General features: G+C 59.8%; 51 protein-coding genes (1 of these 51 running past the window's edge). 24 read left to right on the plus strand and 27 right to left on the minus strand.

The genetic code is table 11. The features are described 5' to 3' along the window. A partial coding sequence (locus HDE72_RS20310) for an integrase core domain-containing protein (protein WP_183744637.1) occupies nt 1-300 on the plus strand: 300 nt, incomplete at its 5' end. 141 nt (nt 301-441) lie between these two features. After that, nucleotides 442-2,004, plus strand: coding sequence for a methyl-accepting chemotaxis protein (locus HDE72_RS20315; protein ID WP_183744639.1), 1,563 nt, complete (start codon nt 442-444; stop codon nt 2,002-2,004). 4 nt (nt 2,005-2,008) lie between these two features. Here HDE72_RS20315 and HDE72_RS20320 read toward each other — a convergent pair whose 3' ends face one another. Further along, nucleotides 2,009-2,989, minus strand: a complete 981-nt coding sequence (locus HDE72_RS20320) for a LysR family transcriptional regulator (protein WP_183744642.1) — start codon at nt 2,987-2,989, stop codon at nt 2,009-2,011. Nucleotides 2,990-3,199: 210 nt separating this feature from the next. On the opposite strand from HDE72_RS20320, the gene HDE72_RS20325 reads away from it, so the two are divergent. Beyond that, nucleotides 3,200-3,430, plus strand: a complete 231-nt coding sequence (locus HDE72_RS20325; RefSeq protein ID WP_183679417.1) for a hypothetical protein — start codon at nt 3,200-3,202, stop codon at nt 3,428-3,430. A gap of 4 nt (nt 3,431-3,434) precedes the next feature. On the opposite strand, the gene HDE72_RS20330 is transcribed toward HDE72_RS20325, so the two are convergent. The 5 genes from HDE72_RS20330 to HDE72_RS20350 all read right to left on the minus strand — a co-directional run bounded on the left by HDE72_RS20330 (nt 3,435) and on the right by HDE72_RS20350 (nt 6,669). Continuing rightward, nucleotides 3,435-4,034, minus strand: a complete 600-nt coding sequence (locus tag HDE72_RS20330; RefSeq protein WP_183744645.1) for a chalcone isomerase family protein — start codon at nt 4,032-4,034, stop codon at nt 3,435-3,437. Nucleotides 4,035-4,144: 110 nt separating this feature from the next. Further along, nucleotides 4,145-4,411 carry a YfhL family 4Fe-4S dicluster ferredoxin gene (locus HDE72_RS20335; RefSeq protein WP_183744663.1) on the minus strand — a complete coding sequence of 89 codons (267 nt, stop codon included), beginning with the start codon at nt 4,409-4,411 and terminating at the stop codon, nt 4,145-4,147. Nucleotides 4,412-4,425: 14 nt separating this feature from the next. Continuing rightward, a complete protein-coding gene (gene coaD, locus HDE72_RS20340; protein WP_183744666.1) occupies nt 4,426-4,923 on the minus strand; it encodes a pantetheine-phosphate adenylyltransferase in 498 nt (165 codons plus the stop codon). Between the two features lie 100 nt (nt 4,924-5,023). Continuing rightward, nucleotides 5,024-5,683 (minus strand): 16S rRNA (guanine(966)-N(2))-methyltransferase RsmD, encoded by a 660-nt coding sequence (rsmD, locus tag HDE72_RS20345; protein ID WP_183744669.1) that lies wholly within the window; start codon nt 5,681-5,683, stop codon nt 5,024-5,026. A gap of 89 nt (nt 5,684-5,772) precedes the next feature. Then, the gene (locus HDE72_RS20350; RefSeq protein WP_183744672.1) at nt 5,773-6,669 is read right to left on the minus strand and encodes a DUF6279 family lipoprotein; all 897 of its coding nucleotides are present in this window, start codon (nt 6,667-6,669) and stop codon (nt 5,773-5,775) included. Nucleotides 6,670-6,693: 24 nt separating this feature from the next. On the opposite strand from HDE72_RS20350, the gene glmU reads away from it, so the two are divergent. Continuing rightward, nucleotides 6,694-8,070 (plus strand): bifunctional UDP-N-acetylglucosamine diphosphorylase/glucosamine-1-phosphate N-acetyltransferase GlmU, encoded by a 1,377-nt coding sequence (gene glmU / locus HDE72_RS20355; protein ID WP_183744676.1) that lies wholly within the window; start codon nt 6,694-6,696, stop codon nt 8,068-8,070. A gap of 660 nt (nt 8,071-8,730) precedes the next feature. On the opposite strand, the gene HDE72_RS20360 is transcribed toward glmU, so the two are convergent. Beyond that, nucleotides 8,731-9,213 carry an Lrp/AsnC family transcriptional regulator gene (locus HDE72_RS20360; RefSeq protein ID WP_183744679.1) on the minus strand — a complete coding sequence of 161 codons (483 nt, stop codon included), beginning with the start codon at nt 9,211-9,213 and terminating at the stop codon, nt 8,731-8,733. A gap of 161 nt (nt 9,214-9,374) precedes the next feature. Between HDE72_RS20360 and glmS the strand changes: the two genes are divergently transcribed. From glmS to HDE72_RS20375, 3 genes are all read left to right on the plus strand, one after another. Beyond that, nucleotides 9,375-11,204: a glutamine--fructose-6-phosphate transaminase (isomerizing) gene (gene glmS / locus HDE72_RS20365; protein ID WP_183744682.1), complete on the plus strand. Its 1,830-nt coding sequence runs from the start codon at nt 9,375-9,377 to the stop codon at nt 11,202-11,204. Between the two features lie 398 nt (nt 11,205-11,602). Next, nucleotides 11,603-12,688: an Abi family protein gene (locus tag HDE72_RS20370; protein WP_183744685.1), complete on the plus strand. Its 1,086-nt coding sequence runs from the start codon at nt 11,603-11,605 to the stop codon at nt 12,686-12,688. A gap of 602 nt (nt 12,689-13,290) precedes the next feature. Then, nucleotides 13,291-15,912 (plus strand): AAA family ATPase, encoded by a 2,622-nt coding sequence (locus HDE72_RS20375; protein ID WP_183744688.1) that lies wholly within the window; start codon nt 13,291-13,293, stop codon nt 15,910-15,912. An 859-nt stretch (nt 15,913-16,771) separates the two neighbouring features. On the opposite strand, the gene HDE72_RS20380 is transcribed toward HDE72_RS20375, so the two are convergent. Both HDE72_RS20380 and HDE72_RS20385 read right to left on the minus strand, forming a co-directional pair. Next, nucleotides 16,772-17,641 carry a methylenetetrahydrofolate reductase gene (locus HDE72_RS20380; protein WP_183744690.1) on the minus strand — a complete coding sequence of 290 codons (870 nt, stop codon included), beginning with the start codon at nt 17,639-17,641 and terminating at the stop codon, nt 16,772-16,774. Beyond that, nucleotides 17,638-18,540, minus strand: coding sequence for a LysR family transcriptional regulator (locus tag HDE72_RS20385; protein ID WP_183744693.1), 903 nt, complete (start codon nt 18,538-18,540; stop codon nt 17,638-17,640). Before HDE72_RS20385 ends, HDE72_RS20380 begins: the two co-directional genes overlap by 4 nt. Before the next feature lie 127 nt (nt 18,541-18,667). Between HDE72_RS20385 and msuE the strand changes: the two genes are divergently transcribed. The 3 genes from msuE to HDE72_RS20400 all read left to right on the plus strand — a co-directional run bounded on the left by msuE (nt 18,668) and on the right by HDE72_RS20400 (nt 21,369). After that, nucleotides 18,668-19,249, plus strand: coding sequence for an FMN reductase (gene msuE, locus HDE72_RS20390; protein ID WP_183744695.1), 582 nt, complete (start codon nt 18,668-18,670; stop codon nt 19,247-19,249). Nucleotides 19,250-19,329: 80 nt separating this feature from the next. Then, on the plus strand, nt 19,330-20,313 hold the full coding sequence (locus tag HDE72_RS20395) for a DUF1852 domain-containing protein (protein WP_183744698.1): 984 nt from the start codon (nt 19,330-19,332) through the stop codon (nt 20,311-20,313). A gap of 27 nt (nt 20,314-20,340) precedes the next feature. After that, nucleotides 20,341-21,369 (plus strand): methionine synthase, encoded by a 1,029-nt coding sequence (locus HDE72_RS20400; RefSeq protein WP_183744701.1) that lies wholly within the window; start codon nt 20,341-20,343, stop codon nt 21,367-21,369. 93 nt (nt 21,370-21,462) lie between these two features. Here HDE72_RS20400 and HDE72_RS20405 read toward each other — a convergent pair whose 3' ends face one another. Next, the gene (locus tag HDE72_RS20405) at nt 21,463-23,667 is read right to left on the minus strand and encodes an OsmC domain/YcaO domain-containing protein (protein WP_183744704.1); all 2,205 of its coding nucleotides are present in this window, start codon (nt 23,665-23,667) and stop codon (nt 21,463-21,465) included. A gap of 295 nt (nt 23,668-23,962) precedes the next feature. Here HDE72_RS20405 and HDE72_RS20410 point away from each other — a divergent pair, with 295 nt between their 5' ends. Together HDE72_RS20410 and HDE72_RS20415 are read left to right on the plus strand one after the other, a co-directional pair. Next, nucleotides 23,963-25,249, plus strand: coding sequence for a type II toxin-antitoxin system HipA family toxin (locus HDE72_RS20410; RefSeq protein ID WP_183744707.1), 1,287 nt, complete (start codon nt 23,963-23,965; stop codon nt 25,247-25,249). After that, nucleotides 25,249-25,548 (plus strand): helix-turn-helix domain-containing protein, encoded by a 300-nt coding sequence (locus HDE72_RS20415; RefSeq protein ID WP_183744710.1) that lies wholly within the window; start codon nt 25,249-25,251, stop codon nt 25,546-25,548. The genes HDE72_RS20410 and HDE72_RS20415 overlap by 1 nt, the downstream gene beginning before the upstream one ends. 14 nt (nt 25,549-25,562) lie before the next feature. Here HDE72_RS20415 and HDE72_RS20420 read toward each other — a convergent pair whose 3' ends face one another. From HDE72_RS20420 to HDE72_RS20430, 3 genes are all read right to left on the minus strand, one after another. Continuing rightward, nucleotides 25,563-25,913 (minus strand): immunity protein Imm33 domain-containing protein, encoded by a 351-nt coding sequence (locus tag HDE72_RS20420; RefSeq protein ID WP_183744713.1) that lies wholly within the window; start codon nt 25,911-25,913, stop codon nt 25,563-25,565. Between the two features lie 29 nt (nt 25,914-25,942). Beyond that, nucleotides 25,943-26,524 carry a phospholipase D family nuclease gene (locus HDE72_RS20425; RefSeq protein ID WP_260176833.1) on the minus strand — a complete coding sequence of 194 codons (582 nt, stop codon included), beginning with the start codon at nt 26,522-26,524 and terminating at the stop codon, nt 25,943-25,945. Between the two features lie 68 nt (nt 26,525-26,592). Beyond that, a complete protein-coding gene (locus HDE72_RS20430; protein ID WP_183744716.1) occupies nt 26,593-27,510 on the minus strand; it encodes an alpha/beta fold hydrolase in 918 nt (305 codons plus the stop codon). Nucleotides 27,511-27,698: 188 nt separating this feature from the next. On the opposite strand from HDE72_RS20430, the gene HDE72_RS20435 reads away from it, so the two are divergent. Beyond that, the gene (locus tag HDE72_RS20435; protein ID WP_183744719.1) at nt 27,699-28,343 is read left to right on the plus strand and encodes an NAD-dependent epimerase/dehydratase family protein; all 645 of its coding nucleotides are present in this window, start codon (nt 27,699-27,701) and stop codon (nt 28,341-28,343) included. A 3-nt stretch (nt 28,344-28,346) separates the two neighbouring features. Here the strand turns inward: HDE72_RS20435 and HDE72_RS20440 are convergent, their stop codons facing one another. Continuing rightward, nucleotides 28,347-28,796, minus strand: coding sequence for a LysR substrate-binding domain-containing protein (locus HDE72_RS20440; RefSeq protein WP_183744721.1), 450 nt, complete (start codon nt 28,794-28,796; stop codon nt 28,347-28,349). On the opposite strand from HDE72_RS20440, the gene HDE72_RS20445 reads away from it, so the two are divergent. Then, nucleotides 28,783-29,052 carry an NADPH-dependent FMN reductase family protein gene (locus HDE72_RS20445; RefSeq protein ID WP_183744724.1) on the plus strand — a complete coding sequence of 90 codons (270 nt, stop codon included), beginning with the start codon at nt 28,783-28,785 and terminating at the stop codon, nt 29,050-29,052. The two genes, HDE72_RS20440 and HDE72_RS20445, sit on opposite strands and share 14 nt — an antisense overlap. Before the next feature lie 232 nt (nt 29,053-29,284). Then, complete coding sequence (locus HDE72_RS20450; protein ID WP_409254977.1) at nt 29,285-31,672, plus strand: DUF3772 domain-containing protein; 2,388 nt, start codon at nt 29,285-29,287, stop codon at nt 31,670-31,672. Here the strand turns inward: HDE72_RS20450 and HDE72_RS20455 are convergent. After that, nucleotides 31,669-32,166 carry a DUF2938 domain-containing protein gene (locus HDE72_RS20455; RefSeq protein WP_183744730.1) on the minus strand — a complete coding sequence of 166 codons (498 nt, stop codon included), beginning with the start codon at nt 32,164-32,166 and terminating at the stop codon, nt 31,669-31,671. The genes HDE72_RS20450 and HDE72_RS20455 overlap by 4 nt on opposite strands. 65 nt (nt 32,167-32,231) lie before the next feature. On the opposite strand from HDE72_RS20455, the gene HDE72_RS20460 reads away from it, so the two are divergent. The 3 genes from HDE72_RS20460 to HDE72_RS20470 all read left to right on the plus strand — a co-directional run bounded on the left by HDE72_RS20460 (nt 32,232) and on the right by HDE72_RS20470 (nt 35,745). Continuing rightward, entirely contained in the window at nt 32,232-32,879 is a 648-nt protein-coding gene (locus HDE72_RS20460) for an ArsR/SmtB family transcription factor (protein WP_183744733.1), read from the plus strand. A gap of 116 nt (nt 32,880-32,995) precedes the next feature. After that, on the plus strand, nt 32,996-34,711 hold the full coding sequence (locus HDE72_RS20465; RefSeq protein WP_183744736.1) for an NAD+ synthase: 1,716 nt from the start codon (nt 32,996-32,998) through the stop codon (nt 34,709-34,711). Then, nucleotides 34,708-35,745: a bifunctional nicotinamide-nucleotide adenylyltransferase/Nudix hydroxylase gene (locus HDE72_RS20470; RefSeq protein ID WP_183744739.1), complete on the plus strand. Its 1,038-nt coding sequence runs from the start codon at nt 34,708-34,710 to the stop codon at nt 35,743-35,745. Before HDE72_RS20465 ends, HDE72_RS20470 begins: the two co-directional genes overlap by 4 nt. Before the next feature lie 2 nt (nt 35,746-35,747). Here the strand turns inward: HDE72_RS20470 and HDE72_RS20475 are convergent, their stop codons facing one another. From HDE72_RS20475 to HDE72_RS20490, 4 genes are all read right to left on the minus strand, one after another. Beyond that, a complete protein-coding gene (locus HDE72_RS20475; RefSeq protein ID WP_183744742.1) occupies nt 35,748-36,608 on the minus strand; it encodes a hypothetical protein in 861 nt (286 codons plus the stop codon). Between the two features lie 161 nt (nt 36,609-36,769). Further along, a complete protein-coding gene (locus tag HDE72_RS20480) occupies nt 36,770-37,660 on the minus strand; it encodes an alpha/beta fold hydrolase (protein ID WP_183744745.1) in 891 nt (296 codons plus the stop codon). Between the two features lie 120 nt (nt 37,661-37,780). Then, a complete protein-coding gene (gene gcvA / locus HDE72_RS20485; RefSeq protein ID WP_183744748.1) occupies nt 37,781-38,698 on the minus strand; it encodes a transcriptional regulator GcvA in 918 nt (305 codons plus the stop codon). 60 nt (nt 38,699-38,758) lie between these two features. Next, nucleotides 38,759-39,673 carry a LysR family transcriptional regulator gene (locus tag HDE72_RS20490; protein ID WP_183744751.1) on the minus strand — a complete coding sequence of 305 codons (915 nt, stop codon included), beginning with the start codon at nt 39,671-39,673 and terminating at the stop codon, nt 38,759-38,761. A 116-nt stretch (nt 39,674-39,789) separates the two neighbouring features. Between HDE72_RS20490 and HDE72_RS20495 the strand changes: the two genes are divergently transcribed. Then, on the plus strand, nt 39,790-41,199 hold the full coding sequence (locus tag HDE72_RS20495; protein WP_183744754.1) for an MFS transporter: 1,410 nt from the start codon (nt 39,790-39,792) through the stop codon (nt 41,197-41,199). Then, nucleotides 41,196-41,594, plus strand: a complete 399-nt coding sequence (locus HDE72_RS20500) for a DUF4440 domain-containing protein (protein ID WP_183744757.1) — start codon at nt 41,196-41,198, stop codon at nt 41,592-41,594. The genes HDE72_RS20495 and HDE72_RS20500 overlap by 4 nt, the downstream gene beginning before the upstream one ends. 13 nt (nt 41,595-41,607) lie before the next feature. Here HDE72_RS20500 and HDE72_RS20505 read toward each other — a convergent pair whose 3' ends face one another. From HDE72_RS20505 to HDE72_RS20525, 5 genes are read right to left on the minus strand one after another with little or no spacing between them, the layout of a single operon-like run. Further along, on the minus strand, nt 41,608-42,183 hold the full coding sequence (locus HDE72_RS20505; protein WP_183744760.1) for a DUF1349 domain-containing protein: 576 nt from the start codon (nt 42,181-42,183) through the stop codon (nt 41,608-41,610). A 27-nt stretch (nt 42,184-42,210) separates the two neighbouring features. Next, nucleotides 42,211-43,605 (minus strand): efflux transporter outer membrane subunit, encoded by a 1,395-nt coding sequence (locus HDE72_RS20510; protein WP_183744763.1) that lies wholly within the window; start codon nt 43,603-43,605, stop codon nt 42,211-42,213. Between the two features lie 9 nt (nt 43,606-43,614). Then, nucleotides 43,615-46,716: a MexW/MexI family multidrug efflux RND transporter permease subunit gene (locus tag HDE72_RS20515; RefSeq protein WP_183744766.1), complete on the minus strand. Its 3,102-nt coding sequence runs from the start codon at nt 46,714-46,716 to the stop codon at nt 43,615-43,617. A 12-nt stretch (nt 46,717-46,728) separates the two neighbouring features. Beyond that, nucleotides 46,729-47,847, minus strand: a complete 1,119-nt coding sequence (locus HDE72_RS20520; RefSeq protein WP_183744769.1) for an efflux RND transporter periplasmic adaptor subunit — start codon at nt 47,845-47,847, stop codon at nt 46,729-46,731. Nucleotides 47,848-47,859: 12 nt separating this feature from the next. Then, a complete protein-coding gene (locus HDE72_RS20525) occupies nt 47,860-48,339 on the minus strand; it encodes a DUF2165 family protein (protein WP_183744772.1) in 480 nt (159 codons plus the stop codon). A gap of 124 nt (nt 48,340-48,463) precedes the next feature. On the opposite strand from HDE72_RS20525, the gene HDE72_RS20530 reads away from it, so the two are divergent. After that, a complete protein-coding gene (locus tag HDE72_RS20530; RefSeq protein ID WP_183744775.1) occupies nt 48,464-49,123 on the plus strand; it encodes a helix-turn-helix transcriptional regulator in 660 nt (219 codons plus the stop codon). Here HDE72_RS20530 and HDE72_RS20535 read toward each other — a convergent pair. Further along, nucleotides 49,120-50,379, minus strand: coding sequence for an MFS transporter (locus HDE72_RS20535; protein ID WP_183744778.1), 1,260 nt, complete (start codon nt 50,377-50,379; stop codon nt 49,120-49,122). The genes HDE72_RS20530 and HDE72_RS20535 overlap by 4 nt on opposite strands. Nucleotides 50,380-50,495: 116 nt before the next feature. Between HDE72_RS20535 and HDE72_RS20540 the strand changes: the two genes are divergently transcribed. Further along, entirely contained in the window at nt 50,496-51,389 is an 894-nt protein-coding gene (locus tag HDE72_RS20540) for a LysR substrate-binding domain-containing protein (RefSeq protein WP_183744781.1), read from the plus strand. On the opposite strand, the gene HDE72_RS20545 is transcribed toward HDE72_RS20540, so the two are convergent. After that, nucleotides 51,386-52,129, minus strand: a complete 744-nt coding sequence (locus tag HDE72_RS20545) for an SDR family oxidoreductase (protein WP_183744784.1) — start codon at nt 52,127-52,129, stop codon at nt 51,386-51,388. The genes HDE72_RS20540 and HDE72_RS20545 overlap by 4 nt on opposite strands. A 125-nt stretch (nt 52,130-52,254) precedes the next feature. Here HDE72_RS20545 and HDE72_RS20550 point away from each other — a divergent pair, with 125 nt between their 5' ends. After that, on the plus strand, nt 52,255-53,151 hold the full coding sequence (locus HDE72_RS20550) for a LysR family transcriptional regulator (protein WP_183744788.1): 897 nt from the start codon (nt 52,255-52,257) through the stop codon (nt 53,149-53,151). On the opposite strand, the gene HDE72_RS20555 is transcribed toward HDE72_RS20550, so the two are convergent. After that, a complete protein-coding gene (locus tag HDE72_RS20555; RefSeq protein WP_183744791.1) occupies nt 53,148-56,018 on the minus strand; it encodes an insulinase family protein in 2,871 nt (956 codons plus the stop codon). The genes HDE72_RS20550 and HDE72_RS20555 overlap by 4 nt on opposite strands. A gap of 288 nt (nt 56,019-56,306) precedes the next feature. Here HDE72_RS20555 and HDE72_RS20560 point away from each other — a divergent pair, with 288 nt between their 5' ends. After that, nucleotides 56,307-56,873, plus strand: the 5' portion of a protein-coding gene (locus HDE72_RS20560) for a HAMP domain-containing sensor histidine kinase (RefSeq protein ID WP_183744794.1). It continues 846 nt past the right edge of the window; only the first 567 of its 1,413 coding nucleotides appear in the window; the start codon lies at nt 56,307-56,309; its stop codon lies off the right edge, out of view.

The following is a 56,873-nucleotide window of genomic DNA, read 5'->3' on the forward strand; positions in this document are numbered from 1 at the left end:
GACGTGCTGTGCAAGCAGCTGGCGATCGAGCACCGCCTGATTCCGCCACGCCATCCGCAGACCAACGGCATGGTCGAACGCTTCAATGGCCGCATCAGCGAGATCGTCAACCAGACCCGTTTCGCTTCCAGGGCCGAGCTTGAATCGACGCTGCGCAATTACCTCAAAATCTATAACCACAACATTCCACAACGCGCTTTGAATAATGAAACGCCGGTGCAGGCGATGAAGAAATGGCAGGCGGAAAAGCCGGAATTATTCGTTAAACGCGTTTATAACCAAGCGGGTCTTGACAGGTAGGAACTATTATTCTGCTACCCGGTAGCCGCTGATACGCCACGCAGAGGGCGATTCAAGGTGTGAGGTGATGCATCGTGCCCACCCACACTGGCTGCAGCGCATTCCCCCGGGGTGCGCGCGGGATTCCGCAGCGGGGGACACATGAAGCAGTTGCAGCATCCATGGGTGCGCTTTCTGGTATGCACACTCGCAGCCATTGTCCTGGCCTGTTGCCTGATTTATTTATTGCAGCTGGCGACATCCAACCCACTTTCCCCCTATCTGATCGCCGTGCTGGCCGCGCTGCTTGGCGCCGCAGTGCTGGCGCTGGCCGGCCGGCCCCGTGGCGGCGATGATTTACGCCACTTTGCCGATACGGTGGGGCATGCCATCGACGACATCATGATCGGTGCGGCCGAAACCTCGTACTTTGTCGATTCCGTCAAAAAGAAGGTGGAGCTGGACGTACAGACGGCCAGCGATATCGCCGACAGTTCTGAACAGAATGCCCGCACCACGGAAAAGATTGCCGCCAATGCCGAACGGGCCGCTACCGTGGCCGCTGGCGTGCGGGTGGAAAGCGTGGCGGCGCGGGCCGAGGTCGATCAGGGATTGAAGCGCATCAATAGTGCGCGCCAGCATGCGCAAGACGCGTCCAGCGCGATGTTGAGCCTGCAGGAAAAATCCAGACGCATCAGCGGTTTCACGCAAGCCATTTCCGATATTTCCGCGCGCACCAATCTGCTGGCGCTGAACGCCGCCATCGAGGCGGCGCGGGCCGGTGAACATGGCCGTGGTTTTGCCGTGGTGGCCGGGGAAGTGCGGCAATTGGCGCAACGCACCAAGGAAGCCAGCGATGAAATCAGCCTGATGGTGCGCGAAATCACGGAACAATCCGAAAAAGCCGCGCGCGGCATGCAATCGCTGGCGGCCGGCGTGACGGAAGCGGCGCGCAATGTGGAAAGCGTGCATGGTTCACTGAGCCATATCGAGCAGTCGTCGGGCGTGTCGGAAGACGAGATCGGCCAGATCGCCCGCGCCTCGCGTGAACACGTGGACACCACGCAAGTGATTGCCGACGCCATCGTGCAGATACGCGACAGCATGTTGTCGACCAATGGCGAATTGCCACGTGCCACGCAATCGGCAATGGCGCTGGCGGAACGGGCCGAAGTGATCGCCAGCGCCATGGGCGATTCGTCGATCGCCACCCCGCACGACGCCATCCGCATCGCCGCCCAGCGCGCCGCGCACGAGGTGGGCCGCTTGTTCGAGCAGGCTATCGCTGGCGGCAAGATTACGCGGGAAGCTTTGTTCGACCGCCATTACCGCGCCATCCCGAACACCGATCCGCCCAAGCACAACACCCAATTTGACGCTTTTACAGACCGGGTGCTGCCCGATTTGCAGGAAAGCTTGCTTGCTGCACTGCCGCAACTGGCGTATGCGGGCGCCGTCGACAACAATGGCTACTTCCCCACACACAACAAGAAATTTTCACAGCCGCTGACGGGCGACTACGAGCACGACATCGTGCATAACCGTACCAAGCGCATCTTCAGCGACCGCACGGGCAGCCGCTGCGGCAGCAATACCAAGGCGTTTTTATTGCAGACGTATAAGCGCGACACCGGCGAGGTCATGCATGACCTGTCGGCGCCGATTTATGTCGATGGCAAGCACTGGGGCGGTTTCCGGATGGGTTACCGCTCCAGTGTGGGCTGAGGAGTTAATCGACGTGCGGCTTGGCGGCCACGCCGCCGCCTGCAGCCGTGGCCGAGCGCAAGGTGGCCGTATTCATGCCTTCCAGGTGGTTGCGCAGCCATTTGTGGGCTGGGCTGCGGGCGTCGCGTTCATGCCATAGCATGTCCAGGTGGACGGCCGGCAAGGCCAGCGGCAAGTCCTTGTACAGCAGCGAGTCGGTCATGCCCGTCGAAGCGATCAAGTGACGCGGCAAGACGGTGATCAGGTCGGAGTTGGCGACGACTTTGCCGGCCGTAAAGAATTGATTCACCGTCAGCAAGATGCGTCGTTCGCGGTGGATTTGCGCCAGCGCTTCATCGACCAGGCCATGGGCGCGGCCGGAAAAGCTGACCAGCAAGTGATTCGCTGCGCAGTAATTGTCCAGGGTCAGGTCCACCTTGGCCAAAGGATGGCCGCGCCGCATCACGCACACGTATTTACCGGAATACAAACGCTCATGGCGGATAGGCGAGCTGGTCTCGTACGACAGTTGCGCCGCCACCCCAGGGAAAAAGCCCACCGCCAGGTCGATATCGCCGCGCAGCAGCATCGGACGCGGTTCGCGCGTGGTCAGCGGCATCATGCGCACATTCACGCCCGGCGCTTCACTTTCGATCGAACGCATCAAGGACGGCAGCCAGAACGCTGCCGTGGCGTCGGCCATGGCCATGCGGAAGGTCGCATGGGTTTTCGATACATCGAAGGTTTCCGGCGTGACGGCCGCTTCCAGGCTGGCCAGGGCCGAGCGCACGGAAGGCCACAGCGCTTCGGCGCGCGGCGTGGGTTTCACGCCGTAGGCCGTGCGGATCAGCAATTCATCACCGAGGCTTTCGCGCAGGCGCTTGATGGCGTTCGAGACCGCCGGCTGCGTCATCGCCAGGTGGCCGGCTGCGCGCGTCAGGTTTTGTTCCGTCATGACGGCATCGAAAACACGCAGCAAGTTCAGGTCCAGCGTCAAAAAACTCATGGAAAGCCCAGGTAAGAAAGTTGAAATCAGAGAAATAATTTAGGAGTGTAAAACGGAGTGTAAACCGCGCCGGGGGCGAATGATTTCACTCGTGAAAAAATATTACAATTCTCCATTCACGAACCATATAATTGGTATCAGAAAATGGAATTAGATTTATATGTTGCACTGCACTATAGTACGTCAAATTCTATAATGCACTGGATCAGTATGTCTACCTTCGCCACCGCCTTTTACGCAGTATCCGCACCCGTGCTGGATATTTCGCTGCTGAACGTCTTGCAGATCGCGCTCGCGATGGTGGCTATCGGCGCCTTCGCGCTGCTGTTCAAGCCCTTGCTGGTGGGTATTGCACGCGCCATGGTGCTGGTGGTACGCCCTAAACTGAGCCGTGATGAGCGTCTGGCCCAGCAAGAATTGAAATTCCGCCAGCGCGCCTGATCAATCAGGCCGCTTCACCGAGCAGATGCGCACGCAAGGTGGTGTCTGCGGGATGGGCGCCTATCCAGATTTTCAGTAGCGCATTGTAGAAAGCCAGGTCGGGCACCGCATCGCCCAGTTGCTTGCCATTCAGCCTGCACACCGTCCCGCCCTCTTCCGGCAACCAGTCCACCGTCAGCACATCGCCTTTTTTCAAGCCTGGCACCATGCCAAATAGCGCACCGAATTGCATGGTTTGATTGAGCAGCCGCGTACGGTCGGCCTGGTCGGAACTGTGATCGAGTCCTTGCGTGAACGCATGGCCCAGATCTTCCGAGCTGATATCGCGCAGCATGACGATTTCCAGCCGGCGCGGGCCGGGCAGCGCCAGCACATCGGCCAGCTGGTTTTTCTTTTCCGGTAAGTACAGCGCGATGGTGTACACCTGGAACACGATCTTGTAGCGTACGCCAGCGCCATTGAGTTTCAGTGCATGGCTACCCAATTGCACAGTGTCATCGAGCTTGACGCCGCCCACCTCGACCGCCAGCGCGGATTGCAGCATGGCGCCGCCCAGGCACAATACCGCCAGGCGACGAACGAACAGGGACTTGTTGCCGTGCATCTACTGCCTCCAGAGAAATCACTGCGCTGAGTACATCAGTCTACAGTGTAAAACAGTTGGCAGAAGCTGGCGCGATGTTGCGGTAAGGAACGCTGGCGCTGGAAAGCGGATCAGGCTTTCGCGTCAGGAAGCGCCGCTGTCAGCCGCTCGTATTTGGCCATCAGCTCGTCGCGGCTTTCGCGCCAGGCGGGATTGAAGGGAATGCAGCTGACTGGGCATACTTGCTGGCATTGCGGTTCATCGAAATGGCCCACGCACTCGGTGCATTTGTTGGGATCGATCTCGTAGATTTCCGCGCCCATATAGATCGCGTCATTCGGGCACTCGGGCTCGCAGATGTCGCAATTGATGCATTCGTCGGTGATTAATAATGCCATGATTACACTCTTACTTAGTCGGGCAGCGCGGCATTTGCGGCAATTTTGCTTTGCAGCCAGCGGTTGACCGAAGGGAAGACAAACTTGGAAACGTCGCCACCCAGCGCCGCGATTTCACGCACGATGGTGCCTGAAATAAACTGGTACTGGTCGGACGGAGTCAAAAACATGGTTTCGACATCGGGCAGCAGGTAGCGGTTCATGCCCGCCATCTGAAATTCGTATTCGAAGTCGGACACGGCGCGCAAGCCGCGCACGATGACACGCGCTTCATGCTTGCGCACGAAATCTTTGAGCAGGCCTGAAAAGCTTTCCACTTGCACATTCGGATAATGGCCCAGCACTTCGTTGGCGATTTCCAGGCGTTCGTCGAGCGAGAAAAACGGTTTTTTGTTTTTACTGTCGGCGACACCGACGATCAGCTTGTCAAACAGACCCGATGCGCGGCGCACCAAATCTTCATGACCACGCGTGAGCGGATCGAATGTTCCTGGATAAACTGCTACAACCATTGCGGCTCCCTGACGATGCACCAATATAGACGCGCATTATGCCTCAAATTGGTGTGTCGCCTTGGGCCAGGGCCTGATTTTGCCTAAATTATAGGCAGATTCAGGCTGTTGTCGCTACTTTGTTGCAAGTTAGCAAATGATAGTAGACCGTGCCTGCTTTATCGGCGCGGATGACTTCCCACGGCGCCATCCAGTCCGGTTGTTCGAATTCATTGTTCTCATCGAACACCAGCGACAAGCCCGATTCCGCATACACCATGCCGCCTTCTTTCAGCAGCGCGCGGCACAGGGGCAAGACCTTGGCCAGGAAATCTTGCTGGTAGGGCGGGTCGAGGAAGATCAGGTCGAAACGCTGGCCGCGTGCCGCCAGGCCTTGTGCCGTCAGCAAGGCGTCGCCGCGCAGCAATTGCACATTTTCAGCGCGCAACTTGGTCTTGTTTTCTTCCAGCTGGCGTATCACGGGCGTATGCGTGTCGACCATGATGACGGATGCGGCGCCACGGCTGGCTGCCTCGAAGCCGAGTGCGCCGCTGCCGGCGAACAAGTCCAGCACCTGGGCGTTGGCCCAGTCGCCATCGCGCAAGTGGTTGATCCAGTTAAACAAGGTTTCGCGCACCCGGTCTGGCGTGGGACGCAAGCCCAGTGCCTGTAAAACAGGCAGTACCGAGCGTTTCCATTGTCCGCCGATGATGCGCACCTGGTTCGGTGGCGGCGCGTGGTGGACGGGGACTTTGGCGGGTTTTTTGATCTTCTTTTGCATGGGATTTCTTCAATTCAATGGCGGCCACTATAGCATATGGCCCCTCGCCCACCGGCAGCGCCCCCTGCTGGCGCTGCTTGTCAGCTCCCCTATCTGGCTTGCGTCGCCAGAGTATTGAAATCGTCGATCCAGCCCTGCATGCGCTTGATGGCGTGGGCTTTTTGCGCGGGCGTGGCCAGCTGGATGGCGGTCAGCACAAACTGTGCCGTGCTGTTTTCATAGGCGTCAAAGAAAGGTTTGCGCTCGGAATGATCGAGGCGCTCGAAACTGTCCTTGATCAAGCTATTGATCAGGATCACGGTGGCTTCCTTGCTGAGCTTTTCCTGCTGCACTTTCTTGACCAGGTTCAAGACATTTTGCTGGCGCCGCATGCGTTCATCGAGCCAGATATCGTTGTCGAGCGGGCGCGCATCCGAGGCCTTGCGCAGAGTTGCTTCCTGCTCGCTGCTGAAGCTGCCAAACCACAGCTCGAATTGCTCCATGGCTTTTTTATAGCGCAGCTTCTGGCGCTTTTCCTGGTCGCCGCTCAGGTATTTCTTGCGGTAATCCTCATTGTTGGACTTGAATTTCTTTTCCATCTGCGCGATCTGCTCGGGTTTCAGCGAGCGGGCCAGGTCGGCCAGTTCCGGCGCCGCCTTCAGCAGCAGGGTTTGCGTGCGTTGCTTGACTTCCGTGTAGTCGCTGAGCAAGTCTGCCTGCGTGACATTGCCCTGCAATTGCTTCTGGCCGGTACGCAAGATTTCCACATAATCCTTCAACTGCGTCTTGCGGTGCCAGTCGAACAGCTTGCCGATATCGTCGCGCACCCAGTCCTTCTGGTCGCGGTCCAGATCGACATAAGCGTTCAGCCACCAGTACAGCACGGTGTCGCCATTGTTATAGGCCAGGCGCAAACCGCTGCACGCCGTCATGACGACCAGCAGCAGCGCCAGCACCGCATAAGTAAAGCGGTTGGAACAGGGAGTCTGCGTGTTAAAATTTTTCATATTCTCAACTGGTAAATACGGACTATGAACGTTGTCATTCTCGCCGCCGGCATGGGCAAGCGCATGCAATCTGCCCTGCCCAAAGTATTGCATCCGCTGGCGGGCAAGCCGCTGCTGTCGCACGTGATCGATACGGCGCGCAGTCTGGCGCCGTCCAAATTATGCGTCATTTATGGACATGGGGGCGCAGCGGTGCTGAAGTTGCTGGAGCAATACAATGCCACGCACGAGCTGCCGATTGCCGCTGCCGAACAGGCGCAGCAGCTGGGCACCGGCCATGCCGTCCAGCAAGCGCTGCCTTTGCTCGATGACCACGTGCCGACGCTGATACTGTATGGCGACGTGCCGCTGACCAGCGCCGTTTCCCTACAGCACCTGGTTCAAGCGGCTGGCCGCGACAAGCTGGCGATTTTGACGGTGGAACAGGATGATCCCTTCGGCCTGGGCCGCATCGTGCGCGAAGACGGCGCCATCGTGCGCATCGTCGAAGAAAAAGACGCGACCAATGCCGAGCGTGCCATCCGTGAAATCAATAGCGGCATCATGGTCGCGCCGACCGTGCAACTGAAGAAGTGGCTGTCGGCCTTGTCGAACAACAATGCGCAAGGCGAATATTATCTGACCGACATCGTGGCCCAGGCCGTGGCAGACGGCGTGACCGTCACCTCGGCCCAGCCTGGCGCCGTGTGGGAAGTTGCCGGCGTCAACAGCAAGGTGCAACTGGCCCAGCTGGAACGCATCCACCAGAACAATATCGCGCAAGCCCTGCTCGAACGTGGCGTGACCCTGCTCGACCCGGCCCGCATCGACGTGCGTGGCGAACTCATTTGCGGGCGCGATGTCACCATCGACGTCGGTTGCGTATTCGAAGGCCTGGTGGAACTGGGCGACGGCGTGCGCGTGGGCGCCAATAACGTGCTGGTCAATGCCAAGGTGGCGGCTGGCGCGCACATCAAGCCGTTCTGCCATATCGAAGACGCGGTGGTTGGCGCCGGTTCCCTGATCGGCCCTTACGCGCGCTTGCGTCCCGGTACCGTGCTGGCCGAAGAAGTGCACATCGGTAACTTCGTCGAAGTCAAGAATAGCCAGATCGCTGCCCGCAGCAAGGCCAACCATCTCGCCTACATCGGCGACGCCACCATCGGTTCGCGCGTCAACGTGGGCGCCGGCACCATCACCTGCAATTACGATGGCGTCAACAAGTTCCGCACGGTCATCGAAGACGATGCCTTCATCGGCAGCGACAGCCAGCTGATCGCGCCGGTCACGGTGGGCAAAGGCGCGACCCTGGGCGCCGGCACCACCCTGTCGAAAGACGCGCCAGCGGGCAAGCTGACTGTCTCGCGCGCCAGGCAAGTGACGATCGAAGGCTGGACCCGTCCGGTCAAGATCGCCAAGTAAGATCGCCAGGTAAATTGGTACAGCGCCGCCAGCCTACACGGGCTGGCGGCTTTTTTTTGCCTTCAGACTGCCTGTGGGTAAGCTTGTGGAAATGATGCTGACAAGTCGGGATAACTTGAGGGGTTTATCTATTCTTTCTTCTGGGTATTATTTCCCATTGTGGATAAACATGTGAACAAGCGCCCGTATAAGTGATGGATAAGGCTTGTATAAGCACTGTAGAAGTGGTGTAAAAGCAGTGGAAAAAATGGGATAAGTTTGCTGCGCTTAGCCTGCCATTCGCCTTGCTGTCCTTGCTATGATCAGCACAAAATCACTGCCTGAATTTGCGCATCTGCAATGTGGATAAGCTTGTGCGTAATTACTGGATAATCGATGAATAACTTGTAAGCTATTGAATTGGCTGTATATTTTAGCTTGTATGGCGTATCGCCCTTGTGGGTAAATCTGTGTACAAGCCTGTGATTAGCATGTGGGCAAGCAGCGGATAAGATGGGATAACTTACTACTGCCAGCTTACCCATGATTTTTCCACAGGGCACTTTTTAGCATGGCTGAGGCTGCAGTGTCGTGAGGCGCTGTGTATGCCTGTGGATAAGATTGTGCATAAGGTGGCTAACAAGCCGGGATAACTTGCCAGCGCTCTTGCCTGGGATGCGATTACACGGCGATGCGCGTCTCGAACTTGCTGCGGAAGGTAGAAAAATACGCTTTCACATTGCGCACATTGGCGTGCGTGGCAAACAGCCGGTGCGCCAGCGCATGGTAGGCGGGCATGTCGGCCACCTGCACGATCAGCACGAAGTCCGGCCCCGGCGAGACGCGGTAGCATTGCAGTACGGCAGCTTCCTGGGCCACCAGCTGTTCGAATTGCTCCATGCGCTCAAACGCCTGCACATCGAGCGTGATTTCCACGATGGCGCTCAAGCGTGCGCCCACCATGTGCGGCGCGACGATGGCCACTTGCCGCTCGATCACGCCGCTTTCCGTCAAATGTTTGACGCGCCGCAGACAAGTTGGCGCCGACACATGAACTTCTTGCGCCAGCTCACTATTGGTTTGCGTTGCATCAACTTGCAAGGCATTCAGGATGCGACGATCAATATCGTCCAGGGTGATGGTACTAGTGGCTGGGCTGTTCATGAGTTTGATGAATTTAAAAAGAAAATCACGTTAAATGAAATAATATTTCATCGTTAAATATACATGAAATATTTGGTCAAAAGTGACTGGATTTAGAAAGCTTATTTCATACGCTCTGCTTTAGCATGCCTGCATTCACCATTTTCTAACGCGAGGTTTCCATGTGCGGCATCGTCGGCGCAGTAGCGCAACGTAATATCACTCCCATCCTGCTCGAAGGCTTGAAGCGCCTGGAATACCGCGGCTACGATTCATGCGGCATCGCCCTGCACGCCGATGGCCGTTTGCAGCGTTCGCGCTCCACCTCGCGCGTGGCCGAGCTGGAAAAGCAGATCGCCGAAGAAGGCTTGAGCGGTTTTACGGGCATCGCCCACACGCGCTGGGCCACGCATGGCGCGCCTGTCAACTTCAATGCCCACCCGCACTTTTCTCCAAGCGAAGAAAACGCCCGCGTAGCGCTGGTGCACAACGGCATCATCGAAAACCACGACGAATTGCGTGCCGAACTGACGGCCTTGGGTTATGTGTTCCAGAGCCAGACCGATACCGAAGTCATCGCCCACCTGGTCGAGCATATGTATAACGGCGACTTGTTCGACACCGTGCAGCAAGCCGTGAAACGCCTGGACGGCGCGTACGCGATTGCCGTTTTCTGCCGCGACGAACCGCACCGGGTGGTTGCGGCGCGCCAGGGCTCGCCACTCATCGTGGGCCTGGGCAATGGTGAAAACTTTGTCGCCTCGGACGCCATGGCGCTGGCCGGCACCACCGACCAGATCATCTACCTGGAAGAAGGCGACGTGGTCGACCTGCAACTGTCGCGCTGCTGGATCGTCGACGTCAACGGCAAGCCGGTCGAACGCGATGTCAAAACCGTGCACGCGCATACCGGTGCGGCCGAACTGGGCCCCTACCGCCACTATATGCAGAAGGAAATCTTCGAACAGCCACGCGCCATTGGCGATACGCTCGAAGGCGTCACGGCCATCATGCCTGAACTGTTTGGCGACCATGCCTACAAAATCTTCAAGCAGATCGACCGCGTGCTGATCCTGGCTTGCGGCACCAGCTCGTATGCGGGCATGACGGCCAAGTACTGGATCGAATCGATCGCCAAGATCCCCGTCAGCGTGGAAGTGGCCAGCGAATACCGCTACCGCGATAGCGTGCCGCACCCGAACACCCTGGTGGTGACCATCTCGCAAAGCGGCGAAACGGCCGACACCCTGGCCGCGCTGAAACATGCGCGCAGCCTGGGCATGCAGCACACCTTAACCATCTGCAACGTGGCCACCAGCGCCATGGTGCGCGAATGTGCGCTGTCCTACATCACGCGCGCCGGCGTGGAAGTGGGCGTCGCCTCGACCAAGGCCTTCACGACGCAGCTGGCCGGCCTGTTCCTGCTGACCCTGTGCCTGGCGCAAGTCAACGGCCGCCTGTCCGAAGAACAGGAAGCGGCCCACCTGAAAGCCATGCGCCACCTGCCCGTCGCCATCGCCTCCGTGCTGGCGCTGGAACCGCAAATCATCGCCTGGTCCGAAGAATTCGCCCGCAAGGAAAACGCCCTCTTCCTGGGCCGCGGCATGCATTACCCGATCGCCCTGGAAGGCGCCTTAAAGCTGAAAGAAATTTCCTACATCCACGCCGAAGCCTACCCTGCCGGTGAGCTGAAACACGGCCCGCTGGCGCTGGTCACCAACGAAATGCCGGTCGTCACCATCGCGCCGAACGACGCGCTGATCGAAAAGCTGAAATCGAACATGCAGGAAGTGCGCGCCCGTGGCGGCCAACTGTACGTCTTCGCCGACGTGGATTCGCGCATCAGCTCCGGCGAAGGCCTGCACGTCATCCGCCTGCCAGAACACTACGGCGATTTGTCACCGATCCTGCACGTGTGCGCACTGCAATTGCTGGCGTACCACACGGCACTGGCGCGTGGGACGGATGTGGATAAGCCAAGGAATTTGGCGAAGTCGGTGACGGTGGAGTAATTAGTGACGTACGTCATCGGTGAAGCGAGACAATAAAGTCCGTCGGAGAACAATAAAGTCCGTCGGGCTTTTTTGTTGTCAATTGCGCATTCCCATCAAGACCGCCACTAATCCCTGCTCCAACACGGTCATGCATTCCTACGTCAAAGCGGCCAGCCTCCTCCCTCCTCTACTGAGACGCCTCTCCGTTTGTCATGGTTCGTACAGTTGTTGACACCGGACTTCGTCTGCGTTAAAGTGTGTTTAACAACGCCTGCACGGGGCCGGTCATCAAAGCAAGAACGATAGTTCTTGTGTCCGGTCTGTGTAGGCTTTTTAACGTCCGTACTGACCAGATCGCGGTGAGCTATGGCTAAAATAGCAATTTCCAACATATCCCCATGAGCATGGAGTTGAAGTTGAAGTCTATCCGCAGTGCTTGCAAATCTGTCGCACTGTCGACCCTCCTCGGGAAGTCATATTTCAAATGGCATGTAAAGCGTCAAACAGCAAAGGCCAGCGCTGAACGAAAGCGGCTTTGGGAGGAATTCCAAACTGAAAACCCTAATCTTGCCGACTACAACAAGCCATATTGCACGCCTCGTCAATTGGTGCATAAACTCACGTTAGAAGGTCTCGTCGTTTCGGATCGCGCAATAGCAGAGGAAGTAATTTTTCGGGAAAATTACTTCCGTTTCAAAGCATACTGCATCCCATTTTTTAACAAAAACACCGACAAATTCCATACCGGCACGACATTCGAAGATCTGCACGGGTTGTACTGCGCTGACCAGAAATTGAGAGACTTCTTGATTCCGCTTTTAGCTCAACTGGAGGTACGGATTAGGGCGACTGTAGATAACGTCGTAACGAGCACGACGAGCGATCCGTTTTGGCATATCAATACTGACTACTTCAAAAATTTCTCAGATGCGGAAAGAGCGTTAAGTAAAGCACAACAACGCTTTAACCAAGGTCAGCAAGAATTCGTCGTTCACTATCGTAAACGATATTTCACCAACCGCTCATACGACTACAGACGTACTCCACCATTTTGGATCATTTCGGAAATATTTACTCTCGAACAGTTGCTGAGCGTATGTAAAAGCTTGAACGAGAACTGTCCAACGTTTTCGGCTTCTGCTGGTCAAAGCAAACTGGAAACAGCTGCGAAGCCGTTCGGGATTGCTTCTTATAGTTCGTTAATGACAAATTTAAGTTGTATCCTTGAACTGCGTAACTTGTGTGCACATCACAGCCGGCTGTGGAACCGAAATCTTAAGAATCCTGCTGGTTTAAAGAATAAGCATTCAATAAAGGCTAGCCATCCGAATCGGCTGTATTCGCATCTTCTGATGATACGCCTTGCCTGCAAAGCACAGGGGATCTCTGACGGCATAAAACCGTTTATGGTGAATATGTTTGCTACTGTACCCGTGTTTTCACGAGATATGGCAAACATGGGTTTTCCTTCAGATTGGGAAAATGACACTGTCTGGCAGTAATGTTTAACAGATTGCCATTACACTCTCGGGTTTAGATCGAACGAACGTATCGCAGCCGGTACAGCCAATTCGTTGCTGCGAATGCCGCGCTTGGCGGCCCAGGCCAGTGTCACAGCGCTGATGTACACCGGGCCGCTAGCGGCCTACTCACTTGCACACTCCGACGGACTTTCGCCGTCTTTGATCTAATTCGGTTGGATTATCGCTGTTTCCGACGGACTTTACGTTGAATTGCTGTTAGAAAAAAAGCTCAAGAAATCAAAATCATAGAATTTTTCTTTCCGACGGACTTTATTGACTCGACTCAGGCTGAATAATTTAAATTATGTATTTCACATTACTTAGTTAGGCTTGTAAATCGAAACAATAAAGTCTGTCTAACTTTTTGCACAAGCAAGACTCTACCTGTCGTTATATTATTCGCTTGCTTCAGGTAGCTAACATTGAAGTACTGTTGCGTGGTTGATACAAAGAAATATACATTCTGCGAATAAAGCTTAGCAATAAGTATTTTTCTATTTTTGATAACTTTTTAGCTTCCAACAGATCCGAATTACGATACAGTTAGTAGCGTTATGGAAATATTTTTTTGAAAGAAGAATATGACGCTACTGGCCCAAGTCCTTCAATGGTCGAACTCGAGTTTAAAACCTTGGCAACAGGATGCTGCTCGACGGCTTTTTCAGAACTCCTTAGACAACAATGCTCTAGATGACCTTTATGCGATGTTGAAGAGTAGCGTCGGGCTTCCGGACCCTAAAGGCAGGACGCCTGTCCCCCTATCTCAGGAGCACCTACCTGTAACAGCTGCAAAGGATGCTGCCGCAGTTTTGATTACGCTTAAGGACGTGAGGAACGTCAATAGGCTAGCAGCCGGTCAGATCCTGTCCTTTTCAAAGACGGGGGTTACCGTCGTTTATGGCGGGAACGGGGCCGGGAAGTCTGGCTACTCGCGTGTGCTGAAGCGTGCCTGCCGGGCTCGTGATGCCAGCGAGGAAGTTCGCCCAAATGCTCTAGACAAGGCCAGCGCAACCGCAACTCCTGAAGCAAGCTTTGAGATAGAACTCGGTGCCAAGGCATCTACTGTTACCTGGAAGAAAAACGGTACCGGTCCGGTTGAACTTGCTACCATAGCCGTTTTTGACACGCATTGCGCACGTGCTTACCTCGATTTGCAGCAGGAAATCGCGTACCTGCCCTACGGGCTGGACGTCGTGGAGAACATGGCTCAAATTGTACTGCCGAAAGTACTGGAAAAACTGAACGCGGAAATCGCGTTGACTTCTACTACGAAGGAAGCATTTAACCATTTGGCAGGAACTACAAAAGTATCCGCGCTTATTGACTCATTGAGCGAGAAGACCAACAGCGCGGACGTCGAAGCGTTTGCCTTGATGAGCGTAGACGAGACTGCGCGGATGGGAGAACTGGGCCGAACCCTCAGTGAAGCTGATCCGAAGGCAAAAGCGAAAGAGCTGCGGCTAGCGATTGGACGTATGAATGCGTTAAAGACCAAAGTCGAGTCGTCATCGAACTGGGTTAAGAACGACGCCGTTCATAAGTTTCGGACCATGGACGAAGAGGCAGAAAAGGCGTTCGCCGCGGAGACAGAAGCCGCCAACGCATTGCGCGCGGGAGAGACACTTTTACCAGGGACTGGCGACGTTCTGTGGAAGGCGATGTATGAAGCTGCGAAGCAGTTCTCGTTGGGCTCGGCGTACCCGACGCAGGTGTTTCCCCGTGTGCATGACGGCGCGAAGTGTTTACTATGCCAGCAAAATATTTTGGATGACGGCGCGGCTCGTATGAGGCGATTCGAAGAGTACGTCCAGCACAATGTCGCCAAGCTCGCAGCTGACAAGCGGGCTGTACGAGCCACTGCAATTGGCAAGATTGAGAGAGCATCCCTTGGTATCGACTACCAAGACTATGTTGAGGAGCTAAATCACCTCGATCAGAGCGTGGTGGCCGAGCTCAATGCGTTCGACAGCGCTATTTCGGCTAGGCAAAAATGGATGCTAGCTTCGCAGAGTGCACATATATGGGAGGGGATTCCGGAATTCCCGACCGATCCTTGCATAAAACTGAAGGCGATTGCGGACGCTCTCACTACGCAGGCAGAGGCTTATGAAAAGGCGACGGACGATAAGCATAAGCTTCTGCTGAAGGCGGAACTTGCGGAACTGAAGGCGCGAGCCGCGCTATTTCCTCACAAGGCCGCCGCCCTTGCGTTGATTGAGCGTATGAAAGTCAAGGCATTGCTGAGTAAATGCAAGGACGATCTGAAGACCAAACCTATTTCTGACAAATCTAAGGAGCTCGCAACCAATGCTGTCACTGGGCCTTTGCGTCAAGCCTTAAAGGAAGAGTTCGACGCGTTGGGGGTTGCTCACATGGCACCGCGCTTAGACGAGAGCGTGGAACGCGGCAAGATGAAGCACAAGCTAGCGCTGGACATTGTCGTTCCAGCCCAGATCCGCGACATCTTGAGCGAGGGTGAGCAGCGCGCAATCGCGCTTGGCTGCTTCTTAGCCGAACTGCGGACCGGAGGTCACGGAGGGGGAATTATTTTCGACGATCCCGTTTCTTCGTTGGACCACACTAGGCGACAGAACGTAGCAAGGCGCCTAGTCGAAGAGGCGAAAGTCAGGCAAGTGATCATCTTCACACATGATACTTCTTTCCTAGGTGAGCTTCGCGACTTGATCGAGCAAACGGGCGTTGAACACCTAATTCACCACCTCGAATGGCATGGCCAGTTCTCCGGTGCGGTACAAAGTGGTCTGCCTTGGGAGCACAAGAGCTACAAGGACCGTATCGATAAACTGCAGAAGGCGCAATCAGTGCTGGTGGCGGGCTGGCCGCCTTATCCCAATGGGGAGCAGTCAGCAGCCATGAGGCAGCAGTACAACTTAATGCGGGCGACAATCGAACGCGTAATTCAAGACTTGGTATTTAACGGAGTGGTGGTCAGGTACCGGGACTGGATTAGGGTAACGCCAAACCTTTCCAAGGTGGTCGGTTTCGAAAAGACAGAGTGTGACGAGATCGAACGCCTTTACCAAGTTTGCTGCGATGTGGTTGACGCCCACGATCCGGCGTCCGCAAAGAATGCGCCAGTCCCAACGGCAACTCAATTGGGGCAGGACATCGCTGCGCTCGTCGCCCTTACCGGTACGATCGAGATTCGCAGGAAATCCCAAGCAGCCAGCGGAAAATCTTAGGTCTACATAGATATCCCTTTGCAAACAGAATCCAACTCAACGCCATCGGCGGCGTCAAACTGCGCGGGTGCCCACTGAATCGTGCTTCGGGGGGAGGCACCTGCCGTGTTCGAGGTTCATTGGATAAAGTCAGCTCCACGCTAAATTGCGCATACTTCTACGCTAGTAGCGTCGCGGCGTTCATGGCCTCCGCACCAAGAAGGTATCGAGCGCACTTCGTTGGGTTGACAGCTTCTCCAAGCCGCTAACAAGCTCAACAGGGATCGAGGCGCGGCATGCGGCGCATCCCGCCTGTAAGAGATTCAGCATCTTCTTGGCCATTGGCTCCTTGCTACCGATAGCAGACTCGAGTATTGGAATCGTCATGCGCGGATTCACAAGTAACGCCGGAGTGAAAATATGCTGTCGCCACTGGTGCGAGAAGGCTGCATAGAATGCATCCAATGAATAGTCAAAGACCATTCGCCGACTAGCGGTAGAATTCGGCGATCCGCTGCAGCATCGCCTCCGCCCGTGAAAATAATTTCTGGCAGTGATACGTCGGATTTTTGCGCGATTGCCACGGCGAGCCCCCATTGATTGTCTGAAAAATGACGTATTGTGCCTGATTTTGTCGAAAAATCGTGCTAATCAACCGATCAGGGGCTTGTCGGAATTTGTGTAGATAGGCGCAATCAGAAACTCCAGTACGTCCAAATACTGTCGTATTTGGCAAAATTTTGTCGGATTTATGGCTTATTCTGGTCAGACGAAGTCCTCACCAGGCATAAAAGCCGAGTCGCGCCAGTTATACGGTGGTGGTATTGACGTGCATGCGTAGCGAGGCCGGATGCGATTTCGTTACAGGGCGGTGCATCTGCTAGTCGCGACCACGATACTGCTCCACCCACTTCACCGACTGCGCAATCCCGCCAAATGGAAAGAAATGCAGGCTGACCTTGCCATGGGCTGCTGTCAGGCTGGTAGCCAGGCGATCCACAAAAAGATCGGGGCCTGCCGTGCCGAACAGTTTGCCGATGGAGACGCCGTATTTGGACCACATCGAGGCGCAGGCGCTGACGCCGCAGAGGGCAGCATAGCGGGCCAGCACTGCGATGTTCGCGGGGCCCGGTACGCCCACGCGCACGGGATGGTTGATGCCGCGCTGGCGCAGCGCTGTTAACCATGTCAGGACGATGTCGGCATCAAAGGCAAACTGGGTGACGATCAAGGGTGTCATGCCGCGCTGGACGATGTTGTGGCACTTGCGTTCGAGCACTTCCCATTGCTCTTCCGTGCTCATGACTGGATGGCCTTCCGGGTGGCCACCCACGCCGATCAGCTTGATGCCCGAACGCTCGAAGACGCCTGTTTCGATCAGCGAAGTACTGTCGGAAAACGGCCCCATCGGGGTCGATGGATCGCCGGCGATCACGAAGCAGCGCTCGACGCCGGCTTCGGCGGCCGCGCGGCTGACGAAGGTCTCAAACTCGGCGAGCGAGGCGATACGGCGCGCAGAAAAGTGCGGCATGGGCTCAAAGCCGAGTCTGCGCACGGCCTGCACTGCAGCCAGTCGCGCCGCGTTGTCTTCGCGTGGCAAATAGGGAATGGAAATGGTTGACCCGGGCAATATGCGGGGCGCCGCTGCGGTCAAGGCAGCAATGTCCTTCGCACCGACTTCCAGGGAATAGGCGTGCGTGATGTGGCTGGCGGGCAGCGGAAGCGCTTTGTAGTCGACGCAGGCGTTCATCGCTTGGCTTCTGCGATCACCGGCTGGCGGGCCAGTTCGATGAAGGCCCGCACGTAGTCAGTGGCGGTGTCCGTTTCGCGTGCGCCCAGGAAGATCTGCTTGGCAACGCCGCGCACACCCAGCCGCACAGGCACCACGTCCATCTTGACCGCGTATTCCTCGACTAGCCAGCGCGGCAGGGCGGCCACACCGCGGCCGCTGGCCACCATCTGCAGCATGATGTCGGTGGTTTCGATGGCTTTGTGGCGCTTGGGCGTGACGCCGGCCGGCAACAGGAACTGATTGTAGATGTCCAGGCGCTCGATATCCACCGGGTAGCTGATGAGCACTTCCTGGGTCAGTTGCTGGGGTTTCACATAGGCCGCCGACGCCAGGGCATGGCCCTTGGCCACCACCAGCACTTGCTCATAGTCGAACACGGGTTCGAACTTCAGCCCCGGCTTGAACAGCGGGTCGGGCGTGACCAGCAGGTCGATCTCGTAGCCGAACAGCGCACCGATCCCGCCGAACTGGAACTTTTGCTTGACGTCCACATCCACGTCGGGCCATGCACTCAGATAGGGCGAAACCACTTTGAGCAGCCACTGGTAGCAAGGGTGGCATTCCATGCCGATGCGCAAGGCACCGCGCTCGCCCTGCGCGAACTGGCCCAGGCGTTCCTCGGCCAGGTCCAGTTGCGGCAGCACCCGGTTCGCCACCGCCAGCAGGTACTGGCCGGCCTGCGTCAGGCGCAGGTTGCGCCCTTCGCGCAGCCAGACGTCGGTGCCCAGTTGCTGTTCCAGTTTCTTCATGCTGTGGCTCAGGGCCGACTGGGTCAGGTTCAGCACGCCCGCGGCAGCCGTCAACGAGCCTTGTTTCTCGACCTGTTGAACGATGCTGAGGTGGATGCGTTCAAGCATTTGGATGAGCCCTATTCATGGATGTATGAAATAAAACCATTATACTTCATCGATCTCTGCCGCTATCATCGCTTCCTCGTTGTTGGCATTTCTTTGCCCTCGCACAGCTATCGATAGGAAAGAAAAAATGACACGTCCATTGCGTTTAGTAGGGGTTTCCGGCGGGCTGCAACGCCCCTCCAAGGCTGCCGCCCTGACCGAGCACCTGATGGACCTGATCGCCGACGCATTCCCGTGCGAACAACGCCTGGTCGAACTGGGCCAGCTGGCACCGCAGTTTGCCGGCGCGAGCTGGCGCACCCATTTGCCCGAGACGGTGGAGCGTGAACTGTTAGCAGTCGAGCAAGCGGACATCCTGGTGGTGGCAACGCCGGTCTACCGCGGCTCCTACACGGGACTGTTCAAGCACTTCTTCGACTTCATTGACCAGGATGCCCTGATCGACAAGCCCGTTTTGCTGGCGGCCACCGGCGGCAGCGAGCGCCATGCCCTGATGATAGACCACCAGTTGCGGCCGCTGTTCAGCTTCTTCCAGGCACGCACATTGCCGCTGGGCGTCTACGCGACCGACAAGGATTTCTTTGATTACCGTTTGCAGGACGAGGCCCTGATCGAGCGCGCCGCACTGGCGGTGCAACGGGCAATGCCCCTGGTCGAATTGACGCGCCATGCAAGATTTGCCACCGCCGGGGAGGTGGTCGCGGCTTGAAAAGAACAAAAATTGTAAAGCACTGAATACGCAATCACGTTATTCAGATTTTTTCGCAGAAATCAGGACACCAGATCACCATGAGCAAAGATTTTGAATTTAACATCAAGAGTATTTCTTTCGATGAAAACTATCATCCATCAGACAATACGCGTTTGACGACCAACTTTGCCAATCTGGCCAGAGGAGCGAGTCGCCAGGAGAACCTGCGCAATACCCTGAAGATGATAGACAATCGCTTCAATAACCTGGCGCATTGGGATAATCTGAAAGGTGATCGCTATTCTGTCGAACTCGACATCATTTCCGTTGAGATGAATATTGATGGCGCAGACGGCAATAATGCACTGCCCTTGATCGAGATATTGAAACCGAATATCGTCGATAAAAAAACCGAAGAACGCATCGATGGCATTGCCGGGAATAACTTCTCCTCGTACGTGCGCGATTACGACTTCAGCGTGGTGCTGCCAGAGCATAACAATAATAAATCCAGCTTCAGCATCCCGGATAATTTCGGCGATTTCCACGGCAAGCTGTTCAAACACTTTGTAAAATCAGCCACTTACAAAGCGCACTTTAAAAAGCCGCCGGTGATCTGTATCAGTGCCTCGAGCAGCAAGATTTATCAGCGGACTGAAAACAAGCATCCCATCTTGGGTGTCGAGTATCAGCAAAATGAATTTTCGTCGACTGATCAATATTTCGAAAAAATGGGCATGCAAGTCCGTTACTTCATGCCGCCCAACAGTTTTGCACCTTTGGCATTTTATTTTATCGGTGATCTGCTGGGTGACTACACGAATCTTGAGCTGATCGGCACCATCAGCACGATGGAGACATTCCAAAAGATTTACCGGCCCGAGATTTACAATGCCAATTCGGCGGCGGGGCAACTTTATCAGCCTAGCCTGAAGAATCAGGATTATTCATCGACGCAAATTGTCTATGACCGGGAAGAGCGCAGCCAGTTGGCTGTCAAGCAGGGAAAATATACCGAAGAGCATTTCATCAAGCCCTATAAAAATGTTCTTGAACAATGGGCTGCTAATTACGCTCTCTGATTAACCAATATATACGACATCACTATCATGAAAAAATTATTGCCTACTTCAACCGCCGGCAGTTTGCCGAAACCGTCCTGGCTTGCACAACCTGAAAAACTGTGGTCGCCATGGAAATTGCAAGATGAGGAATTAATCGAAGGCAAACAGGATGCCTTGCGTTTGTCATTGCACGAACAACAGCAGGCTGGCATCGATATTGTCAGCGATGGCGAGCAAACCCGTCAGCATTTTGTCACCACGTTTATTGAGCATCTCGATGGCGTTGATTTTGAAAAGCGTGAAACTGTCAGAATTCGTGACCGCTATGACGCGAGTGTGCCGACCGTGGTTGGCGCGGTGAGCCGTCCAAAGTCGGTGTTTGTGGAAGACGCCAAGTTTTTACGCCAGCAAACCAAGCAGCCGATTAAATGGGCGCTGCCAGGTCCGATGACGATGATCGATACGCTGTATGACAGCCACTACAAGAGCCGCGAAAAACTGGCCTGGGAATTCGCCAAGATCCTGAATCAGGAAGCCCGCGAACTGGAAGCAGCCGGCGTCGACATCATCCAATTTGACGAACCCGCATTCAATGTCTTCTTTGATGAAGTGAATGACTGGGGCGTTGCCACCCTGGAGCGGGCGATTGAAGGTCTCAAATGCGAAACCGCCGTACATATTTGCTATGGTTACGGCATCAAAGCCAATACGGACTGGAAAAATACGCTGGGCTCCGAGTGGCGTCAATATGAGGAATCGTTCCCCAAGCTGCAGCAATCCAATATCGATATCATCTCGCTGGAATGCCACAACTCGCATGTGCCAATTGACCTGATTGAACTGATTCGCGGCAAAAAAGTGATGGTAGGCGCGATTGACGTGGCAAGCAATATCATTGAAACACCAGAAGAAGTCGCCAACACCCTGCGCAAAGCGTTGAAGTTTGTCGATGCCGACAAGCTCTACCCTTCCACCAACTGCGGCATGGCGCCACTGGCGCGTGCAGTAGCAAGAGGCAAACTCAATGCGCTCAGTGCCGGCGCAGAAATCATCCGCAGGGAACTCTCGGCCTGATAGGTGCGAGGGGCAGTACTGCTCCCCCGGCATCAAATATGCATTTGCACCGGGGGAACGTCATCATTGCCCATCCAGCGATAGCCTGTCAGCCTAGCTGGCTTTCAGCGCTGCCTTGCCGCGCGCCACATGCAATTTCCTGTAGCTGTCGATCAGGCGTTCGTGGCGTTCCAGGCCTTCCAGTTTCATGCTGGTGGGCGTCAGGCCGAAGAAGCGTACGCTGCCGTCGACGGAGCCCATCACCGCGTCCATGCGTTCATTGCCATACATGCGGCGGAAATTGACGATGTAGTCGTCCAACTCCAGTTCGTCATCGAGCTGCACTTCCAGCACCACGTTCAAGGCTTGATAAAACAGTTTGCGCTCGACCGTGTTGTCGTTGTATTGCAGGAAGGTTTCCACCAGCTCTTTTGCTTCGTCGAATTGCTGCAAGACCAGCTGGATCAGCAGCTTCAATTCCAGGGTCGTCAGTTGGCCCCAGACGGTATTTTCATCAAATTCGATGCCGATCAAAGTGGCGATGTCGCCGTATTCGTCCAGCTCGCTGTTTTCCAGGCGGTCGAGCAAGTCTTCCAGGCTGGCATTGTCCAGGCGGTGCAAGTTCAATATGTCCGAGCGGAACAGCAGCGCCTTGTTGGTGTTGTCCCAGATCAAATCTTCGACTGGATACACTTCCGAATAACCGGGTACCAGAATGCGGCAGGCGGTCGCGCCCAGCTGGTCATACACGGCCGTGTAGACTTCCTTGCCCATCTCTGCGAGGATGCCGAACAGCGTGGCGGCTTCTTCGGCATTGGAGTTGTCGCCGCGACCGGAAAAATCCCACTCGACAAAATCGTAGTCCGCCCTGGCGCTGAAAAAGCGCCACGAAACGATGCCGCTCGAATCGATGAAGTGCTCGACGAAGTTGTTTGGTTCGGTGACGGCTTCGCTGGCAAACGTAGGCTGCGGCAAATCGTTCAAGCCTTCGAAACTGCGGCCTTGCAGCAATTCCGTCAGGCTGCGTTCCAGCGCCACTTCCAGGCTTGGGTGAGCGCCGAACGAGGCGAACACGCCGCCCGTGCGCGGGTTCATCAGGGTGACGCACATCACGGGATAGGTGCCGCCCAGCGACGCATCTTTCACCAGCACGGGGAAGCCCTGCTCTTCCAGCCCGGCAATGCCGGCCAGGATGCCAGGGTATTTCGCCAGCACTTCTTGCGGTACATCCGGCAAGGCGATTTCGCCTTCGAGGATTTCGCGTTTCACGGCCCGTTCGAAAATTTCCGACAGACATTGCACCTGTGCTTCAACCAGGGTGTTGCCAGCGCTCATGCCATTGCTGACGTAGAGGTTTTCGATCAGGTTCGACGGGAAATATACGGTCGCGCCATCGGACTGGCGCACATACGGCAGCGAGCAGATGCCGCGCTCTGTATTGCCGGAGTTGGTGTCGATCAGGTGTGAACCACGCAGCTCGCCATCGGGGTTGTAGATGTCCAGGCAGTAGTCATCGAGTATCTCTTTCGGCAGCGTATCCTTGCGGCCAGGCTTGAACCAGCGCTCGTTCGGGTAATGCACGAACTCGGCGTTGGCGATATCCTCGCCCCAGTACGCGCCGGCATAGAAATGGTTGTTGCTGAGGCGTTCGATGTATTCGCCCAAGGCCGAGGCCAGTGCGCTTTCCTTGGTCGATCCCTTGCCGTTGGTAAAGCACATCGGCGAGTGCGCATCGCGGATATGCAGCGACCACACGTTGGGAATGATGTTGCGCCACGAAGCGATTTCAATCTTGATGCCCAGGCCGGCCAGCAGGCCCGACATATTGGCGATGGTTTGTTCCAGCGGCAGGTCCTTGCCGGCAATATAGGTGCTCGCGCCAGGCGCAGGATTCAAGGTCAGCAAGGCTTGCGCATCGGCGTCCAGGTTGTCAACTTCTTCGATCACGAACTCGGGACCGGCCTGCACCACTTTTTTCACCGTGCAACGGTCGATCGAGCGCAAGATGCCTTGGCGGTCCTTGGCCGAGATATCGGCTGGCAATTCGACCTGGATCTTGAAAATCTGCTGGTAGCGGTTTTCCGGATCAACGATATTGTTTTGCGACAAGCGGATATTTTCGGTCGGAATATTGCGTGTTTCACAATACAACTTCACAAAATAAGCCGCGCACAAGGCCGATGAAGCCAAAAAGTAATCGAACGGACCGGGCGCCGAGCCATCGCCCTTGTAGCGGATGGGCTGGTCGGCGATGACCGTGAAATCATCGAACTTGGCTTCAAGACGTAGCTTATCGAGGAAGTTGACCTTAATTTCCATGAGAATATTCCAAACAATGCGCAAAATGATGTAGCCGCCATTATCCGTTCTTTTGGCGGACAGCGGTTCGAATGATCAGGGAACATGCGCAGTATTGAATGAATCAGGGCGCAGCACCGTCGATCTTCCTGATGGATGCACTCCTTTTATTTACACAGTAAAGCAACAGAAGTATGGCGATAGGCCGCCCTATTCATGCTATATCACTGTGTTTATATCAAAGAGCATCAAATACACGCTAAACTATCATTTATATGCATCAGACTCCCCATTAATGCGATATTAAACTGTGTATATGACTAAAGAATGCACACTGCAAGTCTTCATTGACGGCGCGTGGCGCGATGCCGCCGCCCTCACTCTCATGGGCGAGCAACTGCACGGAGTGAAAGCGCAAACTTTCCTGAGCTATGAAGGCAATTATGTACTGGAGCACTTTTACCGGGAAGACGCGGCCGCTCTGTCGGCGATGTACAAAGTCGATCTTTCCCTCATCAACACGCCAAGCTGGCCGCCATTCCTGATCGATTTGCTGCCGCAGGGTTACGGGCGCAAGGAATTGCTGCATCAATTGCAGCGGGATGAGAACGCCGGCCCTGGAGCGGACTGGGATCTGCTGTGTGCCGGTGCGGGAAATCCGATAGGTAATATTCGCGTCAAGGAAGCGCATGCGTGGGTGAGTGAGCGTACTCTTGGGCAAGGGTATGGATTTACCATGGAGGAGGTCGTGGAGCGTGCAGGAGATTTCAATGAATACCTGGCGCAGCAAGGCCTCTTTCTTGCCGGCTCTTCCGGGGTGCAGGGGGAGTGGCCGAAGATACTGCTGACGCGTGCGCACGACGGACTGTTTTATCTTGATCATGCCCTTCCCGACGAGCAAGCTCACAAGCACTACATTGTCAAGTTTGGCCGTGGCGCGAATCAGGCGCTTGCCAATATTCTGATATGTGAGGCCCCGTACATGCAGCTGGCGCGCAAGCTGGGTTTAAGTGTTCACGATGATTTGTTGTTACGCGATCGGGCATTGTTTATTCCGCGCTTTGACCGCGAGGTAGTCGACGGCCGGGTAAGGCGTCATGGACAGGAAAGTGTCGCTTCGGTTTGCGGGTTGAGCCAGTTTGGCGAGGTTCCTAGCCATAATAAATTCCTGTCCGATTTCATGTTTATTGCTTCTGATATGGCCAGGGAAACGATCGAATACGTCAAGCGCGATATAGCCAATATCGTACTGGGTAATACCGATAACCATGCCCGCAATACAGCCATCCAGCGCCGCGACGATGGCCATATCGGCTTGACGCCCCTATTCGATTTTGCGCCCATGTTTTTGCATCCCGATGGCATTGCGCGGCGCATGCGTTGGGAGTTCGATGATGGAGGCGCGCCGCAATGGGCGAGCGTGATTGAACAAGCTGCGCAGACCGCTGCCATGGATGCGGAAGACCTCTGCGCGGCAGTTACGGACATGATCGAGCCGCTAGGTACGTTAATGGATGATGCCTATGCCTTGGGTATCGGTGAAATGATTGAGGTAAAACGCCTGACGATAGAAAATAATCTGAAGCAGTTAAGGAAGCTCTGATGGACAAACGGTATGCCACTTTGACTGCGTCAGAGCAAAATCAGCTGCGCCGAGAGTTGATGGAACGGCTGGCGGCGACACCGGAGTTGCCGATCCCCCAGGTGATACGCGATATCCGCAAGACCTTGCGTTTCACGATTCCTGAGTACGCGAAGATTTGCAATGTTTCTGCACGCACCTTGCAAGATATCGAGCGCGGTGTGTCCAGTCCCACGCTCGATACGGTGGACAAGCTGTTGCGGCCGATGGGCATGCGGGCCGGCGCCGTATTGGCGGTGCCGCAGAGAGAAAAAAATTGAGTGCGGCATATTGATCAGCCTTCACGCGGGCCCTTGGAAAACTGCGCGTCAAACCAGACATCCTCATAGTCGGGCGCCAGGATCACGCACCATCCTGGCGGCAAGGCCAGGTAGGGCAGGATTGCCGGGCAAACTTCTTCCAGGTGCGCCGCGTGCAGCGGCTGGTAAAAACCGGGATCGGCCGCGTAATCGCCGCCATAGATATACCAGCCGCAGCTGCCGTTTTCCGGCGGTATCCGGGTCGCATACAGCGGCAGTTTATCCAGCGTGTCGAGGGCGATGCCTACCTTTTGTTCCATCTCGGGAGGCAGGTAGCCGGCGTCAAAGCGCTGGCAGATAGCGCGTTGTTTGTCAGGCATAATCATGGGGATAGTCAGTCTCCTTCCTGGCAGCTTTAGCGGGAGGGATAGGCAACACCCTTCCCCCAGCGATCTTCCCAGTGCCGAAGAAACGATGCCGCCAGTTGCGGCTGATGCCATAGCACGATTACATTTTCGCTATTCGAGATAGCCGCATCCTTGCTGTAATTGAAGCTGCCATTTTGCACGGTGTCTCCATCGGCGACGATGTATTTATCGTGGTGCATGGCGTACACCGAAATGGTTCTGACGGGAATGCCGGCTTGCACCAGCGCGTTCAGCGCGGTCACGCTGTTGCCCCGCTCATTGCGCCTTGCATCGGCCAGCACCTTGATGTCCACGCCGCGATTTTTTGCTGCGAGCAAGGCTGCCACGATGGTGGGTGAATTAAACGAATAGGCGGCCAAGCGGATGCTGGAAACGGAGGTGTTGATCACCTTCAGTACCAGCGCTTCGGCCCCATTGTCAGGGGAAAACGCATGCTCTATGGACGCCGCTGCAACGGGTGCCTCAACCGCGCTGATGGGGGGGGCAAGCGCGGGCGAGGCTGGCATGGCGGTAGCCGCCGCGATGCACATCGTGAAGCAGGTCAGGAGTGTTCTCATGGACGTAGTCATGGCCTGTGCCGGTTAGAAGAGGTGGAGATTATAACGGGCCAGTTCCCCATTTTGCGTAGCTATGCTGCTCAAGGCAGCGTTCCGTGTGCCTGTAGCGCCTGCTCCACAAAGTCAGCCAGGTCACGGTTGAAGCGTTGCGCTTCTTCCAGGAAAGGGGCGTGGCCCGAATCTTCGTAAAGCATGCTCTGGATGCGGGGATTGAGTTGCCGCGCGCGCGCGAGGCTGGGCTGTACCTGGAGCAGTGCATCCTGGCTGCCGTACAGCATCAGCACAGGCACGCGCGCCTTGGGCAAGCCATCGGTGACGGCGGCTGTCATCGACGGGATGGTGCGCGTCATGGTCCACGAGGCCATGGCCGCATTCGAGAGCAAACGCTCAAAGGTGGCGCTATCGGGCTGGGTGTGGAAGCACAGGGCGAGGAAGGTGCGCAGCGCGTCGAGGTGGGTCTTCAGATCGTCGGAAGCCAGGCCGGCATACACCGGCGGGTGGGGAGTGATCAGGGCAGGATTGAGTTCAATCACGCCATCGACGTAGATGGCGCCGCTGATGGCGGTGTCGCCATAGGCTGCCAGGTAGCTGGAGATGACGATCCCGCCCAGCGACCAGCCCACCAGCACGGGGCGTTGGGCATGGCTTGCCTTGAGTACTGTGGCGAGGTCGTCGGCGTAGCGGCGGCCGTCGCGGTACGCTGCCGCATCGTCCGGCTTGCCGGACAGGCCATGGCCGCGCATATCGTAGCTGATCATGCGGTAGCGCTGCAGCTCGGCGCTGCCGGTCTGCTTTTCCCAGTTGAGGCGGCTACCGAGCAAGCCGTGGATGAAGACGATGGCGGGCCCGCTGGGGTCGCCTGACTCCTGCACGGCGATGGTGACGCCGTCCGGCGAGGTGACGGTGTAGTGCTTGTCGGCCGCCGTGGCGATCGCAGACAGGCTTGCCATGACCACCGTCAGCAAGGTGTTGCGTAATACCTGAACATATCGATGCATGAGTCACTCCATGGTTGGTGAAACCGTAGTCTGGCTGATCGTAGTCCATCATGCAGGAAGTAATGTTGGTCAACATCTTGCTGGAATCGTTCCCTGGAATGCCCTCCATGCCCGATGCCATGGTGCGCGTGGGAACGTGATCAGCGATCTGGTCCAATGATTGCTACACTGCGCAAAAGGAGTGACCTATGAAAATCATCTTGACCGGCGCCACCGGATTTGCCGGCGGCGAAGTGCTGCGCCAGGCGCTGCTGGACCCTGAGATCGAGCAAGTGACCGTGCTGACGCGGCGCACGCTGGGCCTGTCCCATGCGAAATTGAAAGAGCTGATCGTCAGCGATTTTCTCGATTATTCCAGCGTGGATTTGAGCGGCCACGACGCCTGCATCTGGTGCCTCGGTGTTTCGCAAACGCAGGTACGCGAAGCGGAATATATCCGTATCACGTTTGACTACACGCTGGCCGCCGCGCGCGCCATGTATGCGGCCAACCCGCCACTGCGTTTCTGTTTTCTCAGCGGGCGCAGCGCTGATCCGGACGAACAGCAAAAAGCGTTGTTTGCCCGCATCAAGGGGCGTGCCGAGCGCCAGCTGGCCGAACTGGGCCGCCCGGCCTTCTTCTTCCGCCCCGCGTACATCCGCCCTACCGCGCTGAGCGGGCCGCGCAAGGACCTGGCGCGCTTTTTCACGCCGATCGGCACCTTGCTTTCCCTGCTCAGCAAAGACTTCAGCGTGGACTGCGACCAACTGGCGCGCTGCCTGCTGGGCGTTGCCAAACACGGCAGCAATGTCAGCGTGCTGGAAAACCGCGCAATCCGGGCCTGGCAGGCGTAAGCGTCAGGCAGGCTGCGACGGTGAATCTGGCCGGCTATTCTTCTCCCGTAAAAAGTCCAGAAACGCGCGAAAGCCGAACGAAGGGTTGCGGATGCGGGGGTAATACAGGAAGAAGCCCGATTTTTGCGGCAGCCAATCTTCCAGCACCAGTGTCAAACGGCCGTCGGCTACCTGTTCGCGGATTTGTTGGTGGTACAGATAACCCAGGCCGCCGCAGTGCAGCACCAGATCATGCAGCACGTCCATGTCGTCAACGGAAGCGCGCGCATTGACGCCGATTTCCAGTGTTTGCCCGTCCTTTTCGAATTCCCACGCATACGGCTTGTCCTGGGTGGGAAAACGGTAGGCGACACAGTCATGGCCCAGCAGATTGCGCGGATGTTTCGGCGGGGCATGGCGGCGGAAGTATTCCGGCGTGCCAGCCACGGCAAAGCGGACCTTGCCGTGCGGCACTGATGCGCAAGGTACCCACGGCTTGATCGCGAATGGCGCGGGCCGCACGCTGCCGTTCTCGAAATTGCGCTGGATCACCCTGGTCGGCGGCGGGCAGCAGGAATTCGAAGGCTGGGGCAATCCTGACAATATGCGCCATTTTCTCAATGGCTCGATTGCCGGTTACGGCGGCGTCAAGGATGCCGAGATCGAATTTATCTACAACACCATCGGGCCGGAAGAGGGGTTGATGCATCGGCACACTACGCCGCGCTGATCGCCCAGGCCCCGGCGGCGATGGTGCGTATGCTTGAGCCCGCTATTGAACCTGCTTAAGATAGTGAGCAGGGGCTTGGAAAGATTGCCGCACGAAAATCTCTATCGTGTGAAGCAGGAGTGCGCTAGTCTGTCGCTTATTGATCTGGCGATAGAACTGCATGATTCCTTTCCGTAACTCCCCTTCCCATTACCTTGGTGCGCGCCTGCCCTGGCGCGGCGTGCTGCTGCCCATGCTCTGGTCGTTGCTGCTGTTGCTGACACTGGCCGCTGCACCTGCCTGGTCCCAGCCGACCGATGATGCCGCGTCGGCCGACCAGAGTCTCGATGTCTTGCGCAAGCAGATCACGACCATTCAGACAACCCTCGATGGCGATGCCGACGTGCCCGATGCTGCCCTGTCGCAAATGAAGGCCGATGCGCTGGCGGCCGGCGCCGAGGCGGACAAGCTGGCTGCCTCGCTGGCGCCTGACCTGGCTAGCGTGAAGGCGCGGCTGGCCGAGCTGGGCACGCCAGCGGCAGGCACCAAGGAAGCGCCCGACGTGGCGGCTCAGCGCAGCCAGCTGGACAAGGCCAGCAGCGCGCTCGATGCGCAAGTGAAACTGGCGCGGCTGCTGTCGGTCGAGGCCACGCAGGCCTCGGAGCAAGTGTCGACGGTGCGCCGCGCACAGTTGCAGGCGCGCCTGGGCGAGCGCACGGCGTCGATACTTGCCGGTTCCTTCTGGAAGCAGTTGCACGGGGAGTTGCCGCAGAATTGGCAGCGCCTGCAAACCCTGGGCAAGGAATTGAGCGATGCGGCGCGCCAGACGCCGCTGCCCACCTGGGGCGGCATCCTGGCCGGCATGGTGCTGGGAATCATTGCCAGCCTGTGGGCTTCGCGCTATTTGCTGGTAGTCACGGCGACGCGTGTGCCGCATGGCCGCTTGCGCCGTTCGCTGCATGCGCTGGCCGTGATTTTACTGGCGCTGGCCACGCCGGGACTGATCGCCGAATTGCTGGCGCTGGGCCTGCGCTGGGATGACCATCTGTCCGACAAGACCGATGCCTTCATCAGCAGCCTGGTCGGCATCATCTGTTTTGCCGGTTTCACGGCCGGACTGGGCCACGCGTTGCTGTCGGCCAAGCGCGCTTCGTGGCGGCTGCTGCCGCTGTCCGATGCGCTGGCGCTGCGCATGCGCCGGTATCCGGGCGTGTTTGCCTTCGTGGTGGTGATCGTCTGGGCCACGGAACGCATCACCATCGTTATCAATGCCGGGCTGTCGACGGCGGTGGCCGTCAATTGCATCGTGGCGCTGCTGCTGGGCTTGACCGTGGCGTTCGGCTTGCTGCGCGCCGAGCGCTGCTGGCGCCGGGTGCAAGCGGCCGATCCGGCTTCACCCGCCACGCCCCTGTGGCTGCGTGGCGTGGTGCTGGTCTTGTGGCTGACCCTGGCAGCCAGCCTGATCAGCCTGCTGGTCGGTTATGTGGCGTTCGGCAGCTTTGTTGCCAAGCAAATCGCCTGGGTCATCGTGGTGGTCTGCAGCACCTATCTGCTGACGGTGCTGATCGATGATATCTGCATGCTGCTGGCATCGACCCCGCCGCCGCCCGACGTCGAAAATCCCGTGCTGGCCACGCCCAAGGCGCGCGACCAGGCAGCAGTGTTGCTGTCGGGCATAGGCCGCGCCATCGTCGTGCTGCTGGCGCTGATGCTGTTGCTGGCGCCATTCGGCGAAGGGCCGGGAGAATTGTTCCACCGTGTTGGCAAGCTGCAGGATGGCCTGTCCATCGGCGCAGTGGCGATACGCCCGGCCGCCGTGATCCAGGCGCTGCTGGTGCTGGTGGTGGCGTATGTCGGCATCGGCCTGTTCAAGCGCTGGCTGCAAAACAGTTATCTGCCGACCACCAGCCTGGATGCTGGCATGCAAGTGTCCTTTTTGACCCTGTTCGGTTATGCCGGCGGCGTGACGGCCGTGGCGCTGGCCCTGTCGGCAGCCGGTATCGGCCTGGAACGCATCGCGTGGGTGGCGTCGGCCTTGTCGGTGGGTATCGGCTTTGGCTTGCAGGCGGTGGTGCAAAACTTTGTGTCGGGCTTGATCCTGCTGGCCGAGCGGCCCGTGAAAGTGGGCGACTGGGTCTCGCTGGGCGGCGTGGAAGGCGATATTCGCCGCATCAATGTGCGCGCCACGGAAATCCAGATGGGCGACCGTTCCACGGTGATCGTGCCGAACTCGGAATTCATTACCAAGACGGTGCGCAACGTCACGCACGCCAGCCCGCTGGGCCTGGTGCAGATCAAGCTGCCCTTGCCGCTGTCTACCGATGCGGAAGCGGCGCGCGCGCTGATCCTGGCGACCTTTGTCGATAACCCCGATATACTCGATACGCCGGCGCCCAGCGTGCAGCTCGATGGCATCGACAATAGCTATTTGATGTTCAACGCCACCGGCTACGCGTCATCGCCGCGCTTGACCTACGGCATCCGCAGCAGCTTGCTGTTCGAACTGCTCAAGCGCTTGCGCGCGGCAGAGATGCCGATTTCCAAGCCCAGCACCATGGTGCTCAGTACGCTCCCTGCTACCTCAGCCATTGCGCCGGAACCAGCCCCGGCCGCCCCGCCTGTGCCGCCGTTGACTAGCTAGCGCACGGTCGCCCACAGCAGCGCCGTCAGGTACAGGCCGATACCGAACGCCGCGTGGGACATCACACTGCGCAGGCGGGCGGCGCCCGGATGGGGCGTCTTGCTGGCGGCGATGCCGGCGCCCATGCCGGGCTGCAAGATCAAAAACGGTGCAGCCACGCTGAGCAGGCCTATCAGCAGCGCCGGCACCAGGGTGGGTTGCGCCGCCCATTGTGGCCCCACCAGCGCCAGCAAGACCGCCGCAAACAGCACGCCGATGGCGTAATGGGCAGTCCAGCCCAGCACGGCTTCATCGCGCACGGGCGCAGCTTGGGCAATCGATGCATGCGTCAAAATGCCACGCGGCAAATGGCCAAGCCAGCGGCCCACCATCGCATAGTTCAGCGAAGGCAGGCACCAGTAACGCTTCAGGGCAGCGGCCCACAGATCCATCACGGCCGTTGCGCCTATGCCGATTGCCAGCGCATCGGCTGTCAGTTGCCATCCAATATGCATCGTATCATCCATTCATAACATTCAAGAGATTGCTTGAATGTTATAGGGGTGCTAGCATTGTGTCAATGAAGAATGCCGATACCGAATTACTGACTACGCCCGCCGACTTTGCCCGTATCCTGGGCAGCCCACCGCGCCTGCTCTTGCTCGACCATCTGGCGCACAACGAGTATGCGGTGGAACAACTGGTGGAGTTGACCAGCCTGTCCGTGGCGAATGCCTCCCAGCATTTGCAGCAGTTGCGCAAGGCAGGTTTCGTGTTGGCACGGCGCGACGGCAAGCGCGTGCTGTACCGGCTGGGCAGCGGCCCCATCGTTCCCTTGCTCGATGCCTTGCGCTTGTATGCCCAGCACCAGCGCAGCGAGTTGCAGGCGCTGAGCCGGGGCGACCATGTGGAAGCGATCGCCCGCGATGAGCTGTTGCAGCGCATCCGCGAGAGCAGCATCACCGTGCTCGACGTGCGGCCCGCGCATGAATTTGCGGCCGGCCATGTGCCTGGCGCCATCAATATCCCCGCCGACGAACTGCAGCGCCGCCTGGCCGAATTGCCGCCAGACCAGGACATCGCCGCCTATTGCCGTGGCCCTTATTGCGTCTTGTCCGTGCAGGCGGTGGCCGCCTTGCGCCAGCATGGCTTGCCCGCGCGTCGGCTCGACAGCGGTTTTGATGGCTGGTTAGCATCGGGTTTGCCGGTGGCGTCTGTCGTTTCCTGAAACTGTTTCACGTGGAACGTGCCACGTAACATTGTGCGCGGTCAATGTGGTGAAATACCGGTATGCAATTTTTCAGGCACAGTACAGGCTTGTGCACATCTGACTGAAGGAACGCCATGCTCAATATCGCCATCGCCCAACTCAACGTCACCGTCGGCGATTTTGACGGCAACGCCGCCGCCATCATCGAGCGCATGGGCCGCGCCAGCGAGGGCGGTGCGCAGATGGTGGTGTTTTCCGAATTGTCGCTGTGCGCGTATTACCCGGGCGACCTGTTCGAAGACGCCGCCTTCTTGTACGGGCTGGAGCAGGCGCTGGACACCGTGCTGCAGGCGTCAACACGCTGGCCGGCGCTGGTAACGGTGTTGGGCACAGCGCGGCGCAATCAAGGTCCCGGCAAGCCGCTGCACAACGCGCTGCTGGCGATCCAGGATGGGCGCATCGTGGCCGAGTACTACAAGCAGTTGCTGCCCACCTACGGCATTTTTGACGAGGGCAGGCATTTCGAACCGGGGCCAGCGACTGCCTGCACGCTCGACGTGGCCGGCGCCAAGGTCGGTTTCATGATTTGCGAAGATGGCTGGAATGACAGCGGCCGCGACTACACCGTCAACCCCTTCGAAGCCTTGCACGCGGCGCGTCCTGACCTGATCGTCAGCATCAACGCCAGTCCCTCCGACATCGGCAAGCGGGCCTTGCGCCACGCTGTGTTCGGCGCCGCCTGCGCGCATCAGAACTTGCCGCTGCTGTTCGTCAACCAGGTGGGGGGCCAGGACCAGCTGGTGTTCGACGGCGCCTCGTTCGCCATTTCACCGCAACAGGGACTGCAGTTCGAGGCGGCCCGCTTTGTCGAAGACTTTCAGCTGCTGCGTTTTGATGCCGGCCGTTTTACGCACATCGATGGCCAGCCGTTTCCCGTGCCCGACCCGGCCGGTATTCCCGCTGTGGAATTTGCCCGCCGCCAGATCGTGCTGGGCCTGCGCGACTATGCGCGCCGCTGCGGTTTTAAAAAAGTTGTCGTCGGCTGCTCGGGCGGTATCGATTCGGCGCTGACCCTGGCGCTGGCCGTCGAAGCGCTGGGCACCGACAACGTGGTGGGCATCACCATGCCGTCCGTGTTTTCCAGCGCCGGCTCCGTCACCGATTCCGTGGCCCTGTGCGCCAACCTGGGCATCGCCCTCTACACCCACCCTATCCGCGATATCGTGGCCCAGTACGAATCAGGATATGCGGCCGCCTTCGACGGCAAGCTGCAGGGGCTGCCGCTGGAAAACCTGCAGGCGCGGGTGCGCGGCACCATTTTGATGGAATACTCGAATGCGTTTGGCGCCCTGCTGCTGACCACCGGCAACAAGAGTGAAATTTCGGTCGGCTATTGCACCCTGTATGGCGACACGAATGGCGGCCTGGGCCTGATCGGCGACTTGTACAAGACGGAAGTGTTTACCCTCTCGCGCCATCTCAATGCCAGCGCCGGGCGCGAACTGATCCCGGTTGCGGTGCTGGACAAGCCGCCATCGGCCGAACTGGCGCCGGGCCAGCGCGACACCGACAGCTTGCCGCCCTACCCCGTGCTCGATGAAATCCTCAAATGGCATATCGAAGGCGCGCGCCTGCCAGCGGCCGAAAGCGGGCAAGCGCTGTGCGTTGTCGACCAGTTGCGCGAGACGGACGATGGCCGGCGGCTGGTGACGCGCATACTCGGCTTGGTGGCCCGCAATGAATACAAGCGGCGCCAGGCGGCGCCCATCATCCGCGTGCGCTCGCGCGCTTTCGGCAGCGGCCGGCAAATGCCGATCGCCGCCCACTACCCTAGCGGAGAGCAAGCATGAAAGACGCTTTTGACGCAGCCATCCTGATCGGCCGTTTTCAACCGTTTCACAATGGCCATGCGGGCTTGCTGCAGGCAGCGCTGGCAACTGCGTCCACGGTGGTGGTGGTGCTGGGCTCGGCCTTCCATGCGCGCAGCCCGAAGAACCCTTTTACGTGGCAGGAACGCGCCGCCATGATCGCCGCCACCTTGCCCGAAGCGCAGCGCGAGCGTGTGCGCTATGTGGCCGTGCGCGATTACTACGATGATGGCTTGTGGGCCGATGCCGTACGGCGCGCCGTGGCGGGCAGCGTGCCAAAAGCGCAGCGTGTCACCTTGGTGGCTTGCTTCAAGGATGCCACCAGCTATTATCTGCACCACTTTCCCCACTGGCAGTTGCTGAACCAGGAAGTTGATGCGGGTCTCCCCATCGGCGCGACGGCGATCCGCAATGTGTTGTTCGAGGCGGAAAATATCGATGTGTCTCTAGGGGCCGTGGCGCAACTGCTGCCAGCGGCCATCAGCCAGTATTTGCGCGCCTGGACTTTATTGCCCTGGTACGCGCCGCTGGTGCTGGAACACCGCGCCATCGAAGCCTATAAAACGCGCTGGAAGAGCGCGCCCTATGCGCCCATCTTTTGCACCGTCGATGCGCTGGTGCAGACGGCTGGCCACGTTCTGCTGGTACGGCGCGGCGGCTATCCGGGCAAGGATTTATGGGCCTTGCCTGGCGGCTTTCTGGAACCGCGCGAACGGCTGTTGCAGGGCGCCCTGCGCGAACTGGCCGAAGAAACGCAGCTGGGCGTGCTGGCACCGACCCTGATCGAGGCATTGGTGGGCGTGGCCGTGTTCGACCACCCCGACCGCAGCCAGCGCGGGCGCACCATCACCCACGCGCATTACTTTGATTTGCAGACCACGCAGCTGCCGGCCGTCACGGCGGCCGACGATGCGGCGCTGGCGCAATGGGTGGCGGTGGCTGCCCTGCCTGACATGGAAGAGCAGTTCTTCGAGGACCATTTTCATATCCTCAACCACTTCCTGCAACTGACCTAGGCTCAGGAAGTCACCCTTTCCCAGCCATGGCGCACGGCAGCCTTGAAGTTTTCCCAGGTGGACTGGGGATAAGTATGCTCCCACGTGGAACGTAACTCAGGCTCCACTTCGTCCCACGGCCGGCCCCGGTAGCTGTCGCTGCCGGCCATCGAATGGCCGTAGCGGTAAGCGGGATCGTAGTCTTCGAAGCGCGCCCCGGTCGCACCGTAACTGACGTCCCAGTGGTTGCGGTAATACTGTTCATCGTCGTCATTGCTGCCAGGCAGGTTGTCGGCGCGCGGATAACTGCGCACATTGCTGCTACGGGGGATGCCCGATGCGCTGCTGTCGTCGCGGGCGAATTGCTGTGAGGCGCCGCTCAGATTGCCTTCCTGTGGGGTGGCGCCCAGCGGCGGCTGAGACAGGCTGCCCGATAGCGATGATGACGATGACTGCAGGCTGGCTCCGCTGGCCATGCCACCGCCGAGGCTGCCGCTGAGATTGCCCCCCGTCCGCCACTGTTCGCCATGCTCATCGATATTGATGGGGCCGAAGTCTTCCACGATATCGCTGGCGCGGTCGATGTCGGCGTCGCTGGCGCTGGTCAGGGTCAGCACCACGTTGCCGCGCGCCACCGCTTCTGCATACACGTGGCGGTCTTCATGGCTGCCGAACATGTCAGTGAAAAAATGCTTGATGCTGGCGACAAAACCGTCGTCATCGCGGCTGGTATCGATCGCGCTGGCCGATGCCGCGCCGCTATAGTCGCTGCTGCTATCGTTGAGGCGGATATTGTCGCTGGCGTAGCCTGAACTGATGAGTTTCTGGCGCGCTTTTTCAGCTGCTTCCCGGTTGTCGAATACTGCCGCTAGTGTATGTGCCATGATGGTCTCCGATCGTTGATGGATTGAGTTGCAAGCATCATTCGCTGAGGCCGCAGACTGCCCGGCACACACGCTGGCGTGGCGGGCAAGGTCTGCGGTTCATGGCCTTAGTCTAGGACGAGAAACGCCTGTCTGTCGTTCGTTTGCCCTGGGAAATCGTTTCACTTCTCTAGCAATTTTTCATCTGACAAGGCTTTATCCAGCAGGACCAGCATGGCCGTGGCTATCTCCTGCGCATGCGTTTCCAGCGCGAAGTGGCCCGTGTCGAGCAGGCGCACTTCGGCTTGCGGATTGTCGCGCTGGAAGGCATGTGCGCCAGGTGGAATGAAGAAGGGATCGTGGCGGCCCCAGATGACCAGGGTCGGCGGCTGCCAGTCGCGGAAAAACTGCTGGAAGCGCGGATACAGTGCCAGGTTGGCCGCATAGTCGAGAAACAGGTCGAGCTGGATCTCGGCGTTGCCCGGGCGCCCCATCAGGGCCGCATCGAGGTGGTAGGCTTCCGGCGCCACCAGGCTGGCGTCGGGCGCGCCATGCGTGTATTGCCAGCGGGTCGCTTCCAGTTCCAGGAAGGGGCGGATGGCGTCGCGGTTGGCGACACTGGGGTCGGCCCAGTAGCGGCGGATCGGTTCCCAGGCCTCGCCCAGCCCCTCCAGGTAGGCATTGCCGTTTTGCGACACGAACGCCGTCACGCGCTGCGGCGCGCCAGCCGCCAGGCGCAAACCCACGGGCGCGCCGTAATCGAAGACGTACAGGGCGTAGCTGCTCAGCGACAGCGCTTGCACGAATGCTTCCATGGTGGCGGCCAGCGCATCGAAACGGTAGACATACCCGCGTTCTGGCGGCACCGTGGTAAAGCCGAAGCCGGGCAAGTCCGGTGCGATCACGCGGTAGCGCGTGGCCAGTTGCGGGATCAGGTTGCGGTACATATGCGAGGACGAAGGAAAGCCGTGCAGCAGCAGCACGACGGGCGCGTCGAGCGGCCCGGCGGCGCGGTAAAAGACATCGACGCCATCGGCGCGGACGGTGTGGAAAGTAACTTGGGTAGTGGACATGGTGGGTTCCTGGAGTGATGGCGGCGCGGTTGCGCTGCCCCTGACCGCACTATCGCCGCCGGGGATGGTCGCGGCAAATCAGATGATGTACGCCGCCGCCATAGAAAAACTATGTCGGCATCAAGCGGGCGCCACTTCGGCCAGCAGCCAGTCGCGGAAGGCGGCGATGGCGGGCCGCTGGAAGGTCTCGGCGCGGCCCACGATGTAGTAGGCGAATTCGCAGGGCAGCGCGGGGCCGAAGGGGCGCACCAGGCGGCCGTCGGCCAGGTCTTTTTCCACCAGCATGCTGCGTCCCAGCGCCACGCCGCTGCCGGCGATGGCCGCCTGCATGACGGCGGCCGAATCGTTGATCTGCAAGCCGCGCTCGGCGTCGATGCTGCGGCTGTCCACGCCCGCGTAGGGCAGCCAGCTGCGCCAGCTGGGGTAGATGGGATTGCCGCGCATCGAGACATCGTGGATCAGCGCATGGTGGCGCAGGTCGGCGCCGCTGCGCAGTGGATGTTCGCCGCTCAGCAGCACCGGGCTGCAGATGGGGAAGAAGTCGTCACTGACCAGGCGCGTGGCCACCAGGCCGTCCCAGCGCCCGCTGCCATAGCGGATGCCGACATCGGCCTGGCCACTGTTGAAATCGACCAGGCGGCCATTCGTGTCGACCCGCAGATCGTACTGTGGATAACTGGCTTGAAAGCGTTCCAGCCTGGCCAGCAGCCATTTGTCGGCAAACGAGGGCGGCACCGTCAGCGCGATGGCGTCACGCCCTGCATCGTGTTTGACGCGCGCGACGGCCGCCGACAGCAGGTCGAAGCCTGCCTGCAAATCGGGCAGCATCAGGCTGGCCTGCGGCGTCAATTCCAGGCGCGCGGCGCCGCTTTGCGAGCGCAGGAACAATGGCGTGTCCAGCGCCTGTTCCAGGCTGCGCACCAGTTGGCCGACGGCGGCCGGCGTGACGTGCAATTCTTCGGCCGCGCGCACATAACTGCGGTGGCGGGCCGCCGCTTCAAAGGCGCGCAAGGCATTCAGGTGATTCGGTGCGCGCATGGTCGATGAATGGCTGGCATGGTGGTGGTCAGGCGATGATGGCAGTTCGCCGGAGCAGCGTCAACCGCCCTCGCCTGCCGGTCCACCGACGAAGGCCCGCAAAAAATCGATAAAGGCGCGTACCTTTTCCGGCGTGTGCTGGGTGTTCGGATACACGGCGTACACGCCCTGCTGCGGAAACACCACTTCGGGCAGCAGATGGCGCAGGCGGCCGGCCCGCACCTCGCCCGCCACTTGCCAGTCGGGCAGCAACGCCACGCCGCAGCCACCGAGGGCAAAGCCCAGCAGCGCCGAGGCGGAATCCGATTGCATCAGCGTGTCCTCCTGCGCCGCGAAGGTGGCGGGGCCGGCGGGCGTCTGCACGTCCCAGCGCAAGGGTGACGGCAACCGGCTGTGGGCCAGCCAGCGCGCCTGCTGCAAATCGTCGAGGCTGGCGATGGCCTGGCCGGGGCGGCTGGCCACATAGGCCGGCGAAGCGACGGGCCAGATCGCGTAGTGTTCTACCAGCGAGGCGCGGTAGCTTGAATCGTTCAAGGAGCCCATGCGGATGGCCACGTCGTAGCGCCCGGAGATCAGGTCTTCATGCGAGGAGGACGAAGCATGCTGGATCTGCAGTTGCGGGTGGGCAGCGGCAAACGCGATCAGCGCCGGCACCACCGTGCGGCTGCCATATTCAACCGTCGTCGTCAGGCGCAGCGTGCCGCGCAAGCCCTGATGGCCTTGCCTCGCTGTCTCGATGGCGCCGTGCGCCTCGCCCAGCACACGCTGGCAATCTTCATAAAAACGCCGTCCCACATCGGTCAGGGCCAGGCTGCGCGTGCTGCGGGTCAGCAGCGACACGCCCAGTTCCGCTTCCAGCTGCTTTAAATTGAAACTGACCACCGCCTTGCTCTGGCCCAGCACGGCGGCGGCGGCCGTCAGCGAGCCGGCATCAACGATGGCGATGAAAATTCCGAGGCGGTCGAGACTGATCATGGCGGGAATAAAGGCGGCTAGCCTTTGTCAAAATATTTTTGACAGTGTAATCGGGGCTGGATACTTACGCAAATACTGCGTGGCGCTTAAGCTGGCCCTTTGCCATCGGGAGCACCATGGAGTATCGCAAAAAAGTCGCTGCCATCTATTTGCTGGGGTTTTTCGTCGACCTGGTCAATATGTTCATCACCAGTGTCGCCTATCCCGGCATCGGCCATGCATTCGGTGCATCAGTGGCGCAGCTGGCCTGGATCAGCACCGCCTACATCCTCGGCCTGACCATCGTGATACCCGCCAGCGCATGGCTTGCTGCTTATTATGGCAGCAAAACAGTGTTTATATTCTCGTTGATAACATTTTTATTTGCCAGCGCCGGCGCCGGCCTGTCGCAGTCCATCGAAGCGCTGATCGCCTGGCGCTTGCTGCAAGGCCTGGGTGGCGGCCTGCTGATCCCGCTGGGACAAAGCATGACTTATCAACTGTACGCACCCGCCGAGCGCCCTGGCCTGTCGTCCGTCATCATGCTGGTGGGCTTGCTGGCGCCGGCCCTGTCGCCGGCCCTGGGCGGCCTGATCGTCGACAGCCTGTCGTGGCGTGCCATCTTTTACCTGAACCTGCCGTTTGCGGCGCTGGCGCTGCTGCTGGCCGCCTGCTGGCTGCACCCCGATCCGCCGCGCAGCAAGGCTGCTTCGCTCGATGTGGCTGGGCTGCTGGCAGGCAGCACGGCGATAACCCTGCTGTTGCTGGGCTTGACCATGCTGGGCTCACCGGGCGAGTGGCTGGCTGGCGCTACCGTGCTGGCGCTGGGCGCAGTGTGCGCCGTCGTCTACGTGCAGGGTGCCTTGAAAAAATCGACGCCGCTGCTCAATCTGCGGCTGGTGGCCGAGCCGCTGCTGCGCATATCCATGCTGATGTATCTGCTGGTGCCGGGTGTATTCATGGGTGTGAGCCTGCTGGCCATGCTGTATCTGCAGGGCGTGCTGGGCATGACGGCGTCGATGGCGGGCGGCCTGATGCTGCCGTGGGCGATTGCCTCTTTTGCCGCCATTTCGCTGACCGGTAAAAGCTATCGCCGGGTGGGCCCCAAGCCGCTGTTTATCGCTGGTGCGCTGCTGCAATCGGCCGGCATGCTGATGCTGTTGCGCGTTCATTCTGCCAGCCAGATGGCGTGGTTGTCTGGCGCGTATGCGGTGATGGGTTTTGGCGGCGCCCTGTGCAGCAGCACGGCGCAAAGCACGGCCTTTTTGCGCATCGCCGACGGGCAACTGAGCCAGGCCAGCGCCGTGTGGAATATCAACCGCCAGATCGGCTTTTGCCTCGGTGTCGCGGTGCTCGGATTGCTGCTCAATTTCCTGCTGGCGCTGCACGGTATCGGCAGCCTGGAAGACCCCCGCGCAAGCGCTGTTTTTCACTGGTGTTTTGCGCTGGCCGCCGCCTCCTGTCTGCTGCCGCTGGTGCTGTGTTTGCGCATCGATAATCGCGCAGTATTGAACCTCTTGTTTCACTTTAATGAAAGTAAAAAATGAACCATAAAAATCCGTATTTTGATGACGTGATGAGTACCCATGTCCTGATCCGTCAATGGCTGGGCGGCGAGGTCGCGGCGCCTGCATTGTGCGCCGATTTACTGGCCCGTTTTTCGCCCGATTATTCGATGGTGACAAGCACTGGCAAGCAGCTCGATCACGCCAGCCTGACGGCGTTTTTCAGCAGCGCGGGCGGCAGCCGTCCGGGCCTGGCAATGGAAATTAGCGAGCTGCGTCTGATACAGCAAAGTGATGCTGGCGCGACCGTGTCCTACCGTGAAATCCAGACGCTGCCAGGTGCTGAAATCACCGAGCGATTTTCGACTGTCGTCTATGAAAAAACCGCAGATGGCACCCTGCTGTGGCGCCATCTGCACGAGACCTGGGCGGCGTGAAAACCAGGCTTTTTCAGCTCAAATCATGCAAGTCTTTTTGCAGTGCCGGACCGCAGCTGAACTGCGAAAAAACGACTTCCAGGCCACCGCGTTCCGGCGTGCAGCACATGGGGCCAACCAGGTAGCGTTCAGCCACCGGAAACGGCGCCAGGCGCAGCAAAGGCCAGCGTTGTCCATCGGTGGAATACTGCACGCGGATCACGCCGGCAGCCACTGTGACGCGCAACCAGAATCCGTCTGGCATGGCGGGCGCCATGCTGACAGACCAATCCGAATTTTCCACTGTCAGCACACTACTCAGCAGCAGCTGTCCGTCGGAAAATTCGACGCCGAATTTGATCCATTTTTTCTCGTCGATACGCACCATCAAACCGGCCTGGTCGTACAGCGACGAGTACTGCGCAGCGACGTGGATTTGCGCTGTAAAATCACCGTCTGCGGGCAGACCAAAAAAATGCCCACTGTCGCGAATAAAACCGTACTGCGTCTTGCGCCAGAAATCGGTATGCGCGTCCGTCGTCACGTGTAATTGCGTGGCGTGAGCCGCCTGTTTTTGCGGTGGATTAAGCCAGCTGCCCTGAGTAAACATTGCGTCTTTTTTTTGAGGATGGAAAGACTACATAGTTTGCCCCCATCCCAGCGCCTTGTACAGGGCAATCGCATCGACATACGAAGCCGTTTCCGCCTGCAGCGCATCGCGGCGTATATCGTACAAGGCGCGCTGGTTTTCCAGTACCGCCTGGTAGCTGCCGGCGCCGCCCTGGTAGCGCGTGCTGGCGATGTCCAGCGCCGCGCTGCCGTGGCGCGCCGATTGCAGCAGCGAGGCCAGGCGCGATTGATTTTCCACCAGCTGCGTGACCGCGTTTTCCAGGTCTTCCTGGGCCAATAAAATCGCTTGTTCATAGCGCGCCAGCGCTCCTTGCGCCAGCGCTTGCGTGCCGCGCACCCTGGCCCGTGCGCTGCCCAGGCGGAAGGTGGGGTAATTGACGGTTGGCGCAAGTTCGAATGCGCGCGCACCGCCGTCAAACACGCTGCTGCCGCGCAGTGCAAAAAAGCCTAAAAATCCACCGAGGCTGACCCTTGGATACAGCTCCGCCTTGGCCGCGCCCACATCTTCGCTGGAAGCGGCCAGCAAGCGTTCGGCGCGCACCACGTCGGGCCGGTTTTTGATCAGCTGATTCACGTCACCCAAGGGTAGCTGGCCCGCCAGCGGCGCCTGTTCATACGCTGTCGTTGCCAGCGCAATCGCGCCCGGCGCCTGGCCGCTCAGCACATCGAGGCGGTACTGCGTTTGGCGCAGCAGCGCTTGCAGCGGCGGCAGTGCGGCCTCGCTGCGCGTCAGGTTGGCCAGCGCATTTTGCCGCTCTTCCGGCAAGCCGCTGCCGGCACGGATGCGCGCATCGATCAGTGCCACGGTATCGCGCCAGCTTTGCACCTGCGCCTGCGTCAGGGCCAGGTTTTGCTGGTGGCCCAGCGCCTCGTAATAATTGCGCGCAACATCGGCCGCAATCGTCAGTTGCAGTTGCCGCAGATCCGCCTGCGCGGCGTCGGCCTGCGCCTGTGCCGAGCGCGTGACATGGGCCAGGCGGCCGAACAGGTCGAGCTCCCATTGCGCATCGAAACCGAGGCGCGTGCTGCTGCTGGCAGCGCGGCTGTCCGGGCTATCTTGCTGCACCGTGCGCTGCCAGCCCGCCTGCGCTGTGACGGTGGGCAGTGCATCGAGCCGGCGTTCATCGAAGACGGCGCGCGCGGCCAGCAGATTGGCTTGTGCCTGCGCGATATCGCGGTTGTGTTCAAGCGCGCTGGCGATCAGTTGCGACAGGCGCGGGTCGTCAAAAAACGTCCACCAGTTATCTGTTTTGGCGACAGCTGAAAATTGCGTTTGCTGGGGGCTGGCCAGCGTAATGGCCGGCGTGACTGGCGTGACATAGGCGGGCGTAACGGCGCAGCCGGCCAGCAGCACGGGAAGGCAAGAGGTAAAACCGGATAAAAAGTAACGGTAATTTTTCATGGTGTTCCTTTACTGCGCTTCGGCTTGCGCCAGCGCTTGCGATAAATCCTGGGTGCGCGGCGTGTTCTGGTCTTTTGCATGGCTGCGGGCCACGAAGGAGTACACGGTAGGCAGTACGAAGAGGGTGAAGAAAGTCCCGATCAGCATGCCCGAGACGATCACCACGCCCAGGCCGAAACGGCTGTTGGCGCCGGCGCCGCTAGCGAACAGCAGCGGCACCAGGCCGACCACCATGGCGGCCGTCGTCATGAGGATGGGACGCAAACGGATTTGCGCTGCCTTGCGGATCGCGCTCACGCGGTCCAGCTGTTCATTCACCTGCAATTCATTGGCAAATTCCACCATCAGGATACCGTGCTTGCTGATCAATCCGATCAGGGTCACCAGGCCGATCTGCGTGTAGATATTGACGGTGGCGTAGCCCAGCGCCAGCGGTATCAGCGCGCCGCAAATCGACAGCGGCACCGTGATCAGGATGATCAAAGGGTCAGTCAGGCTTTCATACTGGGCCGCCAGCACCAGGTAGATCACCACCACGGCGGCCACGAAGGCCATCAGCAGCGCATTGCCTTCGGTGGCGAACTGGCGCGCATCGGATTGCCAGTCGTAGCTGAAGCCGGCCGGCAGCGTCTTTGCCACGCCATCGAGGAAGGCCACGGCGTCGCCCAGGGTCACGCCCAGTGCAGGCACGCCCTGGAAGGTGGCCGAGTTTTGCTGGTTGAACTGGGTCAGCTGGTTCGGTTCCGTCTTTTCCGTGATCGATACCACGCTAGCGAGCGGCAGCAGGCTGCCATCGTCGCTGCGTACGTACTGCTGCGCCAGCGCCTGCGGCGTCAAGCGCTGTTCACGCGGACTTTGCGCGATCACGTCATAGGCGCGGCCATCCATGCCGAAACGGTTCAGATAATTTTCACCCACCAGCACGGCCAGCGATTCGCCTATGTCCTGCATGCTCAGGCCCAGGCTGGCGGCTTTTGAGCGGTCCACGCGGACCTGCACCACGGGGTTGTTGTAATCGAGGTCGCTGTCGACCACGGCGAACAGGCCGCTGTCACGTGCGCGCTGCTTGACGTCTTCCATGGTGCGGAACAGGGTGGCGTAGTCCTGCGCGCTGCGCAAGACCATTTGCACCGGCAAGCCGCCGCTCGATCCCGGCAGGGGCGCATCCTGGAAGGCGAAGATGCTCATGCCCTCCACGTCGCCCACGGCTTCCTGCAATTGCGCCTGCACGGCGTCGGCATTGCGCTTGCGTTTTTCCCACGACGACAAATTGATGCCGCCAAAGCTGTTGGCCGGACCATCGATGCCGTTGATGATCCAGCGCGATTCGGTTTCGGGCGAGCGCTGGTAGACTTCATCGAGTTTTTTCGAGAAGCGCTCTACGTAATCGAGGTTGGCGTGCTGTGGCGCCTTGATGGCCGTCTGCACGCTGGCCTTGTCTTCCACCGGCGCCAGTTCACGCTGCGGCATCAGGTACAGGAAGGGCAGGCTGGCCATCACCAGCAGGGCAAAGCCGCCACTGATCCAGCGATGCTGCAGCGAGCGGTCCAGCAAGCGTGCATAGCGGCTGGTGAGGCCGGCAAAAAAGTGTTCGGCGGCGCGCGCCATGCGGCCTTCCGTTTGCTTCGATTGCAGCAGGAAGGAACTCATCACGGGCGACAGTGTCAGCGCCACCACGCCCGACACCACCACGGCGCCGGCCAGGGTCAGCGCGAATTCCTTGAACAGCGCGCCCGTCAAGCCGCCCATCATGCCGATCGGCGCATACACGGCGGCCAGGGTGATGGTCATGGCGATCACGGGGCCGGCCACTTCGCGCGCGCCGATCAGGGCGGCGGCCACCGGCGTCTTGCCGTCTTCGATATGGCGGTGCACGTTTTCCACCACCACGATGGCGTCGTCGACCACCAGGCCCACGGCCAGCACCACCGCCAGCAAGGTCAGCAAATTGATGCTGAAACCGAAGGCCAGCATCAGCGCTGCCGCACCGAGCATGGACAGCGGTATCGTCACGACGGGGATCAGCACCGAGCGCAAGGAACCCATGCACAGATAGATGACGATGACGACGATCACCAGCGCCTCCAGCAGGGTGTGCACCACCTCGCTGATGGACGCGTTGATAAAGCGCGCCGTCTCGAAGGCCAGTTCGACTTTCACGCCAGGCGGCAAGGTCTTTTTGATTTCGGGCAGCAGCTTTTTGATGGCCGCCACGATCACCAGCGGATTGCCGCCCGGCGTGGCTGACAAGCCCAGATGCACGGCCGGCACGCCATCCATGGTGGCGCTGGTTTCCTGCGCAGCGGCGCCCAGTTCCACGGTGCCGACATCTTTCAGGCGCACCAGCGAGGCGCTGTCTTTTTCGCTGCCCTTGCGTATCACCATGTCGCGAAATTCGGCCACGCTGACAAGATCGGTATTGATGCTGATATTGGAGACGACGAATTGCCCTTTGATTTTGCCGGGCGCCGCCTGGTAGTTATTGCGCCGCACGGCGTCGGCCACGTCGGACGCCGTCAAGCCGCGCGCAGCCAGTCTGGCCGGATCTATCCACAAACGCATGGCCAGCTGCTGGCCGCCAAAGACAGTAATTTTTGCCACCCCGTCGATGGTGGAAAACATCGGCTGCACCACGCGCGCCAGGTAGTCGGTCAGCTGCGCGGCTGGCACGCTGTCGCTGGCAAAACCCACATAGGCAACGGCCGAGGTATCGCCTGCCGAGCGCTCGATGACAGGATCGAACGCGCCTTCCGGCAGCTTGTAGCGTATCTGGTTGACCTTGGCCATGACTTCGGTCAGTGCCTGCGTGGAATCGCGGTTCAGCTCCATGCGCACGGTGACATTGCTGCTGCCCTGTACCGACGATGAGGTCAGGTAATCGATGCCTTCCACCGACGATACGGCTTGTGCAATCGGCTGCGTCACAAAACCCTGCATCAGTTCCGCCGAGGCGCCAGGATAGGTGGTGGAGATGGTGATGGTGGACGATTCCAGCAGCGGATATTCGCGGATCGGCAATTGCTTGATGGCGAACAGGCCCAGCATCAAAATCAGGGCGCTGATCACCAGCGCCAGCACGGGGCGGCGCACGAACAGATCGGTAAATTTCATTGTCGTGTCCTCTTAGCTGCCGGCGTGGGTCGGAGCCGCAGCCTGAGTTTGCTGCGCCTGGTCCAGGGTATTGGGCACTGCCTGCACGGCCATGCCGTCGGCCAGGCGCAACTGGCCCGAGGCGACCACGCGCTGGCCTGCCTGCAGTCCCTTGGCGATCACCACCTTGCCGTCCGCCCGCTCACCCAGGGTGACGGCCACGCGCTTGACGATCAGCCCCTGCTTGGCATCCTGCTGTGCGACGAACACGGTATCGCCATACGCGCTGTAGGTGACGGCGGTTTCAGGCACCGTCAACTGCGTGGTCTTTTCCTGCTCGCGCGCGACCCGCACACTGGCGTACATGCCGGCCTTCAGTGCGCCGGCTGGATTGTCCAGTGCCGCTTGCACCTGCACCATGCGCGAGCGGGCGATCAGCGGGTCGATGGCCTTGATTTTCGCCGTGAAGACGCGCCCGGGATAGGCGTCCACCAGCACTTGCACGGCCTGCCCCGGCGCCAGCGCGGCGCTGCTCTGTTCATCGAGCGCGAAATTGACCAGCAGCGACTGGGTGTCGATCAGGCTGGCGATGGCGTCGGCCGGGTTCAGGTACTGGCCCGCATGCACGCGGCGTATGCCCAGCTGGCCGGCGAACGGCGCGCGGATGCTCTTTTGCGCGATCAGCGCTACCGTCTGGCGCACCTCGCCCAGGGCCGCATCGCGCGTGGCCAGGGCCGCATCGAGCTGCTCTTGCGTCGCGACCTTGTCGGCCAGCAGCTGGCGCGTGCGGGCATAGCTGCTTTCCGCGTTTTTCAGCTGCGCGCGCAGGCGCAGCAGCGCCGCCTGTTCGGGGGCATCGTTGAGCTGCACCAGCACGGCGCCGGCGGCGACTTTTTGTCCCGATTCAAAGGCGATGTGGGTCACCCTGCCGCCCGTCTCGGCCGCGACCTGCACCTGGCGGACCGCTTCGAGTTCGCCCACGCCATTGAAAAAGCGCTCTTGTGTGCCACTGACGACGGGCACCAGCGCCACCTTGGTGGCCGGGTTGGCCGCTGCGTCGGCTGCATGCGATGCGGCGCGCGGATACAGGCTGACGCCGGCGACGGCGAGTGTGATGAGCAGCGCGGAAGCGCCGGCGATTTTCGTATTCATGGGGGATGTCTCTCAGGAAAAAAAGTTAAATACGGCGAACAGCGCCATGGTCCACAGCAGCAGCACCAGATGCGTCGTCTGCAAGCCTTCCTGCGCGATCCAGTAGGCGAACCACAACCCGCCCAGATGCATCAGCAGCAAAAAGGCCGCCATGGCGCACAGGGCCAGGTTCAGCCAGGGCAGCGCAGCGGGCAGGCCGCCAGCGAAAAAGAAGATCACGCCGGTGCAGGCGGCGATGCTGGCCGCCAGTTGCAGCACCAGCACCACGACCAGGGCCAGGCGGTGCAGAGCCAGCGAAGTGAGTGCGCGGCGCAGCAGCGGGCTTTGCAGGGTCGGGTCTTGCCGCAGCGGGTCCATGCGCATGGTGTTGCCGATGGCCCAGACAGAGCCATGGAAAGCGTGCAGATTGTTGATGGCGGCCAAGCTCAGCCAGGCCGCCAGGCCGCAAGCCAGGATGGCGTGAAACAGCCAGATGGAGTACTGCAATTGCATGGTTTCCCCGTCAAAAAGAAGGTCTTGCCAGCGTGCAGGCGTGGAAATTCCTCGACAGCGGGGAGCTACCGGCCTATTATGCAAGCAATTAGTTGGTTAACTAGGCCCATGATAGTTGAGCGAAATGAATTACACAAGTAAACGTTTGGATAATGCCGAGACTCCGCAAACGACGGAGCGCATCCTGTATTTCATCAAGACCAAGGGGCCCGTCTCTACGGCGGCCCTGGCGAAGACGCTGGAAATGACCGGCGAGGCGGCGCGCCAGCAAGTGCAAAAGCTGGTGGCGGCAGGCTTGATCGAGGGGCGGCAAGAGCCGCAAACGGGTGCTGGCCGGCCACGCCAGAACTGGATCTTGACCGAGGCGGGCAATGCGCGTTTTCCCGACACGCATGCGCAGCTGACGATCAAGCTGATCGGCTCCGTACGTGAATTGTTTGGCGAGGCCGGCCTCGATAAATTGATCGGCCAGCGCGAAGAGGAAAGCCGCGCCGCGTATGCGCAGGCGTGTGCGGCGCCGGATTTGCCGACCCGCTTGCAGCAACTGGCGGCGATACGCGATGAAGAGGGGTATATGGCCCGAGTGGAAGCCGATGGCGACGACTGGCTGCTGATCGAAGACCATTGCCCGATCTGCGCCGCCGCCCGCACCTGCCAGGGATTTTGCCGCTCCGAATTGCAGCTATTCCAGGAAGTGGTGGGACCGGCGGGCAGCGTCGTGCGCGAACAGCATTTGCTGAGCGACGCGATGCGCTGCGTGTATCGCATCAAAGTTTCATCTTAACGCTTCGGAAACAGCGGCCAGGCGACCAGCGCCACCACGGCCGCAATGCACCACACGCCAGACCAGGCGGCCAGGTCCAGCAAATGGGGAATCAGCACCGGCGTGAGGAAAAAGCTCATATACACGGCCGTGTTGGCCATGCCCAGTGCGGTGCCGGCATGGTTGCTGCCGGCTACGGTCGCCAGTTCCGTGTAGCCGACGCCATGCCAGGAGGAGACGGCGACGCCGGCCAGCACGATGGCCGCCATCAGCAGCCAGCCCGGGCCATCGATCCAGGCGACGATACCCAATAGCAGGAATGCCGCGCTTGCCACCAGCACGCAGCCGCGCAGGTAGGCGGGACGGTTGGCGTGGCGGTCCGTATGACGTCCGCTCCAGATGCGCATCACCATGGCGCCCGCCTGCAGCGACACCATGGCCGTGGTGACGGCGGCCAGGCCCAGTTTGCCCTGGTCGTGCAAAAAAATGGTGGCGTAGCTGAGGATGGCCGATTGCGGCACGCACAGCAGCGCGATGGCGCCCACCATGTGCCAGATGCGGCCATTGCGCAATGGCGGCGCCTCTTGTACCGCTAACAGCCCCGTAGACGCGTTTTGCGGCCCCTTGGCGGCCTCGACAGAAAAATCTGGCTCATGCATCCATCTCCAGGCGAACGCGGCCGAGAGGGCGCATGCGAGCGCCAGCGCGCCAAACACCATCGCAAAGCCATGACGGGCCGCCAAAGTAGGCAGGATCAATGCGCCCAGGCCGCCACCGAGCGGCACGGCGGTCTGGCGTATGCTCATGGCGAAACCGCGTTCGCCGGCGCCGAACCAGCGCATCACGGCGCGCCCGCTGGAACCGTTCACGCTGCCGCCCAGCACACCGACCAGCGCCAGGCCCGCCACCAGCGATGACAGGGGTGGCACGGCGCCAGCCGCCGGTGTTATCCACAGCAATAGCGTCAGCAGGGACAACATCGTCCCCAGCAGCCCCCACAGCAGCACGGGCCGGTCGCCCCAGCGGTCGGTCGCCATGCCCCATGGCAATTCCGATAAAGCCACGCCCAGGCCCATGGCGCCCAGCGCCATCCCCAGTTCGGCATTGCTCAGCTGATAGCCGCTGCGCAGCCAGATGGCGGTGGTGGGCAAGCCGGCGGCGGCGGCGGAAAAGCTGGCATTGGCGGCCACGCCGACACCTAGCACCTTCCAACGGTGGCCGGCACCCCGCATCGGGCTTTCAAGGGGAAGGGAAACAGGCGTGCAAGAGGTGGACATGATGGTGGCAGGTGGTGATTGACCTGCACAGTGTTGCGCAGTACGATCGTTCTGAATATCAGAAAGTATTGAAGCTATCGTCCTGAAAAACAGGATGATTGAAGAGGAGCACACAGATGAATTTCGATATCGCCTTTTTGCGCAGCTATGTGGCTGGCGTGGACCTGGGCAGTTACGCGCGCGCGGCCGACAAGGTGGGCCGTTCCACCTCGGCCGTCAGCGCACAGCTGAAAAAGCTCGAAGAGCAGGCGGGCCTGCCCCTGTTTCGGAAGGATGGACGGGGGCTGGCGCTGACCGATGGCGGCGCAGTCTTGCTGTCGTATGCGCGCCGCATGGTCGAGCTGAACGATGAAGCGTTCGTGGCCTTGCACGGCGTGGAACTGGAAGGCTGGGTCAAGCTGGGTTTGCAGGAGGATTTTGGCGAAGTGCTGCTGCCCGATGTGCTGGGGCGGTTTGCCCGCGCCCATCCGAAAGTGCGCATCGAAGCGCACGTGGCGCGCAACACCGCCTTGCTGGAACGTTTATCCACAGGCCAGCTGGACCTGGCCCTCTTGTGGGGTGGAGCCGCCCTGCCCGATACCCTGGCCTGGCCCACCACCCAGCGCCAGACCCTGGCCGCGCCCGCCATGCGCTGGATCGCCTCAGCCAGCCTGGCGTGGCAGCCCGAGTCGGGTCAACCTTTGCCGCTGATTACCTTTGACCGCGAGTGCCTGTTCCAGCGCTGCGCCACGCAGGCGCTGGACCGGGCCGGCATCGTTTGGCGCACGGCGTTTACCAGTCCCAGCCTGGCCGGCTTGTGGGCGGCCGCTGCTGCCGGGCTGGGTGTGACGGTGCGCACCTGTTATGGCTTGCCGGCCTCGGTGCGCGCGCTCGATGCGCAGGCGGCCGGCTTGCCCGCCCTGCCCGCGCTATCGCTGGAATTGCTGCATGGCGCCTCGACGGCCAGGCCGCCCGTCGACCGGCTGGCGGGCCTGATCGCCGAATCCTTGCAGGCGAACCTGATCGCTTAAAAATCCTGCAAGGTCGGGCGCAGCACGATTTCATTGAGGTCCACGCCGTCCGGCTGTTCGATGGCATAGGCCACGGCGCGCGCCACGGTCTCGGCCGGGATGGCGATCTTGTAAAACTCTTTCAGGTGGGCCGCGCTTTGTGCGTGGCTGCTGCCCGACTGCAATTCCGTATCCACCGCGCCTGGCGAAATGACGGTGGTGCGGATGGCGCCGCCCACTTCATGGCGCAAGCCTTCCGAGATGGCGCTGACGGCAAACTTGGTGCCGCTGTAGACGGTGCCGCCCGGGCTGATGACTTTATGGCCGGCTACCGACGACACGTTGATGAAGTGGCCGCTGCCTTGGGCGCGGAAATGCGGCAAGGCGGCGGCGATGCCGTACAGCACGCCTTTGATGTTGATGTCGATCATGCGTTCCCATTCATCCACTTTCAGCGCGTCGAGCGGAGCGATGGCCATCAGGCCTGCGTTATTGATCAGCACATCGATCTTGCCGAAGGTGGCAATTGCCGTGTCGACCAGGCGCTGCACGTCGGCAGCGATGGTGACGTCGGTTTGCACCACGGCCGCCTTGCCGCCAGCGGCCGTGATGTCGGCGGCGATGCTGTTGAGTTGTTCGGTGCGGCGCGCGCCCAGCACCACGGAGGCGCCCAGTGCGCCCAGATGGCGTGCGGTGGCGGCGCCCAGACCGCTGCTGGCACCGGTGATAACGACGACTTTTCCTGCGATAGCTTGTGACATGATGGTTTCCTTGTGTGGGCAGCCCCTTGCTGCCGATAAAACCAGTATCGGGGCGGATGCGCTGCCAAACAATGGAAATGATATGCTTAGAGAATTCCAAAATATGGAACTGTAGAAGGAAACCCATGTTGAACCGACTTGAAATGCTGCGCATTTTTTGTACTGCCGCCACACTGGGCAGTTTCAAGGAAGCGGCGACCCGCCTGGGCATCTCGCCGCAAGCCGTCACGCGCGCGGTGCAGGAACTGGAGCGTTTGCAAGGCGAATTGCTGTTTCACCGCAATACGCGGCAAGTGCAACTGAGTGAGTTTGGCGCCGCCCTGGCCGAGCGCGCAAGGTCAGCCGTAGAGCAGATCGATACCGTGTTCGAGCATGAGGAAAACGATGCCGAGGAAGTTGCGGGACTGGTGCGCTTGACAGCGCCCGCTGCCCTGTCGCGTACGGTAATCTTGCCGGCCCTGACGGCAGTGGCCAGGCGTTATCCGAAGATCGCCATTGACCTGCGCCTCGATGATGCGGTGGCCGACGTGGTGAATGAAAAAATCGATATCGGCGTGCGTATCGGCTTGCCGCGCGATAACCGTTTCGTGGTGCGCAAGGTGGCCAGGACGCAGCTGTTCGTGGTGGCGACGCCTGAGTGCATCGTGCAGCATGGCGAGCCCGTCAGTTTTGACGATTTGCACCGCTTGCCGACCACTGCCATGTATGACCGCAGCACCGGCCGCGCCTGGCCCTGGATGTTTGCCGATGGCCAGCGCGTGTACCCGGAAGGCGCGCGCTTCATGTGCAATGACGCCGAGGCGGAATTATCCGCCGTGCTGGCGGGCCTGGCGTATGGCCAGGTGCCAGACTTTCTGGCCCGCGAACACATGGCGGCCGGCCGCCTGGTGGCCGTGATGCGCGAGGCCGAGGCAACGCCGTGGGACATCTATATCTACCGTCCCCAGCGCGGCCCGCTGGCGCGCCGCTTTCGGATCGTCTATGACGCCCTGGGCGACGCGCTGGCGCAGTTGCCCGTTTAGGAGGCCAGGGCCAGCAGGTCGACCACTTCCAGGCCTGCCAGGTCTTGCGTCGTATTGCCCGCAAACGCGGCGCGGCTAGCTTTGCCATCTGTCAGCCAGGTACGCGTGACGGCCTTGATCTGCGCCAGGGTGCAGTTCAGTACGCCGCTACGGAATTGCTGGCGCACCGCTTCCGTCGTGCCCCGCTGCAGCATATTCCACGCCGTCAGTGCTTCTGCGTATGGCGAATGCGGTTTGTCGAGTCCCTTGATCACGCAGATGATCGCCTCTTCCACCTGCTCTTGCGAGAAGTCGCCATCGAGGATTTGTTCCAGCGTGGTGCCGAAGTCGGCATAGGTGCCGGCCAGGCGCGGATCGCGGTAGGAGCTCAAGGTGAAGGTGCCGGCGCCAGCCGCATAGCTGGCGCTGCCGCCATAGGCGCCGCCTTTTTCGCGCAGGGCCGTATGCAGCACCTGGTTCGTCATCAGCTCGGCCGCGACGGCCAGCGCTGCCGCGTCCGGGCTGTGCACGCCAGGCACGGGCCAGGCCACGTAGCAATGGTTGATCTGGCTGGTAGCGTGCAGGGCGGCATTGGCCAATGGCAATGCAGGGGCTTCGCTTGCGGTCGCCGCGACTGCAGCGCTTGCCGATGGCACTGGCAAATCGAGCAGGCCGGCCAGGGTCTGGCCATCCTGTTCCAGGCCGGCGCACAGCACGGTCGGTACTTGCGCAATGATCTGTGCGTGCAGGCTATCGAGTTCGCGCGCGATTTCCTGCAAGCCTGCCGAGGTCTTGCTCAATTGCTGCAAACGGCGGTAGAACGGCAAGGCGGACGGGCCACTGACGATGTCGTCGAAACGGCGCATGGCCGACAGCGGCGCGGCAGCGGCCAGCATGGCGTAGCGGCCACCCGATTCCGCCAGGCTGCCCAATTTATCCTGCACCAGGCTTTCGATCAGGAAAGCCAGACGCTCTTCTTCATCGAAGCGCGGCTTGGCGATCCAGGCCGACAGCACGGCGGCAATCGCCGCGTGTTCTTCACGCAAGCCACTGGCCGAGAACGACAATTCCACGCGCATCGCTTGCTGCGGGCGCGGGATGGCTTCCAGGCCGATGTGGAACGACGGCACCATGCTCTGGCGCCAGGCGCTGGCGTCGTCGAACGACAGCTCGCCCACGCCCAGTTCCGGCGCCAGGTCCGTGTACAAACGCAGCCATGGCCAGGCCGCTTCCGGCAAGTGCGACACGTCGTACAGCACATTGGCGTAGCTGATGCCGTTCGAAGCGATGGAAAACGCCACCGCGCCATTCACGGCGGCAGGAATCGGCAGGGCCGGGCGCGGATGCGCGCTGACGTCGCCAGGGCGAATGCGCGGCAGCACTTCCGAATTCGACGGCAATTGCTGGTGCGCTTCCAGCGCGGCCGATTCGGCCACGATGTGTTCGCGCTGGGCATCGGTCAGGCTCGCTTGCAGGGCGGCCAGCTTGGCGTCTTCCTGGGCGGCGCGGTCGGTGAAGAAGGCGCTATCGGGCACCACGCGGGTGGTCAAGCGGGTCGGGTTGGCGATCAGCTCGCGTACCAGTTGCTTGAAGAATTCCGGGTCCTCGACTTGTTTTTCCAGCGTTTCCAAAATAGCCGCATTGTCGAAGGCGTGCATGACGTCGCCGCCATACATGGCCAGCGGCAAGGCGTGCAGCAAACGGCCCAGGCCGTAAGGCATGCGGCCGCTGCTGATTTCGCGCTGGCTGTATTTGATGTCGCGCAAGGCGGCGTGCAGCACGGCAGCCGGAATACCCTCTTTGGCCGTTTCTTCCAGCGCGCTCCAGATGCGGGTGTGGGCGTCGGCGATCTGTTCCTGCGTCAAGCCTTCCATGCCGATGTGGAACACCATCTGGCGCGTGCCGGCGTCGCGGCCATTCATGTCCGATGGACGGCCGTAACCAGCCGATTCCATGGCGCGCATGACGGGCGCCGACGATTCGCCGAGCAAGCCTGCCGACAGCAGATGGGCGTGGTAAAACGCCAGCGGCTCGGACGATTCGCCCATCAGCCAGGCAAACTGCAGGCCGAATTCATCGTCGCGCGCTTCCTGCGAAGGAATTTTGACGGTGTTTTCCTGCGGTGCGGTCCACGCTGGCGCCAGCTGCGGCAAACGGCGCGGGCTGAAGCCGCTGAGTTTCGATAGCACGCGCTCGGCCACCTGCTCTTGCACCGCCGACGCTTCGATATTGCCGGCCGTCATGATCACGGCTTGCGAAGGGTGATAGTGGCTGGCGTGGAATTCTTTCAGCATTGCATGCGTCAATTCCGGGATATCCAGCGGATCGCCGCCCGACTCCACTTCATACGTCGTGCCTTTGAGCAAGGTGCTGGCGATGCCGCTGTCGAGTGCGCGCATGGGGCTGTTGAAAGCACCCTTCATTTCATTGAAAACGATGCCCTGGTACACCAGCTTGTCGCCTTCAAATGCATGGCGCCAGCCTTCCTGGCGGAAATTGAGGTAATCCAGATTCGGGAAGAAGGCCGCATCGAGGTACACATCGAGCAGGTTGAAGAAATCCTTGCGGTCGGTGCTGGCGAACGGGTACACGGTGCGGTCCGGATAGGTCATCGCATTCATGAAGGTGGCCGTCGAACGGCGCAGCATCGAGAAAAACGGGTCGCGCACCGGATAGCGGGCCGAACCGCACAGGGCCAGGTGTTCCAGGATGTGGGCGCGGCCATCGCTGACCTCGGGCACCGTGGGAAAAGCCACCAGGAACACCATCTCAGCCTGCTCGGTATGCATATGGATATGGCGCATGCCCGATGCGGGCTCGACGTATTGCTCGATGGTTGCCTGCAAGACTGGAATGAAGTTACTGCTGACTTTTTCAAATGTGCTCATGCGGTGTGGGATCTCTGCGGTAGGTGATTCGGGAATTCGGTGGCGTGCATCATAGTTGGGGACAAAGCGGCGAAAAGCCAGTACTGGCCTGCCACTTTGATGCCTGTATGAAGTTTTTCCCTATTGTACTAGGACTATTCGCCGCCCGCGCTGCCCCACCCTGACTTGATTCCTGCTGAGGTGCAATCCAACAACGTTATTATTTTGATTGCATCAAGATAGGCGGCGTCTTGCATCGCGCGCTTAGCGTACCATGCGCTTTTTCCCATCGCCGAACAAGGTCGCAGCGTGTCCAGACTTTCCTTTCGCCAATTGCTATTTGCCGCCTTCATCCTGACGGCAGGCATTTTGACGGCCACCTCCGTGCAAGCTTTGCTCACCCTGGAACACCTGGCGCGGCTGGGCCGCGAAACGGCGGCGCAGGCGATCACCCTGACGGAGCAGTCGCAGCGCTTGTCCGAGCGCACCCTGGCCATGGAGCGCAGCGCGCGCCAGTTCCTGGTGCTGGACGATCCTGTTTTCCGCGACCGTTATGCCAGCGCGCGCCTAGAAGCGGCGGCCTCGCTGCAAGTATTGAACCGCGCCACCCCCGGTTTCGCCCAGCAACTGGCGGACGAGTGGACGGCGCAGGCAGAAGCCGCCTGGCAAGTGTTGCAGGCTGGCAAGCGACGCAAGCGCGATGGCCACGCCGTGGTGTATCGCGCGTTTGCCCGCATGGCGCAAATCAATGACAGCCTGGCGCGCGACAGCAAGACGGAAATCGGCAGCCGCAACGATGCGCTGCTGGTGGAACTGGAACGCCAGCGCCGCTTGCTGGGTGCGCTGGTGATCGGCGCCGTGCTGCTGGCCGCCGTG

Origin of the sequence: Janthinobacterium saanense (assembly GCF_014200675.1) — a bacterium.
Lineage (GTDB): Bacteria > Pseudomonadota > Gammaproteobacteria > Burkholderiales > Burkholderiaceae_D > Janthinobacterium.

Coding starts and splice junctions, on each gene's coding strand:
- HDE72_RS20430 (WP_183744716.1), bottom strand. CDS start 27,510: ATGCATCGATATGTTCAGGTATTACGCAACACCTTGCTGACGGTGGTC.
- coaD (WP_183744666.1), bottom strand. CDS start 4,923: ATGGTTGTAGCAGTTTATCCAGGAACATTCGATCCGCTCACGCGTGGT.
- gcvA (WP_183744748.1), bottom strand. CDS start 38,698: ATGCGCGCACCGAATCACCTGAATGCCTTGCGCGCCTTTGAAGCGGCG.
- HDE72_RS20330 (WP_183744645.1), bottom strand. CDS start 4,034: ATGCACGGCAACAAGTCCCTGTTCGTTCGTCGCCTGGCGGTATTGTGC.
- HDE72_RS20325 (WP_183679417.1), top strand. CDS start 3,200: ATGTCTACCTTCGCCACCGCCTTTTACGCAGTATCCGCACCCGTGCTG.
- HDE72_RS20315 (WP_183744639.1), top strand. CDS start 442: ATGAAGCAGTTGCAGCATCCATGGGTGCGCTTTCTGGTATGCACACTC.
- HDE72_RS20525 (WP_183744772.1), bottom strand. CDS start 48,339: ATGCAATTGCAGTACTCCATCTGGCTGTTTCACGCCATCCTGGCTTGC.
- HDE72_RS20450 (WP_409254977.1), top strand. CDS start 29,285: ATGCTCTGGTCGTTGCTGCTGTTGCTGACACTGGCCGCTGCACCTGCC.
- HDE72_RS20520 (WP_183744769.1), bottom strand. CDS start 47,847: ATGAATACGAAAATCGCCGGCGCTTCCGCGCTGCTCATCACACTCGCC.
- msuE (WP_183744695.1), top strand. CDS start 18,668: ATGACACGTCCATTGCGTTTAGTAGGGGTTTCCGGCGGGCTGCAACGC.
- HDE72_RS20435 (WP_183744719.1), top strand. CDS start 27,699: ATGAAAATCATCTTGACCGGCGCCACCGGATTTGCCGGCGGCGAAGTG.
- HDE72_RS20335 (WP_183744663.1), bottom strand. CDS start 4,411: ATGGCATTATTAATCACCGACGAATGCATCAATTGCGACATCTGCGAG.
- HDE72_RS20550 (WP_183744788.1), top strand. CDS start 52,255: ATGTTGAACCGACTTGAAATGCTGCGCATTTTTTGTACTGCCGCCACA.
- HDE72_RS20360 (WP_183744679.1), bottom strand. CDS start 9,213: ATGAACAGCCCAGCCACTAGTACCATCACCCTGGACGATATTGATCGT.
- rsmD (WP_183744669.1), bottom strand. CDS start 5,683: ATGCAAAAGAAGATCAAAAAACCCGCCAAAGTCCCCGTCCACCACGCG.
- HDE72_RS20480 (WP_183744745.1), bottom strand. CDS start 37,660: ATGTCCACTACCCAAGTTACTTTCCACACCGTCCGCGCCGATGGCGTC.
- HDE72_RS20500 (WP_183744757.1), top strand. CDS start 41,196: ATGAACCATAAAAATCCGTATTTTGATGACGTGATGAGTACCCATGTC.
- HDE72_RS20510 (WP_183744763.1), bottom strand. CDS start 43,605: ATGAAAAATTACCGTTACTTTTTATCCGGTTTTACCTCTTGCCTTCCC.
- HDE72_RS20465 (WP_183744736.1), top strand. CDS start 32,996: ATGCTCAATATCGCCATCGCCCAACTCAACGTCACCGTCGGCGATTTT.
- HDE72_RS20420 (WP_183744713.1), bottom strand. CDS start 25,913: ATGATTATGCCTGACAAACAACGCGCTATCTGCCAGCGCTTTGACGCC.
- HDE72_RS20410 (WP_183744707.1), top strand. CDS start 23,963: ATGACTAAAGAATGCACACTGCAAGTCTTCATTGACGGCGCGTGGCGC.
- HDE72_RS20350 (WP_183744672.1), bottom strand. CDS start 6,669: ATGAAAAATTTTAACACGCAGACTCCCTGTTCCAACCGCTTTACTTAT.
- HDE72_RS20320 (WP_183744642.1), bottom strand. CDS start 2,989: ATGAGTTTTTTGACGCTGGACCTGAACTTGCTGCGTGTTTTCGATGCC.
- HDE72_RS20495 (WP_183744754.1), top strand. CDS start 39,790: ATGGAGTATCGCAAAAAAGTCGCTGCCATCTATTTGCTGGGGTTTTTC.
- HDE72_RS20460 (WP_183744733.1), top strand. CDS start 32,232: ATGAAGAATGCCGATACCGAATTACTGACTACGCCCGCCGACTTTGCC.
- HDE72_RS20395 (WP_183744698.1), top strand. CDS start 19,330: ATGAGCAAAGATTTTGAATTTAACATCAAGAGTATTTCTTTCGATGAA.
- HDE72_RS20555 (WP_183744791.1), bottom strand. CDS start 56,018: ATGAGCACATTTGAAAAAGTCAGCAGTAACTTCATTCCAGTCTTGCAG.
- HDE72_RS20400 (WP_183744701.1), top strand. CDS start 20,341: ATGAAAAAATTATTGCCTACTTCAACCGCCGGCAGTTTGCCGAAACCG.
- HDE72_RS20530 (WP_183744775.1), top strand. CDS start 48,464: ATGAATTACACAAGTAAACGTTTGGATAATGCCGAGACTCCGCAAACG.
- HDE72_RS20405 (WP_183744704.1), bottom strand. CDS start 23,667: ATGGAAATTAAGGTCAACTTCCTCGATAAGCTACGTCTTGAAGCCAAG.
- HDE72_RS20455 (WP_183744730.1), bottom strand. CDS start 32,166: ATGCATATTGGATGGCAACTGACAGCCGATGCGCTGGCAATCGGCATA.
- HDE72_RS20515 (WP_183744766.1), bottom strand. CDS start 46,716: ATGAAATTTACCGATCTGTTCGTGCGCCGCCCCGTGCTGGCGCTGGTG.
- HDE72_RS20490 (WP_183744751.1), bottom strand. CDS start 39,673: ATGATCAGTCTCGACCGCCTCGGAATTTTCATCGCCATCGTTGATGCC.
- HDE72_RS20470 (WP_183744739.1), top strand. CDS start 34,708: ATGAAAGACGCTTTTGACGCAGCCATCCTGATCGGCCGTTTTCAACCG.
- HDE72_RS20545 (WP_183744784.1), bottom strand. CDS start 52,129: ATGTCACAAGCTATCGCAGGAAAAGTCGTCGTTATCACCGGTGCCAGC.
- glmU (WP_183744676.1), top strand. CDS start 6,694: ATGAACGTTGTCATTCTCGCCGCCGGCATGGGCAAGCGCATGCAATCT.
- HDE72_RS20505 (WP_183744760.1), bottom strand. CDS start 42,183: ATGTTTACTCAGGGCAGCTGGCTTAATCCACCGCAAAAACAGGCGGCT.
- HDE72_RS20380 (WP_183744690.1), bottom strand. CDS start 17,641: ATGAACGCCTGCGTCGACTACAAAGCGCTTCCGCTGCCCGCCAGCCAC.
- HDE72_RS20375 (WP_183744688.1), top strand. CDS start 13,291: ATGACGCTACTGGCCCAAGTCCTTCAATGGTCGAACTCGAGTTTAAAA.
- HDE72_RS20425 (WP_260176833.1), bottom strand. CDS start 26,524: ATGACTACGTCCATGAGAACACTCCTGACCTGCTTCACGATGTGCATC.
- HDE72_RS20415 (WP_183744710.1), top strand. CDS start 25,249: ATGGACAAACGGTATGCCACTTTGACTGCGTCAGAGCAAAATCAGCTG.
- HDE72_RS20535 (WP_183744778.1), bottom strand. CDS start 50,379: ATGTCCACCTCTTGCACGCCTGTTTCCCTTCCCCTTGAAAGCCCGATG.
- glmS (WP_183744682.1), top strand. CDS start 9,375: ATGTGCGGCATCGTCGGCGCAGTAGCGCAACGTAATATCACTCCCATC.
- HDE72_RS20475 (WP_183744742.1), bottom strand. CDS start 36,608: ATGGCACATACACTAGCGGCAGTATTCGACAACCGGGAAGCAGCTGAA.
- HDE72_RS20385 (WP_183744693.1), bottom strand. CDS start 18,540: ATGCTTGAACGCATCCACCTCAGCATCGTTCAACAGGTCGAGAAACAA.
- HDE72_RS20540 (WP_183744781.1), top strand. CDS start 50,496: ATGAATTTCGATATCGCCTTTTTGCGCAGCTATGTGGCTGGCGTGGAC.